Source organism: Ureibacillus terrenus (genome assembly GCF_006569205.1).
Lineage (GTDB): Bacteria > Bacillota > Bacilli > Bacillales_A > Planococcaceae > Ureibacillus > Ureibacillus terrenus.
The window spans coordinates 1-57,671 of record NZ_VIGD01000006.1 but is presented as its reverse complement, the minus strand read 5'-3'; the positions used below and the strand labels follow the sequence as shown (position 1 = coordinate 57,671).

Sequence of the window (57,671 nt, the reverse complement as noted above, 5' to 3'; positions counted from 1 at the left end):
ACGATTGGGTGTTCCTGAAGGGATTGCAAACTTTGCGGGATCCTTTGGGTTATCCATCGGTCAAAATGGTTGTGCGGGGGTCTACCCGGCCATGTTGGCTGTCATGATTGCGCCGACTGTCGGAATCGACCCGTTCACTCCAGGCTTTATTGGCCTTCTAATCCTAATCGTTGCAATCATTTCTTTCGGTGTCGCAGGTGTAGGCGGCGGTGCGACGTTTGCAGCAATCATTGTATTATCGGCCATGAATTTGCCGATCGCTCTTGCTGGTATTTTGATTTCAGTGGAACCGCTGATTGATATGGGGCGTACAGCGTTGAACGTGAGTGGCTCCATGGTATCCGGAATCGTATCAAGCCGTTTAACAAAGGAATTGGATGCACAGACATTTAATGATACATCAGAAAGAACATCTTTAGTTTAATCATAGAATCCTGCTCAAGTTTTTTAATAAGAAACCGGACATTCCTTCCAAGGGAATGCCCGGTTTTCTTTATATAAAAAAGCTGCCAAAAAACGGATTCACCCGATTTTTGGCAGCTTAAGCAATAAAATGTTAATTAAAATACTCTTTCTGCGTATTGAGATAATTTTTCGAGCGAAGATTTTTCAATGTCAGCATGCAAAGAGTTTCCGTGGGAGTCCATTGTGACAACCGCAGTGAAGTCTTCCACTGTCAAGTGCCACATTGCTTCCGGAATACCGAACTCAAGGAAGTCCACACCGTCAACGCTCTTAATGCAATCAGCATAATATTGTGCTGCACCGCCAATTGCGTTCAAGTAAACGCCGCCGTGCTCTTGCAATGCTTTCAATGTTTTCGCGCCCATACCGCCTTTACCGATGACTGCGCGGATACCGAATTTCTTCATGATATCCCCTTGATAAGGTTCTTCACGGATGGATGTTGTAGGACCAGCCGCTTTGACAGTCCAATTTCCATTTTCGTCTTTTGCCATAACAGGACCGCAATGGTAAATGATTTGTCCGTTCAAATCAACCGGTGAATCATGAGTCATTAGGTGATGGTGGATGGCATCGCGGCCTGTGTACATGCGTCCGCTGATTTTTACAACGTCGCCCACTTTTAACTGACGAATTTGTTCTTCAGTAATCGGCGCTCTTAACTCAATAACGCGGCTTTCGGATTTAGTTTCAGTTGGTTGTTGTTCTTCTTCATTGCGGAATGTCACTTTTTCGCCATCTTGATAGTGCCATTTGATGATTTCTCCGGTATTGGCATCAATGTCAACTGCCATGCGGCGGAATGCCCAGCAGTTGTAAGCGACTGATACGAAGAAGGAAGCAGGAATGCGGTGCATTACACCGATTTTGCATCCCAATAATGTCGTTTCGCCGCCGAAGCCCATTGTTCCGACGCCAAGTGTATTGGCTTTTTCAACGATATATTCTTCCAATTTTGCTAGTTCAGGAATCGGATTTGTATCTTCCAAATGGCGGAATAATTGGTCTTTTGCCAGATCGTAGCTTGCGGAGCGGTCTCCACCGATACCAACCCCGATAAATCCGGCAGAGCAGCCTTGTCCTTGCGCTTTCCAAACGGCATGAAGAATGCATTTGCGGATTCCGTCAAGGTCGCGGCCTGCGCGGCCAAGCCCTTCCAATTCGCAAGGCAAGCTGTATTGGGCGTTTTTGTTTTCACAGCCTCCGCCTTTTAAAATGAGTTTTACTTCAATGTAGTCTTTTTCCCATTGTTCAAATTTGATAACCGGAACGCCTTCACCAAGATTGTCCCCGCTGTTTTTACCAGTCAATGAGTCAACAGAGTTTGGGCGGAGTTTCGCATCTTCTGTCGCTTTTTTAACCGCATTGCGGATGGCTTCTTTGATTTCTAATTGGTTTGCGCCAATAGGAGTTTTTACTTTAAATGTTGGAAGTCCTGTGTCTTGGCAAATTGGTGATACATTGTCTTCCGCCATTACGATATTTCTTGTGATGGTTGCCAAACTCATGGCAGCCCGAGTGCCTGCATTTTCAGCTTCTTTTGCTCTTTTGATGGCACGGCGAACATCTTTTGGCAAGTTTGTAGATGTTTCGCAAATCAAATCATAAAGGCTTTTCTCCAACGTTTGCAAATATGTAGTTGCGACTGACATATTATTTTCCCCCCAAAAAAAAATTCAATTCTAGAATATTATACATTTTTAAAATTATTATTAAAAGTCTGTTATATAAAAGTAAATGGCAGATTACAATTATAATAGAAAATTTTTTTGAACTGATAAATTATTTCAATTACGCTAACAAAAAAATATAGTTGACAACTATGAATAATATGTTTTAATTTTCGATAAATGATAAAAAAAGAATGATTAGTAAATTTTCATCTAATATCTTACTAAAATTATTGGATTAGTAAATTTAATTTCCTGTTATTTGTCAATTTTGGGTTTGGCATAGGACATGATTACTTTAATCCGACAGTAAAATAATCCGGAAAGGGGCTGGTGTTTTGAATACGGACCAATTGGAGGCGTTTATTTATGTTGTGGAGTTAAAAAGTATTCATAAAGCATCGAAGGCTCTGTATTTGTCTCAACCAACCGTTACTGCACGGATTAAAGCACTGGAAAGGGAATTGAATACAGAATTATTTATCCGACAGGGAAAACAACTGATTTTAAATCAGCAAGGGAAAGAATTTATTCCTTATGCACAACAAATCCTGAAAACTTTTCGCGAAGGAAAAAGCAATATAAGGAATAAACGGGATCATAATGAAATCGTTTTTGGTGCGAATTTCATCACTTCAAGCTATTTTATTCCCCATGCACTCGTTCTGTGGAAAAAAGAAAATCCAGATTTCAATTTCAAATTTATCACGGGAACAAATGAAGAACTGATTGTGAAATTGCTGAATCATGAGATTGATTTTGCTTTCACAAAGCCATTTTCAAACGACAATATCATTCAGGAAGTGGCGTTGGACAATTCCATTCAACTCGTTGTTTACCCGGAACATCCATATGTACTGGGAGAAGAGGTGACCATCAAGAAACTTGCAAAGGAACCCATCGTATTTTTTGAATGTGGGGCGTTTGATTGGAATCTGATTTATAAAATTTTTGAACTGGAAAATGTAGAACCAAAAGTTGAATTTAAGGTAGATCAACTGGAAGTGGCGAAATCATTGATCAAAAACAAACAAGGAATCGGGTTTTTGCCTTTAATAAGTATAAAAGAGGAAATTGAAAGGAAAGAGTTGATTGTTGTGAAGTCCCTGGATTTGTTTACGATCACGCAACCTGTTTATTTATCCTATGTTCAATCGGATGTTGTAAATATTTTGAAAAGCAGCATCCAACGTTCGATTGACCGGTTTAATAATTTTAAATGTCTAGTGTAATCAAATATGAAAGAGCAAAGAAAAAAAGAGGGGTAAGCGTATGAAAAAAAGCGGATTGACGGAGCATGATTCTCTATTGAAACAACTGATCGAATATCGCCGGGAGTTGCATATGTATCCCGAAACTTCAATGAAAGAATATGAAACGACCAAAAGAATCAAAAGATGGCTGGAAGAGGAAGAAATTAAAATTTTGGATGCAGGTTTGGAAGTCGGGGCAATCGCAGAAATCAAAGGAGAGGAAGAAGGGCCTACCATCGCATTGCGCAGTGATATCGATGCGCTGCCTATCGGGGAAAGAACAAATTTGCCCTATGCTTCAAAAATAAAAAATGTGATGCATGCATGTGGCCACGATTTTCATACAGCTTCAATGATCGGTGCGGCAATTTTACTGCAGCGCAGAAAAAAGGAGCTTAAAGGAACGGTCCGCGTCATATTCCAGCCGGGAGAAGAAATTGCTGAAGGGGCAAAACAGATTATAAAAGCAGGCGGGTTGGATGGGGTATCGGCGATTTTTGGAATGCATAATAAGCCGGACCTTCCCGTTGGAACCGTTGGGGTACGTGAAGGAGCATTAATGGCTGCAGTAGACCGGTTTAAGATTGAAATTTATGGAGTCGGCGGTCATGCCGGAATTCCAAACAATACAATCGATGCGGTCGTTGTGGCGGGGCAATTGATTTCCGCATTGCAAACGATTGTAAGCAGAAATTTAAGCGCTTTTGATAATGCGGTAGTGAGTATAACAAAATTGGAAGCCGGAAATACTTGGAACGTCATTGCCGACCATGCAATTTTGGAAGGAACGGTAAGGGTTTTTCAAAAGGAAGCCCGTGGGAAAATACCGCAATTAATGAAGCAAATCACAGAAGGAATTGTTTCTGCTTTTGGTGCCACATCCAAATTTAACTGGTATCCTTCCGTTACTTGTGTCGATAATTCACCGCTTTTTACGGAAATCGTCAAACGGACCGGGGAAGAGTTGGGGTATGCGGTTGTTGAAGCCGAACAAAGCCCGGCAGGAGAAGACTTTGCATATTATCAAGAATTGATTCCCGGTTATTTTGTATGGATAGGCGTTGATGGGCAACATGATTGGCATCATCCATCATTTACACTGAATGAAGAGGCGCTGCTTGTAGCGGCAAATTATTTTTCGAATTTGTCCGTGAATGTGTTAAATCATTTATCTAAAAGCAATAATCAAAAGTTGACGGTTAATTAATACCATTCGTTACTGGATGGTATTTTTTTTATGCTCAATTTTAGCCGGTTAGAGTTAATAAATTTTTTCAATCAGTACTTACAAGAAATCAATTAGTAAATGTATTGTATTAGGAAAAAATTGTTGTTAATATAACAAAACAAATAAAAATACTAGAAATTAGGGAGGGAGTAATGTTGACAAGAAAAATCCATTTTGGAGCGCTGATTCATGGAGTCGGAGGACATATTTCCCTTTGGCGGCATCCTGAAATCAGAAGCAATCAAAGCGTCAGTCTGGAGTATTATGTGCAACAAGCCAAAACAGCAGAAAAAGGGAAATTTGATTTAGTTTTTATTGCCGATGGTCTTTATATTAACGAGAAATCAATTCCGCATTTTTTAAACCGTTTTGAACCCGTTACAATCCTTTCCGCATTGGCAACTGCAACCAAAAACGTCGGCCTGGTTGCCACTGTATCCACCACTTATAGTCAACCATTTAATGTTGCGCGGCAAATCGCTTCATTGGATAAAATCAGCGACGGACGTGCAGGTTGGAATGTTGTGACAACCCCTTTGGAAGGGGCGGCATTAAATTTTAATAAAACCATTAAAGAGCATCCCGATCATGCGACCCGTTATGAAATTGCCGAAGAGTTTGTGGAAGTGGTAAAAGGGCTTTGGGATTCCTGGGAAGATGATGCATTTATCGCGGACGTGGAAAATGACCGATTCTTTGATCCGGAAAAACTGCACGTATTAAACCATAAAGGCAAATATTTCCAAGTCAGCGGCCCATTGAATATTGCCCGTTCAAGGCAGGGGCAGCCGGTCATCTTTCAGGCGGGATCATCCGATGCCGGAATTCGGCTTGCAGCAAAGGAAGCGGATGCGATTTTCACAAATTATCCTGCATTAGAGGAAGCGAAGGACTTTTATCGCCGAGTGAAAGAAGAGGTTGCAAAAGTTGGACGGAATCCGGATGAGGTGCTGATTTTTCCGGCATTGGCCCCTATCATCGGAGATACCGTGGAAGAAGCGGAACGGAAATATAATGAAGTCAAAAATTTGGTGTCGATTGAAAAAGCGCTGGACTATTTGGGACGTTACTTCGATCATCATGATTTTTCCCAATATGACGTAGATGCGCCGTTCCCGGACATCGGTGATATTGGGGCAAATGCATTCAAAAGCACAACCGACCGCATTAAAAGAGAAGCGAAAGAGCAGGGATTGACATTGAGGGAAGTGGCGCTGCGTGAAGCGACACCGAAACCGGTATTCTTTGGTACACCAAAGGATGTTGCGGATTTAATTGAAAAATGGTTCGTGGAAAAGGCGGCGGATGGATTTATGTTTTCAGTTGCGGTCCCGAATGCGCTGGAAGACTTTGTGGAGAAAGTTGTACCAATTCTGCAGGAACGGGAATTATACCGGAAAGAATATGAGGCGGACACATTACGGGGAAATTTGGGTCTTCCTTTTAAAGAAAACCGTTACACAAAACAAAGACAGCTTGCCAACTTATAAACGGATAGGCACTATTACTTGATTTACAAAGACTGAGGTTTGAAATGGAGGTGGAAAAATGGCGTACAAATTAAGTATTTTAGATCAAAGCCCTGTAATCGAACATTCTGCACCGGAGGAAGCTTTCCAGGAAACGGTGCGGTTGGCACAAACCGCGGAACAATTGGGATATGAAAGATTTTGGGTTTCAGAGCATCATAATAGTCAGGATGTCCATGGTTCATCACCGGAAGTCCTCGTATCTTATTTATTGGCGAAAACGGAAAAAATACGAATCGGTTCTGGCGGAGTCATGTTGACCCATTACAGCCCTTATAAAGTCGCCGAAAATTTTCAGGTGTTGGCAGCTCTTGCGCCTGGCCGTGTAGATTTGGGGGTCGGGAAAGCTCCAGGCGGCCTTCCTTTGGCGACAAAAGCTTTACAATTTGGAACTCAAAACACCGGTGAAGATTTTAATCAGCGGGTAAGGGATTTAAAGGATTTTCTGTATGATACATTGCCGGAAAACCATCCGCTTTATGGGGTAAAAGCAACCCCAACGGCGAAAGTGAAGCCTCCGATTTTTGTATTGGGGGGAAGCCCTGGCAGTGCAACGCTTGCGGCAACTTTGAAACTTCCTTATGTGTTTGCAAGATTCTTTGTGCCGGATGAAGAAGTTTTGAAAAAGTCTGCTGAAGTTTATCGAGAGATTTATCCTGAAGGAAAATTGATCGTGGGCATCGGTGTTTTTGCATCAGAAGATGAAAAAGAAGCTGAGAGCATCGCAAAAGATTCATACATTATCAAATTGCATTTGGAAAGCGGCCGAACTTATACATTTACAAAGAAAGAACAAGCCGAGAAATTTGGAAATCAGTCTGAAGAACCATATCGAATCGAAGTCTTAGATTCGAAATTGGTTTACGGGAAACCGGAACAGGTGAAAAAGGTATTGGATGAATTGCATCAGAAATATCAGGTGGATGAATTTATTCTCCATACACCGGTCTTGAAAAGAGAGGAAAGATTTCGGTCTTTTGAATTGTTGGGTCCAACCAATTTATTCAAAGAAATATCAACTGTTAAATAGGAGGAAAATGAAATGAGCAACGCATTTGATGTGATTGTTTGGTCAAAGCAAGGATGCAGTTATTGCAATGAAGTGAAAAGTTATTTGGATGACAAAGAGATTCCATATAAAACGATTGATGTAACCAATCGGGATGAATTCCGTGAAATTTTGGAAGCAAAATATGGCGTTCGTCATGTACCGGTCGTGGAAATAGGTAAAAACGGGACCTATAAAGGAGTAACCGAAGTGGGATTAGAGCATTTAATCGCTGCCTTGGAGCAAGTTTCAAGAAAAAAAGGTTTAGCGGTTTGACAAGTTTGCAAGAAAGGCAGGGTGGGAATCATTGGGTCAACTTGTGACAGATGTGTTGATTGATCGCCTGAAAGAAGAAGACAAAGAACGATATGTAGAGGTATTGGTCGAAAGTTATGCTCAATATGAAAAGCATTATCCTTCAAAAGAGGCCTGGCAGGATTATATTTCCGATATTCGGAACAGTGTGAACCATCCTCATTCCGCGGAAATTTTTGTTGCGAAAAAAGGTGAAGATATATTAGGCGGTCTGCAGCTTTTTATCGGTTCCGGGAATGCTTATAATCGGCCCGAATTGGAGATAGATTCCACCATTGTGCGGTTATTGGGGATTCATCCTAAGGCAAGGGGGCTTGGAATTGCCAAAAAGTTATTGGATAAAAGTGTGGAATTTGCCAGAGCGCGAGGGGATGAGTATTTATATCTCCACTCAACGGATATGATGGAAGCTGCAATCAAACTATATATAAGATTTGGTTTTGTCCGGGATGAAAGAAAGGATTTTCAGAAAAATAATTTTTTAGTGAAAGCTTTCAGATACAAATTATAAAGGAAACAATCAATTAAAATGATATAAGGTTTTCCCCCTTATCGACTGCAACAAACAGTTTCCCCGTTTGTTGCGGTCTCTATCAATAAATCAAAAAGAGCCTATCCAAAAAAATGGACAGGCTCTTTTCTTCATTTTGATGCAACAAAAGAGGAAGGGACACAGCGTTGATTTATGTGGTGTAAAAAAGGTCAGCACAGCCATGAAGGCGTCTGTTTCGTTATAGTTGAAAGACCTCTTGTTTCACATCAAATAAAACCGCTTTTGACAGTTGTGAAATCACCACGTCATCCAACGGAGGGTTATAGGATCCGCATTGAACATCCCGGAAAAGCCGTTCCAACGGATTCGTTTTCGATAAACTTCTGCCGCCAACGATTTTCATCGCTTTTGAAACAATTTCAATAGCATTATTGCAAATTAAATATTTGGCAATATTCACTTCATTGGCAAGCAAGTCCCGCTTCTCCGGTTCGTATTCGACTTGTGCGGCAAGGCTGTATAAAATTCTTCTTGAAGAATGATATAGCACTTCGATTTCTCCCGCATTTTGTTGGACATGGGCAGCGTGGTTAATGGTGTTTCCCAAACTGTGGGAGTATGTGTTTTTGGCGAATTCATAAGCATAGTCCCTTGCGGCACCGGCTATCCCTAAATAAACGGCAGGGATTTCCAAAGAATAAACGCGGCCATGAGCAAGAAAACGGTTGGTTTCATTCGGTTTTTGACGATAAAGCAGCGCTTCTTCCGGTACGAACACATCATGAAAGATGATGTCATGACTCCCTGTAGCCCGCATTCCTAAATAATCCCAAGTTTCCTTAATTTCCACCCGATCATTGACCGTAATTAAAAATTCAGCGGTAATGCCTTCATCTTCCAAATAAGCGATGGTCATAAACTGTTTTAATATAGGAGCCAGGGAAGCATAAGATTTTTCACCTGAAATGATATATCCTCCAGGCACCTTTTTGGCAATCGTACCTGGAGTAGCGCCTCGGGAAAGATTTCCTTTTCCCCGTTCCGTATTAATGATGTTTAATAATGAACCTTCTTCCACTGTTTTACGGCACAATTCAGCGAAGACGGATTCCGGCCAAGATTTCGTTTCCCGGACGTTCAGGAATGTTAACAAGTTCCAGCCGACCCCCAAAGCGGTGGAGGCATCCCCTTTGGCAAGCTGTTCCTGGACAAGCAACATTTCATAAAGGGAAATTTCATCTCCACCATACTTTTTAGGAATCGTTAATTTAAGATAGCCCGCATCCTGTAAAATTTTAAAATGTTCAAAAGGAAATTCGCCGGTTTTGTCGTAATAAGCGGAGGTTTTACCAATTTCCGAAGCCAATTTTTTTGCATAATCCACTAATTGTTGTTCACGTTCATTGCGAATAAAAATATCTGTCATGATGAAGCCACCTTTGATTTTGCAAATTGATTTTCAGGTATTTGCAAACCTAAATGTTCCCGCAATGTGGAACCGGTGTAGTCTTTTCTGAATAACCCACGCTCTTGTAAAATCGGTACAACTTTTTCGACAAAAGCTTCCAAATCGCGGGGAAGCAATGGGAATTGCAGCATAAATCCGTCGCAGGCTTTTTCATTAAACCAACGTTCCATTTCATCCGCGACTTTTTCAGGTGTCCCAACAAATGCATCCTTCTTCGCCGCATTAAAGAGCCGGGTGTATAATTCTCCCACTTTCAAATTTTCCCGTTTAATAATTTCATAAAGTTCATTGAAATTACTTTGAATGCTGTTTACAGGAGGGAATTCGACTTCAATGGCCGGCGTATCCAGTGAATACTTTGAAAAATCCACATTTCCCATATATCCTGAAACAAATTTCAACGCTTCATAAGGATCGACCAATTCCTGCAATTCATTGTATCGGCGAACGGCTTCTTCTTCCGTGTCGGCAACGATCGGGGAGATTCCATGGAACACAATGAGCTCATCCTCGGAACGGTTATGTTGAGCCAACTGGGCTTTCAATGTTCTATAATGTTCCTTTGCTCTTTCGATATTATCCCAATGGACAAAAACCGCATTTGCCACACGGGCTGCTAATTTCTGGCCGGGTTTTGAAGAACCGGCAACAACAATGACAGGATATCCTTGAGGGGAGCGGGCGATATTTAACGGACCTTTTACTTGGAAATACTGACCTTTGTAATTGATTTCATGCACTTTTGATTGGTCGTAGAAAATGCCGTTTTCTTTATCGTATATAAAGGCATCGTCTTCCCAGGAATCCCATAAACCTAAAATGACGTCGGCAAATTCTTCTGCGATTTCATAGCGTTTGTCATGTTCCACATGTTTTTCACGGCTAAAGTTCAAAGCTGTTTGGCCGGTGGCATCAGAAGTTGTCACTAGATTCCATGCAACCCGGCCACCGCTGATATGATCAACGGAAAGCAATTGTCTTGCCAATCGGTAAGGCTGGCTATAAGTCGTCGAAGCGGTTGCTCCAAGACCGATTTTTTCAGTGGCAGCAGCGAGGGCTGTTATTTGAATAATAGGGTCAAAGCGGTTTAATATATGCGGGTGGGATTCATGGTTTATGGCCAGACTATCCGCAATGAAGACGATATCAAATTTTCCTTTCTCCGCGATTTGAGCTGATTTTTGCAGGGCTTTGATATCAATGCTGGCATTGGCCTGCGCTTCCGGATGGCGCCATGCAGCCACATGCATGCCGGCGCCGATTAAATACAACGAAAGTTTCATTTCACGTTTTTTTACCATTCGACGTTCCTCCTAAAATATTATTTTTTTGAAGAATAAGCTTCTTTCCAGGTTGCCAATTCTTCCAGGGATAATTGAACAGGGATGAAGTTGCCTTTATAGTTTTTCTTAATAAATTGGGATACTTCTTCACTCTGGTAAATTTCAACGATTTTTTTATACAATGGATGATCTTTATCTTCATTTCTCGCAGCGATTACATTGATAAACGGTTTTGCCGTTTCACTTTCATGGATGATTGCATCGCTCAAATATAAACCGGCTTCAAGGGCTATTCCGTTGTTGATGATGGCAAAATCCGTATCTTCCATCACACGCGGGGTTGTTGCACCATCAACAGGGATAATTTCCAAGTTTTTCGGATTCTCTTTAATTTTGTCGACTCCGCCCCTGCCGTCGAAATCATCCGTCAAGGTGATCAGTCCATATTCCTGGAGAAGCATGAGAGCCCGGCCCCAGTTGGACGGATCATTTGGTACGGCGATTTTGGATCCTGCTTTAATATCATCTATGGAATCAAATTTATTGGAATACAATCCGATCGGCGCAATAATCGTTGTTCCGATTGGTTGAATATCTGTATGATTTTGGGTATTAAAAGTATCCAAATATGCAACGTGTTGGAAAGCGTTGATGTCAATATCCCCGTCCGCCAGCGCCTGATTCGGGTCCACTTGTGCGGAAAAAGTGACTAATTCAAGGTCAATGCCTTCCTCTTTCGCTTTTTCTTTTATGAATTCCCAAGTTTTAATCTCTGAACTGCGAATTCCAACTTTTACATGATTGTTTTCAGCATCCGTTTTTTCATTGCATGCCGCCGATACAAATATTAATAATATTAAACCTATTAAAATACTAAGTTTTTTCATTCGAAACACCTCTTCAACAATTAAGAAACTCGTCTAAAATGATGTTCCAATTTATGGCCAATCATTTGGATGATTTGTACAAATACGACAAGGATGATTACCGTAACCAAAGTCGTCATTTCGTCAAAACGCTGATAACCATAGGTGATGGCCACATCGCCCAAGCCGCCTCCGCCAACTGCTCCTGCCATCGCAGTTGCTCCAATTAACCCGATTGTCGCTGTTGTTACACTTAAAACGAGGGAAGGGAAAGCTTCCGGAATTAAAAACTTGCGAATAATTTGAAAGGGAGTTGCTCCCATGGCTTTTGCGGCTTCAATGATTCCATCATCAACTTCCAATAATGAATTTTCAATTAATCTGGAAATATATGGACCTATATGAAAAACAAGAGGAACAATTGCCGCAGTCGTTCCGATGGCTGTGCCAACAATGAGCCGGGTCAACGGGATCAGCAGGACCAGCAAAATAATAAAAGGAATTGAACGGAATATATTGACGATGGGATTAATGATCCCAAATATCCATTTATTTTCTAAAATGTGTCCTTTTCTGGTCACTACGAGGATAATGCCTAAAGCAAATCCTAAAATGGCGCCGAAGAACAAGCTGATGCTAACCATATATAAGGTTTCCAAAATTGCGTTGAGAATAATTTCGTAACTCACTTCCATTTGCAGCCACCTCTTCAATTTGGATATCTTTCAAACGGATATATTGAATTGCTCTTTCGCACTCACGATGATCCCCCTTAATTTCGATAATTAAATTGCCGAAGGGGATCTCTTGCAATTCAATGATATTTCCAAATAATACGTTGACATCCACTTTGAATTTTTTTGCCACTTCAGAGACAATCGATTGACCAACATTTTCTCCGATAAACTTCAGTTTGAAAATGCGTTTTGAAGGATTGTCATCCTGAAGCATTTTTATAATGAATTCCGGAATTTCATCGCGCACGACGGATTGAACAAAGTTTTTCGTTGTTTTCTCCTTTGGATTTGAGAAGATTTCCAGTACATTTCCCGTTTCAATAACGCGTCCATTTTCCATGACCGCTACTTTGTTGCAAATCTCGCGGATGACTTCCATTTCATGAGTGATCAGCAAGATTGTGATATTGTATTCAACATTCACTTTTTTCAATAGATTTAAAATAGATTTTGTTGTTTGGGGATCGAGGGCAGAGGTCGGTTCATCGCATAACAATATTTTTGGATTTGTGACCAGAGCTCTGGCTATCCCAACCCGCTGCTTTTGACCGCCGGAAAGTTGATGGATATAAGCATTGGAACGATCTTCAAGTCCAATGTAGCGTAAAACTTCCATTACCCGTTGCCGGATTTCATTTTTTGGCACCTTGCTAAGCAGAAGGGGCATTGCAACATTTTCAAATACGGTTTTGGAATTCAGGAGATTAAAATGTTGGAAAATCATCCCGATTTCTTTCTTTTTCTCCCTCAATTCCTGGGCGGAATAGGTTGTTAAATCAACACCATCGACCAGAACTTTCCCGCTTGTCGGGGTTTCCAATAAATTCACGGTGCGAAGTAAAGTGCTTTTTCCGGCACCGCTGAATCCGATGACCCCGAAAATATCCCCTTTATTAATTTTTAAATTGATCTGATCCAATGCCTTAATTTCCTTTCCGTCTGAACGGTATACTTTGGAAGTATCGATAAACTCGATCAAATGATTCACCCACTTTCTTTAAAATGCCGGAACAACGGCCCCATCATATTTCGATTCAATATATTTCCGGGCTTTTTCACTTGTTAACCATTTCACAACCGTTTTTATGTTTTCATCATTTTCCCGGCCTTTCGCTGTCACCACAATATTGACATACGGCGAATCCGGCCCTTCAATAATAAGGGCGTCTTCTTTTGGATTTAAGCCGCCTTCCAATGCGTAGTTCGTATTAATTGCGGCAGCATCGACATCTTCCAATGCGCGGTTTAACAATGGACCATCAACACCGATAAATTCTATTTTTTTGTCGTTTTTTATAATGTCTTCAACGGTGTAATTGCCTTCTTTATTTGGATCAAGTTCGATAATTCCGTTAGAAGCGAACAGTTCCAATGCGCGTGAAAAATTTACCACGTCCTGAGGGATGGCCACTTTTGCCCCTTGAGGCAATTCATCAATGCTTTTATATTTTTTGGAATACACTCCGAAAGGTTCAATATGCACACCGCCAACACTAACCAGCTCCAAACCGGATTGTTTAATGGCTTGATTCAAATATGGGGTATGCTGAAAATAGTTGAAATCCAATTGGCCTTCCGCTGTTGCCTGGTTTGTTCGGACACCATCATTGAACACTTCTATTTGGAGTTTAATGCCTTCCTTCTCCAGATCCGGTGCCAAGTGTTCCAATATTTCCGCATGGGGAACTGAAGAAGCGCCAACTTTTAATACTGTCACTTCTTTTTTTGATGGGTCATTCTTCGCGTTTTCATTCCCGTTTGATGCTTCTCCGTTGCTGCATGCTGCCAAAATGATTAAAGTCAGAACCGAAACTAAAATGAAATACCAATTTTTCCTCAAGTTCAAAACTCCTTTACTAAAATTTGTAATTCTAATAAACAATTATTCAAATAAATCGGTGGATAAGTAACGCAAGCCCGTGTCAGGAAGGACTGCAATGATGCGTTTTCCTTTGTTTTCAGGTCGTTTGGCCAATTGCGTGGCAGCCCAAATGGCAGCACCTGAAGAAGTACCGACAAGAATTCCATCAGATTTGGCCACTGCCCGTGCCGCTTCATTTGCTTCGTATGTTTCGACAGAAATGAATTCATCGATGACATTTTTGTTTACGTTGGCAGGAACTCTTTTTTCTTCAACATCCGAGAACCGGTGTACACCTGTGATTTCAGGAATATCCGGATTTTCAGGGGTTGCAATGGAATTCAAACCGGGTTCCACTGCAACAATTTGAATATTCGGATTTTTATTTTTCAAGAATTCCCCAACACCGCTAATGGTTCCCCCCGTACCAACGGCTGCAACAAAAATATCGATTTGCCCATCCGTATCCTCCCATATTTCAGGACCTGTCGTTTCTTTATGGATTCTTGGATTCGCTTCATTTTCCAGCTGATTTAAAAACAGAATGTTTTCTTCTTTTGAAAGGACTTCATTTTTTAATACATTGATTGCTTCTACAAAATCGCCGTCAGTTTCTTCCATTGCTTTTGCAAGGGCAGGGACTTCCGAGAATGGGATGACTTCACCGCCAAAGGCACGTATGACTTTCGTCCGTTCAATGCTGACATTGTCCTGGATGTAGACGCGGAATTTATAACCTTTGGCAGCTGCAATGGCAGCAACGCCGATGCCGGTATTTCCGCTCGTTGTTTCCACAATGGTATCGCCCTTTTTTAACAAACCCTTTGCTTCTGCATCTTCAATCATGGATTTGGCAATGCGATCTTTTACACTGTTGACAGGGTTAAAATATTCTAGTTTTACGATGAGTTCCGCTTCCAATTGGTTTTGTTTTTCATAATTGACAAGTTGCAATAATGGGGTCCGACCGACCAACTCGGTAATGGACTTTTTAATTTTATTTGTAACTGCCTGACTCATCTAATCTCCTCCAATCCAAATCATTTTATAACCTACTATTACAATTGGGATTATTGGAATGTTAACATGCGAAATTGAGCATTGACAATATGTTGCCGGTAAAATCATCAATAGAAATATTTAATTAACGAAAAAAAATAATTTATTAAATAAACGGGGGATATGCAGGGGAAGAGAGGGGAAGGGGGGACATGTAATCTTGAAATAAAAAAAGGAAATTAAATCCGCACATACAAAAAAATCAGTGAAGGAAAACCCTTCACTGATTATGTAAACAACCTTTATTCTTCTTCATACCGATGTTTAAACTGCTCCAATTTCTCTTCAATATCGTCTATCATTTGGATGAGGCGATCAATGTCTTCAAGATCGGCAGTTTCTTCATCAATCGCTTCCAAAACTTCAAGGAAAATCTCCAGGCGTTCTTTCAAATATTGCACCTGCTTATTTTTGTCATAAATCGCTTTCACATTTCCACCTCTTTCATCTAGGTCATCATAACGGAAAATCGCCAAATATGCAATCATGTAAAAAAGTATTTTTCTGTAAAAGTATAGGCATTTCATACCGATTTTATTTTCGATTATTCAGAATATTTACAATAATGAATCTTTGTGATATATTAATCTTAACTTAATCGCAAAGGAGTTGGTCGAAAAGTAAACGCTCACTCTATTGCAAAGGAGGGAGTCTAAACAATCTTTCGGCCCGGCTTGTAGCCGAAACTGTTTATGCAACGATAATGGTGGTTAGTAAGCGGTAAACCCCGGTGAGGTGCATCTTTTTGGATGCACAGGTCACCGGGGTTTTAAAGTTTCATAGATTTTTCTATAAAAAAGCGCCAATCGGAAACCGGTCCGAATTGGCGCTTTGACTGTTTAAGATAAGCGATTGCGATAATCTTCGTATTTAAATTGTCTTACGACTTTAATTCCTTCTTCATCGTTGTATAAACAGATGCTTGGCAAGTTGACACCATTGAACATATGGTTTTTCACCATTGTGTAATGGGCCATGTCTGTAAATACAATTTTGTCCCCAGGTTTTAGCGGTTCATCGAAAGAATAGTCGCCGATCACATCTCCAGCAAGGCATGTCATTCCACCGAGACGGTATGTGTAAGGTTTATCATTAGGGGTACTTGCCCCGATAATTTGCGGACGATAAGGCATCTCAAGTACATCCGGCATATGACATGTGGCGGAAGTGTCGAGAATGGCGATCTCCATCCCGTTTTTGACAATATCCAGCACGGTTGCCACAAGGTAGCCTGTATTGAGAGCAATGGCTTCACCTGGTTCGAGAATGACTTGGACATCATATTTATTTTTAATATAGTTGATGAGATCGACCAGTTTGTCGATGTCATAATCCGGGCGGGTAATATGATGTCCGCCGCCGAAGTTGACCCATTTCATTTGATGCAAGTACTTGCCATACTTTTCTTCAAAATGAGGAAGGATCCGTTCAAGCACGTCGGAATTTTGTTCACACATCGCATGGAAGTGAAGACCCTCAACGCCGTCCAATTCATCCGGACGGAATTGATCGAAAGGAATTCCTAAACGGGAATTCAATGCACAAGGGTCATAAAGTGCCGTTTCCACTTCGGAATAACCAGGGTTCACTCTCAAACCGATGGAAACGTGCTTGTCCAGTTGTTGAATCTTTTGTTTATATTTATTTAATTGATTGAAAGAGTTGAATACGATATGGTCGATATATTTCAAATATTCATCGATTTCATGTTCAGCGTAGGCTGGTGAGTAGGCATGCACTTCTTTTCCAAATTCCTCGTATCCTAAGCGGGCTTCAAAAAGGGAACTTGCCGTAACCCCCTTCAAATATTTGCTCACTAAAGGAAATGTGGAAAACATGGAAAAACCTTTTAGCGCAAGCAATATATCGCAGCCTGTACGCTGTTGGACGGAATCCAATATCTCCAGATTCCGTTTTAATAAACGTTCATCAACAACATAACTTGGAGATGGTACACTTTTCCAGTCGATTGCTTTCATTATTTTACCTCACTATTTTCAAGGTCTAAATCAAGCAATTCTGGATCGAAGCTTTCTTTCCATGGAAGGCCCCATTTGTTCAATTCTTCCATGAATGGATCCGGATCGAATTCTTCTACGTTCCAAACCCCCGGTCTTCTCCAAATTCCTTTGATAATGAGGCTTGCCCCGATCATCGCAGGAACGCCTGTTGTATAAGAAACCGCCTGGCTGCCCACTTCGCGATAGCATTCTTCATGATCGCAAACGTTATATAGATAGTAAGTTTTTTCTTTTCCGTCTTTTATGCCGCGGAAAATGCAACCGATATTTGTCTTGCCTTTTGTTCTTGGTCCAAGTGAACCTGGATCCGGTAAAACCGCTTTTAAGAATTGAAGAGGAACGATTTTCTTCCCTTCGAATTCGATTGGCTCAATGGATGTCATTCCGACATTTTGAAGAACCCGCAAGTGAGTCAGATATTTTTCGGAGAATGTCATCCAGAAGCGGATTTGTTTAAGTCCTTTTACGTTTTTCGCCAAAGATTCCAATTCTTCATGGTAAAGAAGGTAAATATCTTTCGGACCTACTTCAGGGAAGTTATATTCTCTCTTATATTCAAGAGGTTTTGTTTCGATCCATTTCCCTTCTTTCCAATATCGGCCGTTGGATGTAATTTCGCGAATGTTGATTTCCGGGTTAAAGTTAGTCGCAAACGGCAATCCGTGATCGCCGGCATTGCAGTCCAAGATATCAATATAATGAATTTCATCGAAATGATGTTTTAATGCATAAGCCGTGAATACGCCTGTAACTCCAGGGTCGAAACCGCAGCCCAATACGGCCGTGATACCGGCTTTTTCAAATTTTTCTTTATAAGCCCATTGCCATTTATATTCAAATTTAGCTGTTTCAGGTGGTTCATAGTTAGCGGTATCTAAGTAATGAACACCTGTAGCTAAACAAGCTTCCATGATTGTCAAATCTTGATAAGGTAATGCAACGTTGATGACTACATCCGGTTTGAAACTATTGATTAATTCGACGAGTTCGTCCACGTTGTCCGCATCAACTTGCGCAGTGTGGATAATCGTTTTGCCGCCGTCGAGCTTCTCTTTCAAAGCGTCGCATTTCGCCTTTGTACGGCTGGCAATCATGATTTCCTCGAACACGTCTGAATTTTGTACACATTTGTGCGCTACAACGCTACCTACACCGCCAGCACCGATAATCAATGCTTTACCCAATTCATTATGACCCCCTTAATTGAAAATAGTATCAAGCAATGAAATAGATTATACATAATTATTTCTTAATCAGCAATTGTTTTTAAAGCGAAAATATAAAAATTTTCAATTACGTAAACATTGCTTTTTAAATATTCCTTGTTTCATAAAATCGGGCTTTTAACATGAAAATTTCATTTGCCGGATAATCGGTGAAGAAATCCTGCATAAAAAGCAAAAGGCACATTGCTGTCAATATTAGATATTAGCAAATAGATAAATAAAATTCATTATTTAAAGCAATTCTTTTGTGCTTTTGTTCTATAAAATATATAACAAATTTGTTATAATAAATATAGAACAGATTGGGGTGATGGAATGATAATCCGAATTGAGCCGGAATCGGAAGTTCCAATTTATATGCAACTGACAAATCAAATTATTGAAGGCATTGCGAAAGGCGCTATACATCCGGGGGATGCGCTCCCGTCCGTCCGGACATTGGCGGCTGATTTGGGAATCAATATGCACACGGTCAATAAAAGTTATCATGAGCTTGAGAAGAAAGGGATTATCGAAATTGTCCCCAAATCCGGAGCCGTGATCAAAGGGCACTCCCATATAGAGCAAAGTTCGTATAACAGGATTTATAACATGCTGAAGCCGCAAATCGCGGAAGGAATGGTGTTGGGGATGACGAAGGACGAAATATTGAATTTGGTCGAAGAAATTGTCAACGAAATAAAAAAAACCTGAAGGAGGGACTGCAATGGCTTTTATGATTTCGCTGATCATTTTGCTTTTCTTGTCAACCATCCAGTCAGTGATGCCTTATTTTGTGAAAAGAACGGTCGTCTTCGGCGTGTCGGTTCCGGAACAACATATTCAGGATGAACGGATCCGAGCCTACAAGAAACAATATACAATGTTGACGATTGCGGTTTCATTTTTCATGATTTTGATTTACAGTGCGTGGGCCGCCTTCAAACAGCCATCTGATGAAGCCGTCATTTTCATCGGCACAATCATCGAGTTCATCATTATTTTCATTAGTCTTGCTTTATTTTATTATTACCGTGGGAAAATGAAGCAATATAAAAGAGCGGAAAAGTGGGCGCAGCAATTAAAGCAGGTGGCGGCTGCCGATTTGACCGTCCATTCGGAGGATTCTTTGCCCCCATGGTATATCTATCTGTTGCCGATGATTGTCACTGCCGGATTGATGGGCTACACCATTTATCAATATGATTTGTTGCCGCAGCAAATCCCCACTCATTGGGGCCTCAGCGGAGAACCGGATGCGTTTACCGAAAAGACGCCATTTACGGCAATACAAATGCTTCTGTTTTTGCTTCTGCTCCAATTGATGTTCCTGGGAATACAGTTGGGAATGAAATTTTCGGGAATAAAATTAAGCGCGACCAATTTGTCCGCTTCGAAAAATCGCCAACTGGCCTTAAGGAAATCGACAAGCTGGTTTTCATTCTATACGGTGCTGTTAATCACAATGTTGTTTTCTTATTTTCAATTGACGACCATCCATCCGGATTTGTTCAATTATTCTTTGCTGAAAGCGTTGATTCCTTTTGGCGTCATGTTTTTGATTTTGGCGGGAACGGCAATTTTGATGGTAATAGTGGGACGATCTGATAAATATCCGTCTGAATCGATGGAAGAGGGATTGATGGATGCAAGTGATGACAAGTATTGGAAAGCGGGGTTGTTTTATTTTAATAAGAATGATCCGTCGATTTTCGTGGAGAAACGGTTTGGCGTAGGGTGGACGATCAATTTTGCCAATCCGGTCGGATACCTGATCATTTTCGGTCCCCTCATCCTTATTTTGCTGATTGCGTTTCTGTTCCAATGGTGAATAAATTCCGGCCAAACCCGGAACAACCGGGTTTGGCCGTTTTTTGGAAAAAACGCAAATGGCAATCACTAAAATGTTAAATTGACATAAAATACTTTGGAATAAATGAAGGCACGAGGGTGAAAATGTGATTCAAAAATTGAGGACTATAGAATTTCAACACCGGTTGGCCCGGATTTTTCGGGCTTATAAACAAGAAGTCGCAAGAGGCGGGAAGGAAAAGGAGAGGCTTCATATTGTGTATGTCATGACCCATGTCGGCATTTCAGGCGGGGTCAAAATTATATTTGAACACGCCAACAGACTGAAACAGCTGGGTGCAAAGGTGACAATCGTCGCCCATTATATGAAGCCGTCATGGTTTCCGATTGAAGCCGATTATGTTCAAGTTCCCTTCGGTTTGGAGTTGGCAAAAGGAATTCCCGATTGCGACTTGATTGTGGCCACCTATTGGGACCATATTCAGGCCTGCATCGAAACGGGCATCGCGCCGGTCGTTTATTTTGAGCAGGGCGATTTCCACTTATTTGACTACGGCAAGATGAATCAAACACTCAAAAACTATATTCATATTCAATATCAGATACCGCCGTTTATTTACACGGTTTCCCGTCCGGCGGCAGAACTGATTGAAAAATTGTATGGCAGAGAAGCGAAAGTCTATCCGAATGCGATTGACGAAACGGTTTTTAACCCTGAAGGGCCAAAAGTGACGGGAGATCGTCCATATTTATTGATGATTGGAAGGGAAAGCACGGCGTTTAAAGGGCTTTCCTACATCTTGGATGCTTATGACATGCTGAAAAAGGAATTTGAACTTGATTTATATTGGATTACGCCCGAAACCCCGTCGGAGAAAATGAAACAAAGAGCAACCAAATGTTTTATCAGCCCTTCGCAAGAAACAATCGCCTCTCTCTATCGGGGAGCGGCTTTATACGTCAGCGGCTCCACTTACGAAAGTTTCTCCCTGCCTCCCCTTGAAGCGATGGCATGCGGTTGCCCGGTTGTGACAACGGACAATGAAGGCGTTTTGGAATACGCGGTACACCTTGAAAATGCAATGATTTGCCGCATGAGGGACCCGCAGGACATGGCGGAAAAAATATCAGAACTTCTTTCGAATCCGGATTTAAAAGAAAGATTAATCAGGAACGGTCTGGAAACTGCCGGTAGATATAATTGGATTGCCATTATGAAAGAAATTTTGGATTATTATAGCGATATTGCATTGTACCAGGTACAGCCAAGGAACCTATTAACCGACTGGGATATTCGGATACGGCGGGAACATTGTCTGCATCCGGAAGATTATGTGAGATTCGAAAAGTTTCTTCTTGCAACCAAATCCGATTTGGTCAAGGTGCCGGTGATATACGAAATCGATAAAGTCCCTGTGATTGCCAGATGGGAAACGGCTGCCGTGCGGAAAAAGATCGACAATGGCCTTGTTGAAACTTGTTACTGCCCCGTGCATCCTGCAAATGGCCTTGCGCTTTACAACCTTAAAGGCTATCAGTCATTTTTATTGAAGGAGTTTGATAAAGCTTTGGATGAATTTTTAGAGTTGCAGGAAACAAGCGAAGCAAAGGAGCAAGCCGTTTATGGCAAATGGGCCGTCCTGACATTGATGAGGCTGCAGAGAAAAGAGGAGGCCAAGAGAAAATTAAAAGCACTGATGGATGAACATCCGTATTATCCGGATTTATATAAATTGGCTCTTTTGCTGGAAGGAAAAAATCAACATCATATCAATTCAATCAGGGTTTTGGGGGATGGCGCGGCGTATCCTGAATTTTTCTACCAGATCGATTCAATAATCTAAAAAGTCCATCATGAAGAGGTGAATGGATGATCAGCGTGATTTTGCCGGTCTTCAATGCCGGCGATTATTTAAAAGATTCGATTGAAAGCATTTTGAATCAAACAGAGAAGGATATCGAATTGATTGTTGTCAACGACGGCTCGACGGACAATAGCGAAGAAGTAATATTGTCATTTGGCGATGAGCGGATCCGGTATGTAAAGTTTGAGGAAAACAAGGGTGTTGCCGCCGCCTTTAACGAAGGGTTGAAACTGGCAAATGGAGACTTTATTACCTTTCACGGAGCGGACGATTTATCTTTGCCCCATCGTTTTGAAAGGCTGTTGGCGGAATTTTGCTGCGAAAACATCGGGTATGTCCATTCCGATATGCTGCTGATTACGGATCACGATATTCCTTTTAGCTATTGGCAAGCCGGGAATATTTCCCCGGATGATATCTATTCTTTTTTCCTGAATGTAGGCACTCCGTTCAATAACGGAAGCATCCTGTTCAGAAGGGAAGCGGTGGAAGGAATCCACTTTAATGAAACCATCAAAGTCGGTTCCGATACGGATTTTGTTTTGAAAGTGGCAAAAGGAAAATGGCGCTCTTTCCATGTTCCGGAACCATTGTATATTTACAGAAGGCATCAATCGAATCTGACGAAGCAAAGAAGCTATGATGAACTGGCCGGACACATCCGCATCAATATCAAGGAAGAAGACTTGATCAGTCTTCCGGAGGTACAGGGAATAAAAGGAGAAAAGCGGCTATTGAAAGCCAAGTTGATTGCGGGGCTCGCTTTGGCAAGGAGATGGATGCGGAGAGAAGGATTTCTTCTTTTCTATGAAGCCATTCCTCTTGTGAAAACGGAAAGGGATCGCCACTTTTTTGAGGGGATGAAGGGATTGGTGGAAAAGAATTACAAACACGCCGTCCACCATTTTCAGCAAATCACCGATCGGGATCATATCGAGGAAAATTATCTCGGGGAAGCTTTTCTTCATATGAAGAATTACAAAGAGGCCTATCGCCGCTTTTGGAAAGCATTGCAACTGTCGCCGAATTACCATTCGCCCGTGAAAAATTTAAAAATAATCGGCATATTAAGGGGCTTTAATCTCATTGATAAACATGCCGATCATTTCAAATAGCAAAATGAAAACCCGAAAATGCCGGTCCGGTCATTTTCGGGTTTTCATATGTCCTGCAGATCCCTTTGTTTGAAGTTATTGCACACCGATTCCCCTATATTTCATTCCGAGATCCTCAATCTTTTTCTTATCCAATTGATTTCTTCCGTCCAGTACCATTCGGCAATTAGGAAAGTGGTCAAAAGGGAAATTCTTATATTGATCGTGGAAGGCTTGCAGAATGATTGCGTCAATTTTTTCCCGGATCGCCTCCGAATAAGGCAGAACCTGAAAGGCGGCAATTTCTTCGGAGGAGTACAACGGATCATCGACGTATACGATGGCTCCTCTTTGTTTTAATTTGTCCGCAAGAAGCAGTGCGGATGATTTTGTGGTTTCTTTTACATTTTCCCGGAAGGACAGCCCTAAAATGAGAATGTTCTGATCTTGAAGGGAGCCGAGAATGCGTTCGACCTGATCGACAGCATATTTCGCCATATGGTCATTGACTTCTCTTGAGAGATGGACCAATCCTTTTTTTAATCCTTTGTTGATAAAAAAGTATGGATAAACCGGAATGCAATGGCCTCCCACCCCTACTCCGGGATAATGGAGATGGGAGAAGGGCTGGCTGTTTGCGGCATGAATGACTTCCTTCATGTTCACCCCCAATGAATCTGCGAATACCGCCAGTTCGTTTGCCAATGCAATATTGACATCCCGGTAGACCGATTCGGCCACTTTTGTAAATTCTGCCGTTTCCAGATTGCTGACAGGCAGGATGTCGCAATTTAACGCCCTTTTATAAAAGGATTTGACGAGTTCAAGGCTTTTTTCATTATCGCCGCTGACGATTTTCGGATAATTCGAGAGGTCCTGAATGATGCGGTTGGAGTAGACCCTTTCCGGACTATACCCAAGATGGAAATCCGTCCCTAATTGCAGCCCAGAAATTTCCTCAATTCTTTTTCCGAAACGGTTTCTCGTGTCCCCCGCAGGCAGAGTTGTTTCAAAAATGACAAGCGTTCCTTTGCGTATGCCTTTTCCTATGTCCTCAACCGCCGCATCGATAAATTCGTAGTTGATTTTTCCGTCTTCCTTCACCAAGACCGGTACAATGACGACGACCACATCCGATTGGCTGACCGCTTTCGCCGTATCCGTCGTAGCCCGGAATGTCCCCGTTTTCCACGCATTGTACAACAATTCTTCCAATCCCGGTTCATTTTGAATATGGGAGATTCCTTTGTTTGCTGTTTCGACAACCTTTTCATTGCGATCGGCTCCAATGACATTGAAATATCCCGAGTTGGCAATCACTGCGGCAAGGGGCAAACCGATCTTTCCTAATCCGACGACAGTGACAGTTTCCATTCATTCATCTCCTTTTCAAAACCTGAACAATAGGGGCGGTTTTCAATCTTTTTACAAAACCCCCACATAAATATATGTTTGAAAGTCCATTCTCGTGTAACCTTGCCGGAGTATTTCTCATTTTATAGATTTTTCGAATTAGTAGTGAGAACGTATAAACATATGATATCTCCCGAACATATATTGAAGTTGCGCAGGTTAGGAGGAGATGAAGATGCAGAAGAAGCTGAAAATCTTGATTCTGATTCGGCCATTTACCAAAAAATATCCGAAGCATCTGCCGAAGTACCAAATGATCAAAGCGATTGAAAAATACGCGGAAGTCCGGTATTGGCACAAGGATGGAAATATCCACGATATTCTTAAACAACTCAAGTTCAAACCGGACTTTATTTTCCATTATGACATCGGGTATGGTTATGTTTTGGCACCAAAAATTACCGGGCTTCATCAAATCAATATCCCGAAAGGATGTTATGTCATTGATGCCCATTATTCTCCAAAGGAAAGAATCAATTATTTTGAGCGCAATAAAATCGATTTGATTTTTTCCGCAACGAAATCCGCGTTTTTGAAAACTTATCCGAAATATAAGAATAAATTCAGATGGCTGCCTTTTTCCGTTGATTCCGCAGTTTTTAAAGACTACAAGCTGAAAAAGGACATTGATTTTTTGTTGATAGGACAGTTGTACGACAGGTCGAAAAAAACGGGGTATAAAACTTACACCCAAAAGGGGAGATACCCGTTTAGGGAAGCGGTATTGGAGAAGATGAGAAAAATGAAAGGATTTGTTTTTCATCCTCATCCGGGACACACCGCTCCTGCCAATACCCTATTGAATGAAAAATATGCGAAAGAGTTGAATCGGGCAAAAATCTTTTTTACTTGCGGTTCCAGATTAAAATATCCCGTCCTGAAATTTTTCGAAGCGCCTGCATGCAAAACTTTGCTGCTGGCAGAACCTGTACCCGACATTTTGGAGCTGGGATTTAAAGATGGCGAAAATTTTGTGGCTTGCGACCAATCGGATTTTTATAATAAGGCTTTGTACTATTTGAGAAATGAAAAGGAACGGATGAGGATTACCGAAAACGGCTACCAATTGATCCATTCCAAACATACGAATGACGTGAGGGCAAAAGAATTTGTTCAGGAGGTACAAAAGTTTCTCAAGAAAAAGTAAGAGCCCAAACTAATTTAATAGATTTGCATAAACTGATAACCAGCATGTTTTGGATTTCTGCCTAATCTAAGATGCGGAGGGTTGGAATGAATATTCCCTTGATCGATTTAAAAAAGGAATATGAGCTTTATGGGAAAAATATTGAAAAAGCAGTTGCCGAAGTGCTGCAAAGCGGTTCTTACATTTTAGGGGATAAAGTGGCACAATTTGAAAGCGAAATCGCTAACTATTTGGGCGTGAAATATGCGGCAGGGGTGGCGAATGGAACGGACGCTTTGCTTTTGGCCCTTGAAGCTTTGGGAATAGGGGAAGGAGATGAAGTCATCACTTCGCCCTTCACTTTTTTCGCCACTGCGGAAGTGATTGCCAAAGTCGGAGCAAAGCCTGTGTTTGTGGATATTGAACCGGAAACCTATAACATTGATGTGAATAAGATTGAAGAAGCAATTACAAACAAAACGAAAGCGATTATTGTCGTCCACCTGTTCGGCATGGCAGCAGAGATGGATGCGATAATGGAAATCGCTTCAAAGCACCGTCTGAAAGTGATTGAAGATGCGTGCCAGGCGATTGGCACCGAATATAAGGGGAAGAGGGTTGGAGGTATAGGGGATATTGGCTGCTTCTCTTTTTTCCCTACAAAAAATTTGGGCGCATTCGGTGATGGGGGGCTGATTGTCACAAATCATCTTGAAATTTATGAAAAGATTTACAGATTGCGCAATCACGGCAGCAAAGAAAAATATATCCATACATCGATCGGGATGAACAGCAGGCTGGATGAAATCCAGGCGGCGATTTTGCTGGAAAAACTGAAATTATTGGATATGTTCATTTTTAAGAGAATTGTTGTGGCCAACAAATATTCACAAGAACTTCATCATGTGAAAAGGAAACCGCCGCAATTTACGGAAAGACAACATACGTATCACCAATATTGCATTGAAGTGGATGACAGGGACCGGCTTGCCGGATTTTTGAAACAAAAAGGCATTGCCACGGGCATCTATTATCCGGTTCCGCTGCATCTTCAAAAAGCGTTTCAATATCTCCAATATAAAGAAGGTGACTTTCCGGTTTCGGAAAATGCATCAAAACGGATTTTGGCCCTTCCGATTAATCCGACCATCACGGTGGCAGAGCAGGAATATATTATAAAAAGCATGAAAGAATTCGCGGGTGTTTTGCCATGAGCCTCATAAGGATTGGTGTTGCAGGCACAGGGAAAATGGGGTTTTTTCATTGCACCAAATTAAAACAAATTAAAAATGTGAACTTTGTGGGGATTTATGATGCGAATTTGAAAAGAGCCGAGGAAATCAGCAAAGCCTTTCAAATCAGGGCCTATAAAACTTATTCCGAATTGCTGAAGGATGTCGACGCGGTTATTATTGCAGCACCGACCTCCTTTCACTATGCTTTGGCCGAAGAAGCAATCAGATGCAATAAACATGTTTTTGTTGAAAAACCGATGACGACGACGGTTGAGGAAGCGGAAAAAATCCGGGCGCTTCTAAAAAACAAAGACGTCAAATTTCAAGTGGGCCATATTGAAAGATTTAATCCGGCCATAAAGCAGATCCATCAATATATTCAGCATGAAAAAATCATGAATATCGAAGCAAAAAGGCTTGCTTATACGGAACGGATCAAAGATGCGGATGTTGTATTGGATGTCATGATTCATGATATTGATATCATTTTGAGCCTTATCAAGAGTCCGATTAAACGGGCTTCGGCGGAAGGAATCCGTTTTCGCGATCCTTTGAAATATGATGCTGTTTCAGCAATGCTGCTTTTTGAAAACGGGATTGTGGCAAATTTGATGGCCAGCAATATTTCCCATGAAAAGGTAAGGAAGCTCACCATTTATGAAAAAGAAAAAGTGATTAAAACGGATTATTTATTAAGACGGCAACAGCTCATCATGAATGAATCGGCGAATCAACGTTCCGCTTTTCCTGCCGGAACGGAAACTGTCATCGCGAACATCCTGCTTCCTTATTCCGATCCTTTGACGGAGGAACTCCTTCATTTTATCGATTGCATCTATTCGGATAAAAAGCCGATTGTCGGTGCGGATGAAGGAAAATCTGCCGTAGAGGTCGCCTTGAAAATTAAACAATGTTTGATTGCATAAAAAATGTATAACTCTTTTGGAATAGCAAAAGAGTTATACATTTTTTGTTTTTTCATTATATAATTTTATTCTTCACGGTTATTGAAATTTGATTTTGAAATGATTTTGGCGGGGACGCCGACGACTGTAACATTTGGCGGTACATCTTTTGTTACGACGGAACCGGCGCCGACAATGGCGTTTTCGCCAATCGTGATATTCGGTAGCAGTGTCGCGTTATTGCCGATTTTCGCCCCTTTTTTGATGTGGGCTCCCTTAAGTTCATACGGTTTTTTCCCCATATACTTATCATTCGACATAGATACGCATGGACCGATAAATACATCATCTTCCAATACCGTATCACCGGTGATGTAGGCCAGGGTTTGAACTGTACATCTTTTTCCGATGCTTGTGTTCAGCTCGACAATTGCCCCCCTGCCAATGACCGTCCGGCTGCCGATGGCCGAATTTTCGCGGATGCTGGCCTGATCGGCTATAAAAACATGGTCGGCAATTTCTGAACCGGCGTAAATGGTAACATTGTTACCGATTTTGGTATTCTCCCCGATAATCAAATAGGGCTGCTTGACATTGGAAGCCCTTATTTGTTGACTCCCGCTTTTTTTGATTCCCAGGACACAATGGGCACCGATCGTCACGTTGTCACCGATAATAGTGTCTTTCAGGATGACCGTATGATGTCCGATTGTAACGTTTTCACCTATTTTGGCTCCTTCTTCAATGACCACGTGTTCCCCGAGTTTTGTGTTTTCAGGTAATTGGGATAGCCCCAGCTTGCTCATCCTTTCAGTTTTGGTAATCAAAAAAACCGGACTTCCGCCTCTTATGGAAATGGATTATTTGGAGGAGTCGAGTGAAGTTATTTGCCTTTATTTTTGTTTTTTAAATAGTTTTGGAAAAATTTCTCATTATAAATGACTTTAGGGTCGTTTGGAATATATTGTTTCGTTATTTCATGATGTTTGATGGATTCTTCGACATTTCCCAATTGCCAGTAGGATACGCAGAGGGCGAGATGAGGGTACCAGGTCGTATAAGAGGCATGATTAAAGCCGCCAGTTTTTTTATTCTTCATTTTCACGGCCAACTCGTACCAAAATGCGGCGATTTTGAAATTTTTTCTTCCCTGGAAAATATCGCCGATGCGGCAGCAGGCCTCCGCTCTCGGTTCATCATAAGCGAATGTTTTAAATAGGGACAACAGTTCGTTATCCTTGTCGCCCAGATACGAATAACAGTCGGCCATATAAATACAGGCGCGAATATTATCTTCCACCCACCCTTTTTTGCCATCTAAAAATTCCTGATAGTAAATAATCGCCTTCTTATATTGCTTGTGGTCTTTGAGCTCATTGGCATAATAAAATAAATCCCTTGGAGAGAACTCTTCGCCATTTTTGATGCGATTTTCATAGATTCTCAAGTTTCTTCCAATGGAATCGGGGTCCGGTTTTTTATTTTTCTTGAGATGATGAATGGAAATGTCCGCTTCCAATATATTGCCGCTCACTGCCAGATATTCATGTACGGCACCAATCCATTTGAATCCTTTGCTCCGTTTGACGAGGCGGTTTCTCCGGTAATAGAAGGTCGGATTTCCGTTTGCATCCGTAGCGGTGACATAGATCATGGAGACCGCATCAACTTTTGGATTGAGAGTTTTTTTAAGTTTTTTGAACTTCTTCCGTTCCTCCGGGAGGATGACATCATCCGCATCCAACCAGAGAATATATTCTTTTGTTGCAAGACTGAAGGAATAGTTTCTTGCCGCTGAGAAGTCGTCAATCCATGTAAAATCATAGATTTTATCTGTGAATTTTCTCGCCACTTCTTTTGTATTGTCGGTGGAACCGGTGTCGACTATGATGATCTCATCGCAAATGTCTTTTACGCTTTCCAAACAATTCGCCAACACTTCTTCCTCATTTTTGACAATCATGCAAAGGCTGATGGACGGCATTTTACACCCCTTACTGATCAATGCTTGCTCTCTTATATATATGTAGCATGGTCGAAAATCGAAACTTCAAGATAATGTTTCTGATAAATAAAATAAAGGGATATGCCTTGGACGGTGCATCGGCATATCCCTTTATACAAATACGTTCGTGATGCAGTTTCCGGACTGCCAAGGGAGATAAGGAAAAACTTCAAAATTCGTTCACAGAAAAGGTTGGCCGTGAACGGTATAATGAAAATGGTCGTTTCTTTTTGCTTTTTGTGTGCGGGCAATTCCCCGGAATTGCCTTAAACGGCTTTTCGGGGTATTGCCATGTTTATTTTTTGAGAGAAGAAAGTTTTCGTTGCAGCGGCATGGAAACGGATAATGTTTCCTTCCGCTTTTTTATTTTATTAAGATCGTAACGGAGCCACAGAGCAATCATCAGAGAGAACCCGATTAGTATCGAAAATAGGTAGAATACAGGTATATAACTGTGAGTAGCGTTGCGCACAAATGTAACGATCATTGGCCCAAAAATGCCGCCTAATGACCAAGTCGTCAACAGATAACCGTGAATGACCCCTAGTTGTTTTGTACCAAATAAATCACTTGCAAATGCAGGCAAGTTAGAGAACCCGCCGCCATAACAGCTTACAACAAGGAATATGAATAATTGGAATAATAGGATGTTTGTTGTAAATGGCAGCGTCGTAAAGGCAATAATCTGAATGACAAAGAAAATGATGAATATATTTTGGCGACCGATATAGTCCGATGCCGCTGCCCATAACAGACGGCCTCCCCCGTTGAACAATCCCATTAAACCAACCATCGTTGCTGCGGCTGCAGCAGATAAACCAACAATTTCTTGCGCCATTGGTGATGCGATGGAAATCATCATAATTCCCGCAGTTACGTTAATTAAATGCATCGTCCAGAGCATCCAAAAATGTTTTGTTTTCACAGCTTCTCTGGCAGACATTTGAGCGAGGGCCTTTATTTTCACTGAAGTGTTGCCATATTGAAGGGATTGGCTCTCTTTTGGAGGGGCGATGTAAAGGGCGCCAAGAAACATTAAAGTAAAGTAGCTAAGACCCAAAATAAAATACGTATTTGAAATGCCTACAGCCCCCATTAAGAAAGTGGCAACAGGTGCTGTAATCAATGCGCCTGAACCAAAGCCAAGCACTGCCATCCCAGTCGCCAAACCTCTGCGATCAGGGAACCACTTCACCAATGTGGATACGGGTGCAATATAACCGATCCCCATTCCCAAACCGCTCAAAAATCCGTAAGTTAACCAATAAAGCACGACTGAATCAGCTAAAATCGCAATTCCGGCACCAGCTTGTCCGGCTCCGAACAATACAGCTGCCACAATAGCGGACTTTCTCGGCCCCATTTTTTCAACCAGACTTCCAAATAATGCGGCCGCAAATCCAGCAAGCCCCATCATGATGGTAAAAGCAATCGTAACATTTGTTGTGCTCCATCCCATTTGTTCTGTGATTGGATTTTTATACACACTGTATGCATATGCTCCACCAATGGACAGGTGGATGGCAATAGCAGAGAGTGCAATAAGCCATCTGTTTTTCTCCATATTTCTGTCCCATTCCCCTTTTTTTCTTTAATTTGAATCTTTCGCGCGAATGATTCATAGAAAATATAACATCTATTACAATAATTTTTCAATAGCGTTTAACGAAAAAATATTTTCTTGAAATAGAATAAAAAATATTAAAAACAGAAAATTTATTGATAATTGTTTTATAACAGGTGTGATACAAATGTAGAACAAAGAATTTTCAAGGGAAATTCTGTGATAATAATAAATGGTACAGTTTCTATGCGGATATCAGAATAATGTTGATTAAAATATAAAATAATAACTCTAATAGAGAATATTTATATTAATATAAAGTAATTTATAGATTTTTTAACTTTCAACTGATAGAAAAACAAAAAATTCATTTATTCAAAGTTTGTGAATAAATATTCAAGTTGAAGGGGCGGGAAAGTGGGGGGAAGCTTCCGGAAAGGCTTAAGGCCGCAGCCGAAACATGCCGGATTTGAGACAGGAATCTGAAAGGGAGTCTATTTTGTTTTGTAATAGATAATGATTTTTGTGCAAAAAAGGCCTGGGAATGATTGGTGCCCATTCCCAGGCCTGAATCGGAAAGTTATTTTGCTAATGTCAACTTTGCGACCAATTCCACCCTTGCGGTCTGCGGGAACATGTCGACGGGTTGGATATAGTCGACTTTGTAAACGCGCAACAACTCTTTTATATCCCTTGCGAAAGTGGAAGGATTGCATGATGTGTAGACAAAACGTTTCGGCCTGATTTTTAAAACGGTTTTGATAAAACTTTGCGCAAGGCCGGTGCGTGGCGGGTCGACCGCGACAACGTCAGGAATGAATCCATCCTTTGCCCATTTGCCAAGCCATTGTTCGGCAGTGCCCGTATAAAATTTCGCGTGGGAAAATCCGTGTTTTTTTGCATTCTTCCTGGCATCTTCAATGGATTCCGGAACCACATCCATCCCCCTCACTTCCCGCGCATCTTTCGCAAGCCACAATCCAATCGTGCCGACGCCGCAGTATGCATCGACAACGGTCTCATGTCCGGTGAGTCCGGCCGCTTTTTTGACCTCATCATACAGCACTACGGTTTGCTTCGGATTAAGCTGGAAAAATGCTCGGGAAGATAAGTCAAAAGAAAGTTCCCCCAAAGTTTCATGAATGGTTTCTTTCCCATCAAGCACAATCGTTTCATCTCCGAAAATCAGGGAAGTCCTGGCCGGATTGATATTTTGGGTAATTGAAACGATGCTAGGGTCGATCCGTTTGATCCCCTCAATCAATTCCTGTTTACGGGGAATTTCCCTTTTTGTTGTGACAAGGCAAACCTGGGATTCTCCGGTTTGAATCCCGGTACGGACAACGATGGTGCGGATGATGCCTTTGGATTTGCCGTCATAGATCGGAATTTCGAGATCCTGCAGAAGGTTTCGGACGCCAAGGGTGATTTTGGTCGTGGCAGGATGCTGGACAAGGCACTCCTCAACATTCAGCAGTTTGTTCGTCCCTTCGGCAAACAGACCGGCGATGACTTTGCCTCCCATTTTCCGGACTTGGAAGGCGCTTTTATTCCGGTAATGCCACGGATTCTCCATGCCTATTGTGGGGCGAACCTCCACTTTGCCGGCGATTTGAGGCGCGAATTTTTCAAGGGCTTGAATCACAATATCCCGCTTTTCCCTCAGCTGCCCTTCATAAGACAAGTGCTGCAATTGGCATCCGCCGCATTGTTCATAAATACCGCAAGGAGGTTTGATCCGGTCTTTTGAAGCTTCCCGGATGCGGACGATTTCCGCCTCGGCAAAATTTTCGTGCACTTTTGAAACTTTTGCGGTCACGATTTCGCCCGGAAGCGCGCCTTTTACAAATACTACGTTCCGTTTAAAAAAACCGACGCCTTCACCGTTGATTCCAAGACGTTTAATGGTTAATGGGAATTTTTGTCCGATTTCAATTTTCACTTTCTCCTGCATCTTTTCACGTCCTTTGTTTTATCTTCGTACATTATATCAATTGAATAAAGAAGGAGAAAATTTTATATGAATAATATAGTGAAATATGTGGATTTTCTTTTCAATAAGTGATATTGTTGAATAAAATAAAAATTAAATAAAACAATATATCCTTCGGGGTCGGGTGAAATTCCCAACCGGCGGTGATGAAGCTGCTGCTTCTAAGCCCGCGAGCTCTTTGCGAGCAGGATTTGGTGAGAATCCAAAGCCGACAGTGAAAGTCTGGATGGGAGAAGGATGGTATATTGCGAATTCCATTAATCGTGGCATTAATGGGTTGCTTTCGTATACTCTTTTTTCGGATCTTTCTCCCGCAATTTTGCGGGAGTTTTAATTTAGGTTGATGTTTCAAAAATACGCCTTATTAAAGGCTTTTTTGTCATGCCTAAAATATACATCGTTCTCCCGGCCCCGTTAAATAAATTTAACGGGGTTTTTTGTTTATTAATTTTGGAAAAGGGGGATTTGCATGTTTACCGGTATTATTGAAGACAAAGGAATTGTGACTGGAATCGAAAAAGACGAGAAAAGCATGAAGATTACGGTCCGTTCTCCAAAAATTGTGTCAGATGCAAGTTTAGGAGACAGTATTGCGGTAAATGGCGTTTGCTTGACGGTGACTCATTTAACAAAAGAAGAAATGACGGTCGATGTCATGCCGGAAACGGTGAAGGCCACAACCATCCACCAGTTGAAAAAAGGGGACTATGTCAATTTGGAAAGGGCAATGGCAGCCGGCGGACGATTCGGAGGTCATATTGTTTCCGGACATGTGGACGGTGTAGGAACAATCCGCAGCAAAAAACCGGTATCGAACGCGGTGTATTACGAAATTGAATTGCCGAAAGAGCTGCTCGAACAATGCATTCCGAAAGGTTCAATAACGATTGATGGGACAAGTCTGACAATTTTCGGAGTCAGCGATACAAGTATTACGATTTCCCTCATTCCTCACACTTATTCTGAAACAATTTTGGGAATGAAGGGGATTGGCGATCAAGTAAATGTTGAAACGGATATGCTCGGAAAATACGTAATGCATCATTTGAAAAAATTGAATGCCAAAGAAGAGTCGAAAATTACATTGGAATTTCTTACGCAAAACGGATTTTAAGGATGGTGGTTGTCATGTTAAACACAATTGAAGAAGCGGTTGAAGATTTGAAAAAAGGAAAAACCATCATCGTTGTGGATGATGAGAATCGGGAAAACGAAGGGGATTTGGTTGCGCTGGCGGAACATGCCACACCGGAAGTCATCAATTTTATGGCTACTTACGGGCGCGGCTTGATTTGTACCCCTATTACGCAAGAACTTGCCGAAAAATTGGATTTACATGCCATGGTCGCCAATAATACGGACAATCATCAGACCGCTTTTACGGTCAGTATCGACCATGTCAGCACAACGACAGGAATCAGCGCTTATGAACGTTCTACAACGATTTTGAAATTGATTGAAGAGGGAGCGAAAAAATCGGACTTCCGCAGACCTGGCCATGTTTTTCCGCTTATTGCCAAAAAAAATGGCGTGCTGGAAAGACGAGGGCACACGGAAGCCGCGGTGGATTTGGCCCGAATTGCCGGCTCTTTTCCTGCGGGAGTCATTTGCGAAATCATGGGTGATGACGGGAAAATGTCCCGCCTGGACGATTTATTGAAGTTTGCGAAAGAGCATGACTTAAAAATCATTTCCATTGAAGATTTGGTGCGCTACCGGTTCCGGAACGAAATGGTTGTCAGACGCGTGGCATCCGTCAAAATGCCTACAACATTCGGAAATTTCCAAATGATCGGCTATGAGAATGATATTGATGGTTTGGAACATGTAGCGTTGGTAAAAGGAAACATCTATGAAGATGAGGCACCTCTTGTTCGCATCCATTCCGCCTGCCTGACAGGGGACGTTTTCCATTCAAAACGGTGCGATTGCGGTCCGCAATTGGAAAAATCATTGGAAATGATCGAAAAAGAAGGAAAAGGCGTTGTTCTGTATATGCAACAGGAAGGCCGCGGCATCGGATTAATTAACAAATTGAAGGCTTATGCCTTGCAAGAACAAGGATTTGATACGGTGGAGGCCAACTTGAAGCTCGGTTTTCCGGCAGAATTGAGAGATTATGCATTGAGCGCGCAAATGCTGAAGGATTTGGGCATCACCAAAATTCGTTTGATGACAAACAATCCGGAGAAAATCGAAGGCATTGAAAAGTACGGCATCAAAGTGGTGGAACGGGTGCCGATCATCATTAAGCCAAATAAATCAAACGCGTTTTATTTGCAAACAAAAAAAGAGAAAATGCATCATTTCATTTAATTTGTTAGAAAATTATTCCATTTTTAGTGTTGTATATTGATGCATTTAATAGGATAATGGGAATTGGTTAACTGGTTGCAGCAATTTAAGAATAAGGGAGCAGTGGAAATGGGAAAAGTGTTTGAAGCAAATTTGGTAGGAACAGGTTTGAAAATCGGCATTGTTGTCGGACGGTTCAATGAATTTATTACAAACAAACTCCTGGACGGGGCATTGGATGGTTTGAAACGCCACGGCGTGGATGAGGAAAATATCGATGTGGCATGGGTGCCGGGAGCTTTTGAAATTCCTTTTATCGCAAAACAAATGGCGGAAACAGGGGAATACGACGCGGTAATCGGTTTAGGAACGGTCATACGGGGAGCCACTACCCATTACGATTATGTTTGCAATGAAGCGGCAAAAGGCATTGCGCAAGTTTCTTTGCAGACAAATGTACCGGTGATTTTTGGCGTTTTGACAACGGAAAATATTGAACAGGCAATCGAACGGGCCGGAACAAAAGCGGGAAACAAAGGATATGATGCCGCGGTTTCGGCAATCGAAATGGCGAATTTAAAAAAGATGTTTAAATAATATGTAAAGATTCCTCTTTGGGGAATCTTTTTTTGTATTAAACAAAAAGGAATCCATTTAACAATGGATTCCATATGGACAAAAACCGTCCCGCCAATTATTGGGCTTCTTCCCATAACGGATCGTTGACCAAGTAATCAAATACCAAATCGTCCAATGTTCCAAAAGTGTAGCCTTGTCTTTTGGCTTCCTTGATGAAATCCGGCAATGCCTCGGCATTATGTTCCGCCACTGTGTGCATCAAAATGATGGCGCCGGGATGAAGCTGGCTTATCAATTCGTTGTAGGCATACTGTTTCCCTTTCTTCTGTCCGGTATCCCAATCCCGGAACGCGATGGACCAGAAAATATGGGTATAACCGTTTTCATTGCCCACTTCCAATAATTCTTTGCTGAATACGCCTTCCGGTGGCCGGACGTAATAAGTCCGTTCAATTCCGGTTACCTCTTTTAATTTTTTGTCAAAATTTTGCCATTCTTTCAGCATGCCTTCCCGGGACAGTCTGGCCATATTCGGATGCTTGTCGGAATGGTTTCCGATTGTATGCCCTTCCTCGACAATCCGTTTCACTAAATCCGATGCACTTGTCAAATAATGTCCCGTTAAGAAAAAGGTCGCCTTTACATTTTCTTTCTTTAAGGTATCGAGAATTCTTTCCGTGTAACCCGCTTCAAATCCGTTATCGAAAGTCAAATAAATCACTTTTTTCTGCGGGTTTCCCATGTAAAAGGCTCCATAGTTTTTCAAAATTAGTTCAAATTCGGCTCCAATATCCGGGGGATTTCCATTGTTCGCCTTTTTGAATCCCCAATGGTATTCCTCGGCGGATGCGGGAATTACGGGCATCAGCATTGCCAATAGCAGAATCATCGAAAAAACAATGCGAATCCGTTTCAACTTGCTGCCTCCTTTCCTTTTGCCTTAGATTGTGCAAAAAGGAGCCGATTATGCCGGCAGCCAAATCACATCATCGGATATATGAACGGAACGACATTTTGTGTATACTAAAAACCGGGGAGTGTTTCCATGCAGGTCATTACAAAAATCACCCGCCAAAAAAACCGGGATCGGTACAATATTTATGTTAATGAAAAATTTGCTTTTTCAGTGGATGAATCTATACTTATAAAGTTTGGCTTAACAAAAGGAAAAATACTCGATTCCTTTGAGATAGACGAAATTGCCTACGAAGACGAAATTTCCAAAGCCTTTAACAAGGCTCTCAACTATTTGAGTTATCAAATGCGCAGCGAATATGAAATCAAAAAGAAATTGCTCGATGCCGGTTTCGGTGAATCCGTGGCGCTCGAAGCCATACAGAAATTGAAAAGACTGGGCTTTCTCAATGACGAAACCTATTCCAAAGCATTGCTTGAAACGAAGAAAAGAACGGCCAAAAAAGGTCCAATGGCCATCAAGCAGGATTTATTGAAAAAAGGAATCGACCAAAACATTTTGGAAAAAACTTTGGAAACCTACACATTTGAAGAACAGCTCCGGCTTGCCCGGCAGCTGGCGGAAAAGACGGTGAAAATGAATCCCAAAAAAACGCCTGCCCAGATTAAACAAAAAATCCGGGATTTATTGCTTCGTAAAGGGTATTCTTTTGAAATCACCAATGAAATACTTGACCAAATCGACCTAGAGCGGGATGATGATGAATGGCACGATTTGATTTCCGTTCAGGGCGAAAAAGTTTGGAATAAGTATGCGGGTAAATATAAGGACAAGCAGCTGGAACTCAAAGTGAAGCAGGCGCTGTATCAAAAAGGGTTTCCTTTGGAAATTATCGAGCGATTTATCGATGAAAAGAGGGAGAATGAATGAAAAAAACATATGCTCAAATGACCCCTGAAGAATTAAGACAGGAAATTGCCAAACTGAAAGAAAAAGCAAGAAAAGCGGAACAATTGGGCATTGTCAATGAATTCGCCGTTTACGAAAGAAAAGCGATCATGGCTCAGGCCTATTTAATGGATCCATCTTCCATCAAACCCGGTGAAATTTATCGAATTGAAGGGGCACCGGGGGAGTTCTTTAAAGTAGAGTATTTAAAGGGCCGTTTTGCATGGGGATTCCGTTTGAACGGCGAAAAGTATGAAGAGGCATTGCCGATTTCCATGCTTTCTCCATTGAAGGAGGAAGAATAAGATGGACGCAAGCGCAATAATGATTGAAAGACTGACGGAGGAATTGCTGGAAACCAATCCATTTTTGTCGGAAAATAAAGCGCGCACCTGGATTGAATTATTATGGTCCGACTTTGAAGCCACTTATGCAAAAGCCGGCCATAGCTATAAAGGACCTGAATTTACGGAAAGAATCATACGTCAATGGATTGAAAGCTACGGCGGCAAAATTCATGAGTTTGCTGTCCGGAATCCAAAATATGCCCACTTATTGGATGAAGAATAAAGCTAAAGTAAAGGAGCACACTCAAAAAGAGTCTGCTCCTTTAATCGCTTGCGCCGATTTGCAATTTGCGTTGAAGTTTGTCTTCGCTGAAAATCCAGCCTGTATAGGATGTGACAATATTCAAATCTTCATCCAAATGGGCAACGGCAACGAAAGGATAGCGTTCATTGCTTCGATACCGCAAATCAACCAACCGGACTTCCGTTAGCCCGTTATCCAATTCGGAAATATCCCAATGATAAATAGGCGAGAAGGATAGAAAAGCCGATAAATTTGGATCGCTCAGCGCCTTTTCGACGAGAGGCGTTTTGGGCAAAGGACGGATTTTTAATTTATCGTAAATATTGATTGTCCGTCCGAAAGCCCGTCCGACATAATAGTGGGTTTTGGATTTTGCCGCGACCCTCCAGGTGAAAAACCTCATCGTCGGGGCGACGATGATCGTTTCCGCATCCGGAATAGTTTTAAGGACGGCATTTTTTACCGATTGTTGGACCAAATATCGTAAAATATAATAGGCAATGACGATTAAATACATGGTTGTGAAAATTGGCACAGGGTTAAATCCTAAAGCCCATAAAATGATGCCGGCGCAATGAATCCCAAAAATGTACGGATCGAAAGTATTGATCACTCCAAGAGCCACCCATTTCCTGGAAAAGGGCCTTAGCGCCTGTGTGCCATATGCGTTGAATATATCGACAAACACATGCAGAAAGACGGCAAGAAATGTCCACAGCCATAAATGCAATACATTGGCGTCCTGGAAAATGAGTGAAAGAACGGCGGTGATTCCTATTGGCCAGAGAATGACTGCGGGAGTGGAGTGGGTAATGCCTCGATGGTGCCTTATGTAAACCGCATTATTGCGGAGTTTTAAGACCGTGTCGACATCAGGGGCTTGGGAGCCGACAATAGTCCCTGTCAAAACGGCTGCGAAAGTAACGCTATGATTGGCAACAACCGGGTCAATGAGTGATAAGCCTCCGAGGGCAATGCCCATGACTAGGTGTGTTCCTGTATCCATCCAAATCATCTCCTTAATTGACGGAGGGCTACATAATTCGACAAAAATAAACGATACGCAATTTCTTTATAACTATATTATACCCTTTTAACTAAAAATAAAATTGAAAACTGCAGGAGGAACTAGTGAAATATCCATATACGCAACAATTTCGTCAAAATCTTGTTGAATGGTTTCATCGCGAACAACGGAATCTGCCTTGGAGACATACGAAAGACCCATATAAAATTTGGGTTTCGGAAGTCATGCTTCAGCAAACCCGTGTCGATACCGTTATTCCTTATTATCAACGTTTTATCGATAAATATCCAACCCTTGAATCACTGGCCGGCGCCGATGAAGAAGAATTATTGAAAATGTGGGAAGGTTTGGGATATTATTCAAGAGCCCGCAATTTGCAGGCAGGTGTGAGGGAAGTGGTCGAAAAGTATGGCGGCACGGTGCCAAACAACCGCCACGATTTGCAAAAACTAAAAGGTGTCGGACCATACACTGCCGGGGCGATATTAAGTATTGCCTATAATCTGCCGGAGCATGCCGTTGATGGAAATGTGATGCGCGTTTTAAGCCGCGTGCTGCACATCACGGAAGACATCTCTCTCCCAAGAACCCGAAAAATTTTTGAAAAAGCGGTGGATGAGCTCATCCATCCGGATTATCCGGGGGATTTCAACCAGGCATTGATGGATTTGGGCGCCATGATTTGTACGCCTGTTTCCCCAAAATGCCTGCTTTGTCCCGTGCGGGAGTATTGTTTAGGTTTCATGGAAGGCGATGCAGATCAGCTGCCGATAAAAACAAAGAAAACAAAAAGCAAGAATGAATATTACGATGTCTATATTGCGGTCAATGACGGAAAGATTTTATTCGAGAGACGTCCAAGCGAAGGCTTGCTTGCAAACATGTGGCAATTTCCGATGATGCCAAAGAAGCAGCCGTCGGAAAATACATGGGAACCGTTTGAATTGAAATATAATGTGACAATCACAAAAGTTTTGGAAGAAAATTTTGTTGAACAAAAACATGTGTTTTCCCATTTAACTTGGAATATGAGCTGCCATTTAATTGAAATCAGTGAAAACGGTCCTTTTCCGGATTCCGTTCAGTTCGTCACATTGAAAGAAATGGAGGCGTTGCCGCTTCCCGTTCCAATGGCGAAAATTATGAATATTCTGAATCGATATATTTTTCATTCTCCGGAATAATAAGCGGTTCACCTGTCCACAATATCTAGCGTGGAGGTGAACAATCATGGCAAAAAATCGAAACAAAAATAACAATCAAGAGGAATTTGCTCGGGAACAAGATATTGAACAAGCTCGTCCAAATCAACAAAACCAACAAAATCAACAAAACAACCGCAACAACAATAAATAAGGCACCATTATTCAACAGTGAATAGAATTCACTTCTAGGTATAGACAAGTTTGTCTATACCTTTATTTTTTCATTTTTTCGGGGATTTTAATCGTAAAACGGCATCTTCCTAAATATAATAATTAATAATGTGTCTTATTCTACAAGTTTTTATAAACATTGATATAATAGACGTGAATATATCGGAAAGTGAAAAGGTGGGGCTAAAATGGCAGTACCTAAAGAAGGAGAAACCATACAAATACATAGTTACAAACATAATGGAAGCATCCACCGGGTTTGGCATGAAACGATGGTATTAAAAGGAACGAAAAATATCATTATCGGGGCGAATGACAGGACCCTTGTCACGGAAGCGGATGGTCGAACTTGGCTGACAAGAGAACCTTCCATATGTTATTTTCACGCACAGCATTGGTTCAACATAATTTGCATGTTGCGTGAAGATGGCGTTTATTATTACTGCAATATGAGTTCTCCTTTCGTATTTGACAATAACGCGATTAAATATATCGATTACGATCTGGATCTGAAAGTGTTTCCGGACAGAACTTATACATTATTGGATGAAGATGAATATGAACAGCACAAATTGGAAATGGGATATCCGGATGTAATCGATAAAATATTAAAGCGGAATGTAACAAAATTGTTGAGCTGGGTCAAACAGAAAAAAGGGCCCTTTGCCCAGGACTTCATAGAAGTGTGGACAAATCGTTATTTATTTTATAAAGATATGCAATCGAATAAGAAAAAACATTAAAGGCGTCTCGCTTGAAGAGACGTTTTTTTATTGTGGTAAAATAGAAATCGCTGTATTAGTTCTTCTGATCATCATAAAGAAGGGCACACAGTGATTCGGTTTAAGGATGTGATCGTTATTGGACAGTATTCGCAGATATATGCGTTTTGTAAAACCGTATTATTGGGAAATCGTATTGACGCTCATTATCGGGGTCATTAAATTTGCCATTCCGCTTTTTATTCCGTTTTTGACGAAAATTGTAATCGATGATATTCTTCTAAATTCCGAGTTAACGGATGCGGAACGAATCGAACAATTAATTTATTGGCTTGGCGGCGCCATCATTCTTTTCTTTATCATCCGGCCTCCCGTTGAATATTATCGGCAATACTTTGCGCAGCACGTTAGCAATAAAGTATTGTATGACATCAGGAAAGAATTGTATGTTCACCTGCAAAAATTAAGTTTGAAATTTTATACGAATCATCGCGCGGGGGATATCATTTCCCGTTTTATCAACGACGTGGAAGCGACGAAAAACTTCGTGATGATTGGCCTGATGAACCTTTGGCTCGATATGACGACCATCTTGATCGTCATCGGAATTATGATATCCATGAATTGGAAGTTGACAATCGTTGCCGTGATTTCTCTGCCTTTGTTCGGAATCAGCGTGAAATATTTTTTTGGAAGGTTAAGGGCTCTCACAAGAATCCGTTCCCAGGCGCTCGCGAATTTGCAAAGTTATTTGCATGAAAGGGTGAATGGAATCAGCATTGTCAAAAGCTTTGCTTTGGAAGAACATGAACAAAAGATATTTGACCAAGAGAACGGCGAGTTTTTGGACAAATCATTGGATCATACGAGATGGAATGCGAAATCCTTTGCGGTCGTCAACACCATTACGGATGTGGCGCCATTATTGGTGATCGGTTTCGCTTCCTATCTGATCATCAACGAACAGCTTTCTGTCGGGGAAATGGCGGCGTTCATGGGGTATATTGAGAGGCTTTATGCGCCAATTAGGAGATTGATGAACTCATCGACAACCCTTACCCAATCAATCGCTTCCATGGACCGGATGTTCGGATTGATGGATGAGGAATATGATGTGCAAAATAAGCCCAACGCGATTCCGTTGCCGCCTGTTTCGGGTAAAGTGGAGTTTGAAAATGTTAATTTTAAATATGAAGAAAACGGAAATTATGTATTGAAGAATATCAATTTTACGATCCAACCGGGGGAAACGGCGGCCTTTGTCGGTATGAGCGGAGGCGGAAAATCGACGATTGTCAGCCTGATTCCGAGATTTTATGATGTAACGGGCGGCTCGGTGAAAATTGACGGCTTTGACGTGCGGGATGTCGATATTAAATCCCTCCGTTCCCAAATCGGGATTGTATTGCAGGACAATATTTTATTCAGTGATTCGGTCAAGCAAAATATTTTGATGGGAAAACCGGATGCGACGGATGAAGAAGTGATTGCCGCGGCGAAAGCGGCGAACGCCCATGACTTTATTATGCAGCTTCCGGACGGCTACGATACAAAGGTCGGAGAGCGGGGAGTCAAGCTTTCTGGAGGGCAAAAACAGCGCATTGCCATCGCAAGGGTGTTTCTGAAAAACCCTCCAATTTTGGTATTGGATGAAGCGACGTCCGCCCTTGATTTGGAAAGTGAAGCGCTGATCCAGGAATCTTTGGAACGTTTGGCAAGCGACAGAACGACCATTATCATTGCCCACCGCTTGTCCACCATCACCCATGCCGATAAAATTTTCGTCATTGATCATGGCGAAGTCGTTGAAGAGGGCAACCATGAATCGTTAATGGCGAAGAAAGGCGTATATCACGATTTGTTTCAAATTCAGCATTTGGAATAAAAAAGCGCCGTGCCTTCGAAAGTGCACGGCGCTTTTTTATTCAAATAAATCCGATGATAGATAACGTTCTCCCGTATCAGGAGCGAGGCATAAAACGTTTGCCGATTTTGGAAGTTCTTTGGCGATTTGGATGGCATAATAAGCAGAGGCGGCTCCGGATGCACCGACAAGAATCCCTTCTTCGCGGGCAAGGCGTCTTGCAGTCATTTGGGCATCTTCGTCTTTGATATGAAGGATTTGATTGTAAATCACGGTATTTAAAATTTTGGGAATAAACCCCGGGCCTGTCCCCGGAATTTTGTGTGGTCCCGGCTGTCCGCCAGCAAGTACGGGGGATCCGGCAGGTTCGACAACATAAATTTTCAAATCGGGCAAAGCCTTTTTCAATTCTTCCCCGGTGCCTGTAATCGTACCTCCCGTTCCTGCGGTTAACACAAAAGCATCCAAATTCTTTCCGAAAGCATTCAGAATTTCAACGGCCGTCGTATTCCGGTGGGCATCGGGGTTTGCTTCGTTTTCGAATTGAAGCGGAATAAAATGGTCCGGTATCTTTTCCGCCAAGCGGTAAGCTTCGTCGATGGCACCTTGCATCCGCAGATGGCTTGGTGTCAAATATACTTCAGCGCCATAAGCCCGCATCAATTGAATGCGTTCTTTTGTGGCATTGTCAGGCATCGTAATGATGCAGCGATAACCCCTTTGGGCGCACACCATGGCCAGACCGATGCCGGTATTTCCGGAAGTCGGTTCTATTACAGTACTTTTCCCGGGAATTAATTTTCCCTCCTGTTCGGCCCGAAGAATCATATTGTAGGCGGCACGGTCTTTCACGCTTCCGCCTGGATTAAAGGATTCCAGTTTCATGTAGACATTTGCGCCTTCCGGGGAAGGCAGTTTGTTTAATTTCACAATCGGCGTATTGCCTATCAGTTCTGTGATGGAGTGATAGAGTTTCATAATGAACGTCCCTTCAGAAAAAAGTCAATATTTTTAATGAAGAAAGGCAGCTTTTCCAATCGCTCATTTTTTAGTATTGAGCCTTGGAAAAGTGCCCGCCGTTTTATTGCTCATTCAATACTTCTTCCAAATAAGAAAGGTTGACAAGCCCTTCAACTTTATCGGAGTTAATATATCCGGCCTCTTTTGAAATCTTCGCCATTTCTTTGATTACCTCTTCATTTACATCCGTTGTCGCTTTCAAGCGTCCGAACGCTTTCGTCACTTCTTCTTTGGAAAGCTCTTTTCCCGTGATTTTTTTAATATGATCCAGGAACAGCTGGATTGCTTCTTCCGGGTTTTCGTTGATAAAGTTAATTGCCTGGATATGGGCTTTTAGATATTTTTTCGTCAACTCGGGATTCGCGGAAGTGAATTTAGTTTGGGCAACCACTACTGTATTAGTGGATTCGCTGCCCCAGGCAAATTCGTTCTCATCCAACAATAATTTTGCGCCTGCGGCAGTCTCAATGTTTACGCCCCATGGCTCCTGGGTCGCCGCTCCGTCGATTTCTCCTTTTAGGATTAATGCGGCTGTATCAGCGGGAGCCTGTTTTACTTTCGTAACTTTCTTCACATCGACGCCCGCATCTTTTAAAGACTTGATTAATCCCACATCTTGCGTGCTGCCGAATGTAGGGATGGCAATCTTTTTGCCCTCCAAATCTTTTACGGAATTGATATCGGCATCTTTTGCGACAACCAGAACGGCTCCACCGTTCACCGCACCGGAAATGATTTCGTGTTTCGGATTTTTAATATATGTGTTTAAAGCGGGAGTAGGCCCGACTGTACCGATGTCGATGGCATCTGTTGACATGGCTTCCATAAATGAGGAACCGTCGTTGAATGTATGTGTCTTAATGTTCACATCGCCGAATTGTTCTTTAAAATACCCTTTTTCCAATGCCACGATTGTGGCAATATGTGTCATGTTCGGGAAATAGCCGATGCGGATTTCCTTGGCTTCTTCTCCGGAAGCCCCTTCTTCTTTTTTGCCGGCGTCCTGATTGCCGCATGCAGAAAGTACAAGCGCAAATAAAGTCAAGATTGCAAATAATAGTCGTTTTTTCATTTTATTCATCTCCTCTATGTTGTTGATATGCCCCATTTTCGGAATACAAATTTTTCAAGGCGGACAAATACAAAATTATCGATTAAAGAACCGATAATTCCAATAATGATCATGATACTGAAAATCAAATCCATGGCCTGGATGGAACGGCCCAGGTCAAGCAATGTTCCGAGGCCGTCGCCGCCTCCTCCAAGCAATTCCCCTGCCAGGACGGCGCGCCATGTAAGGGCCCAGGCAATCCGGAGCCCCGCAATTAATTGAGGCACAGAAGCTTTGAAAATAACCGTCCGGAACAGGTGCCATCCTGAAGATCCCATCGTTTTGGCAACTCGAATCAACAGAGGATTTACCCCTTTAAAGGCGGCGCTGGACGTGATGGTGACAGAGATGGCCGCTCCCAAAATCACAATGAACAGAACAGAGCCGACCCCTAAGCCGAACCACAAAATGGCCAACGGCAGCCAAACGATATTCGGGATGGCCTGCAAACTTGCCACAAAAAATCCCAGTGTATCATCGACAATCTTAAATTTATAAATTAAAAATCCCAATAATAGCCCGATTGCCACAGCAATCACAAAACCGATAACAAGCCTTAGCAAAGAGGCGCCCGTTGCTTCTAGCAACTGCCCCGAAACAATTCCGTCAATGAAAGTTTTTAAGATTGTGACACCGCCCTGTTCATTCGGGATAAACAGAGGCGGCCACATGAAAGCGGGAAATAGCTGTAATTTAGATATCACTTCCCAGATTATTATGAGGATCAATATAAACGCGATCCTTCTTAAGTGCGTAATCACTGCCCAATTCCTCCTTCAGCACCTTTTCCATTTCTTGCTCCAACTCTGATAAAATACGGTTTTCCAAATAGTTTAAAATGCTGTCGGATGAATTGCGCGGTCTTGCGGCCTGTACAGGAAATATGTTTTTTATGCCGCCCGGCCGTGTTTTCATTAATACAACCCGGTCTGACAGAACGAGAGCTTCTCTGATGTTGTGGGTAACAAAAATAATGGTTTTTCCCGTTTCTCTCCATAATGTTTCCAGTTCTTGATGCAGGACCATGCGCGTCTGTTCATCCAATGCAGCAAAAGGCTCGTCCATTAATAATATTTCCGGGTCCATTACCAGTGCCCGGGCAATGGCAACCCGCTGCTTCATGCCTCCGGATAATTCGTGGGGGCTTCTGTCGGCAAATTTTCCGAGGTGCACTTTTTGCAACCAAACCATGGCCCGTTCTTTTGCTTCCTCTTTCGGGACTTTTTTTATAAGCAACCCATACATGACGTTTTCAAGCACCGTCATCCATGGGAAAAGCCCCGATTCCTGGAATACGACGATCCGGTCGTTTCCAGGTCCGGTGATCGGGTTGCCATTTACGAGGACCTTCCCTGATGTTTCTTTTTCCAGTCCCGCAATAATGTTCAATAATGTGGATTTCCCGCATCCGGAAGGGCCGAGCAAGGAAATGAATTCCCCCCGTTTTATAGATAATGAAACATCTTCCAATGTAACTGTCTCGGAACGGTTATTCTTTGGGAAAGATTTGTTTACGTTCTCTAAAAGAATGTGTTCGTCCATTTTCATTCACCTTATTTCTTATAAAACAAACTAATTTAATAGGTATTTAACAGATAAAAGAATTGTAAAAATAATTGAAAATAATTTCTGTCACTTTTGTTACAAATAATAAAAATTTTTTATATAATCGGAATAAATGGGGGGGAGAATCATGGATGACAAAATGAAAAAAATCGCAGAAATTGGAGAAATTATTGTTGCCAAAAGAGGGGAAACCGTTTTTCAGATCGGGCAGAAGATTGATTCATTTTTTTATATACAAAAAGGTATCGTGAAAATCGCTGCAGATTCTTCTGATGGAAGGACGGCCACCGTTTCGTTGAATGAAGCCGGTGAATTTTTTGGATATTTGGATTATTTAAAGGGCCAGAGGGAATTTACAAATTATGCCGTTGCTCTATCGGAATGCGTGCTATATTCGATTCCTATAGATTGGATACATAATTCCCTGGTAAGGGAAAACTTTATCTTTTTTTCGATGGTGCAACAATTGGATAAAGCGGGGCAATTAAAGTTTGTGCTCTCCACGATGAGCGTTCCCGAACGTCTGCGATGGCTGCTGATCAGAATGGCCAAAAAAACGAAAGGGGAAGTTTTGCTGATTGAGACCCCTTTGACCCATGAGGAAATGGCGAACTACCTCGGCTGCAGCAGGCAAAAAGTCAGTCTTTTTTTAAGCAAGTGGAAAAAGGACGGGGCCCTTTCATACGAAAACGGAGCAATCAAAATTTTGGATGAAGAAAAGATGATATAAGGAAGGGTTATTTTTCATTATTAATGACGGGCTGCACAACATATGAAATTGCAGCCCGTTATTGTTATTGTCCAAGCTCATTTTAAGCTGTTATACACTTCTGCCAAGCGTTCCTCCATCTTTTCCCAGCAATAAATATCCCTCATCGCTTGTCTTGCGTTTTCACTCATTTGTCTGAGCAATTTGCGGTTTGCATGCAGCCGGTAAAACTCTTTAAAATAATCTGCCGGAGACGGATTAGTTTTGTTAATGACAATGCCGCATTGATGTTTTTCTATGAATCTTTTCATGTCAATCGACTGATTGACGACTACGGGAATTCCGTTATTCAGATAGCTGAAAAATTTGTTGGGCATGGCATATTTCCGATTGGCCGCACTTATATCGAAATAAATATATCCGGCATGAACTTTGCTTAATTCCTTTGGCAGGTCATGATAGTCAATCCATTTGCAATTGATGTAGGGATGCTTTTCGATGGCATTTTTTTCTTTTAATCCCGGGTAAACATATCCAAAAATTTCAAAGCGGAAATTTTTAATCGCCTTTTTGCAAAGGTTTGCAATATTGATGATTTTTCTCGGATCCCCCTTTTGGTACGTAACGACCCCTTCGTAGGCAACGACAAAGGAGTTGCTGAAGTAATGATCTTTTGAAGTCAAGTCTTCTTGAAAGTTGGGGGAGTTATAGATGACCGTTGCAGGGACATTCGGGTACCTTTTTTGATAGATCTCTTTAATAGAATCCGATACGGTAATGAGATGGTCGACCTCTTTCATCAGTAATGACATTAATTTGCTGTTGGCTTCAAGTTCATGGGCATCAAAGATGACCTTTACCTTTTTCCCTTTCTTCCTGAGCGTTCTTTTGATCTGCACCGCATCATACAAAGCATGCAGTTCGTGAGCATGATAAATGTCGGCGTTTGTGGATAGCGCCTTTTGATACAATTTATCGACGAAATAATTTTGAGTGTTTTTTTCCAAAGCTTTGATCATCTGATTGACGGAGAACTGATTGACAGTCCCTATATCATAAGTCAGAAAGTTGATATTTTGGTATACGAACTTCGCATTTTTAAAAGCGGAATCCGAAACAGGTTTTCTGTCCGGTCCAAAAACTTTGCCGTTTTTTTTCCCGGCCACAATGGTTACATCATAACCCAATTTTTTCAAACTGATCGCTTCTTTCTCAAAGACTCTGACATCTTTGAAAGAATGTCTTCTGATTAACTTGCACACCTTCATTTTCGATTCCTCCAAAAATTAATTCAGTTCCGCTATTTTATGCTATGTCTTCGCTTCAGAATGAACCGATTCATTTCCCCATTCTTCCGATAATTAAATAGATTGTAACGGTTTTGGCCGCTAGACATAAAATAGTTTACGACCTTCTTTTTGAAAGGCGGATGTGAGTTGAAGCTGATTACCATCGTAGGTGCACGGCCGCAGTTCATTAAAGCTGCCCCTTTTTCGGATGTATTCCGCAGGCGGCATGTTGAAATCATGATTCATACCGGGCAGCATTACGATCAAAATATGTCGGATATTTTTTTTCGGGAGCTTTCAATCCCGAAACCCGATTATTGTTTGGGGGTAGGTTCCGGCAGCCATGGTGCCCAGACGGGAAGGATGCTGGAAAAGATTGAACAGGTCCTTTTGAACGAAAAGCCGGATGGTGTGCTTGTATATGGCGATACCAATTCCACATTGGCGGGGGCGTTGGCTGCCGGAAAATTGCATATTCCAATTTTTCACGTCGAAGCGGGATTAAGAAGCTACAATAAGAGAATGCCGGAAGAACAGAACCGGATACTCACGGATCATTTGTCGGACCTGTTATTCTGTCCGACGAAAACCGCCGTGGAGAATTTGAAAAAGGAGGGGATTACAGAAGGTGTCCTTTTGACAGGGGATATTATGGTGGATGCCGTCAACCGTTTTAGCAGCATTTCGAATCGATTTTATTCAAATGGTGTTTGGCTGGATGTGTTGAAAGCCGAAAATCCATCCATTCCATCTCTAAAAGAAAAAGAGTATTATTTGGCGACGGTCCATCGCGCTGAAAACACGGATGATCTTAAGAAATTGGAAACCATTTTTGCCGCTTTTGAGAAACTGGATAAACCTGTACTGGTTCCGCTGCATCCAAGAACAAAAAAATCCGTTGACAAACTGGACATCTCTTTTAAAAACACCATCGTCATAAAACCGGTGGGATATTTATTAATGCTGTACTTGACCAAAAATGCCCATATGGTAGTTACCGATTCCGGAGGCCTTCAAAAGGAAGCTTTTTTATTACAGACGCCTTGCACGACTTTGAGGGACCAAACGGAATGGGTGGAGACTTTGGAAAATGGATGGAATTGTTTATGTCCCATCCATATTCAAGCAATCATTGAAACAACATCAAGAAAACTGGATTGCCTTAATTGTCCCCGGCCGCAAGTATTTGGCGACGGGAATGCGGCCCATCGTATATGTGAAGCGATAATCAAAAATTCTTCCTGATCCCTAGGCTTTGCGGTTTCAGTTCAGGCAAGTCGTGCCACCCGCCCTTCATGTTCAAACGGCAAAAAAAAAAAAAGCGAAGAAAAGACTCCTTCGCTCTTTTGTTAAAGTTCCCCATTAATATACCGTTTCTTCCAAATCAACATTTCGGTCTTTGCTGTGGTAGTTGCGGAAAGAAACAATCAATGTATCAAGGTGCTCCAAGTTTTCCTCGTAATCCAGGATTCGGGAGAAAATATAGAACAAATGGTAGCTGGAAAATTCCTCTTCTCCTTCCCGCCGCTTTTCGATGGCGATTTGTTCGATCAATTTTTCCATGACTTCTGAACGGTTTAAATGGTTTTTATCCACGGACCATTTTGAATGTTCCGGGCGGAGTTTTCCTGTATATTTCAACAATAGCTGCTCGTGGTATGTCAACAAGAAGTCCAGCCGCTTTTGCAGCATCGTTTGGAATGTTTCGGGCAAGCGGGCGATTTCGTTTTCATGCTTATGAAGCCTTGAAAGCAGTTCGAAGCTTTTTTTCGTTGTGGTAATCATTTGGCGGTATACAACGAGCTTGCGCATTTGGCTGTGCCTCTTCTTTTTGGTGTATTGCCGCTCCTCTTTGTATAAATCATACATCTTTTCAATTTCATACAGTCTTTTTTCGAATTTATTTAAAGCGTTTTTCATTGATACATGTTCGGAAGCTCCGCGAATTGCCAGCCTCGACCAGCGGATGATATCGTCCTGCAGCGAAAGGATCGAATTGAATAATTTTACTTCATATCTCGGCGGCAGGAAGACCATATTTACGATAAACGCCGCAAACACGCCGACCATCACCGTTGCAAAACGGATGATGCTGAATACCAAAAAATCGCCGCTTTCATAGACCATGATGGCTACAAGGGTCACCAGCGCCAATGAAAGCGAAGAATTTAACTTTAGTTTCAACATGATGCCGATGACGAGAATGGCTGCGATTCCGATGGCCACAATATGATGGCCGAAAAACAGCCCGAACAAAATGGCAACGACCGCACCAATCAGGTTTCCTTGGACTTGTTCCACAATCGTCAAATAGGAGCGGTATATGGAGGGCTGAATGGCGAAAATTGCAGCGATTCCGGCAAATACGGGAGACGGGAGTTTTAATAATTCAGCCAAAAACAACGCAAAGACGATTGCAACTCCAGTTTTTAATACCCGGGCGCCTAATTGCATGGTGAAGCCCCCACTTTACGCTTTATTGGACATACAATAATCAAACCGTTCAAACTGTTTCCCAACTTAAACCTCATTTAATCAAAAGTCCCCCACAATAGTCATTTTCTGTTTAGCTCAACATTAAATTTTCCCATAAAGGAAAGGTGGAATTCCTGCTTCCGGTGAGGAATCCCACACCTTCCATAATTATTTTAATTTTGAAAAGGCATAATCCACCGCATCAATTGTTTCGAGAATATCTTCTTCTTTATGTTCGGTTGTCAAGAACCAGGCTTCATATTTGGAAGGAGCGAGGTTGATGCCTTTAGAGAGCATCAATTTAAAGAAACGCGCAAACATTTCGCCGTCGGATTGCTCCGCTTGTCTATAATTTTCCACTTTTTGGTCTGTAAAGTAAACCGTCAACGCACCTTTTATACGGTTGACAGTGACCGTAATGCCATGTCTTTCCGCGGCTTCGAGAATCCCTTTTTCAAGCATTGCCCCCAGACGGTCCATTTCTTCATAAACGCCTGGTGTTTGCAGCACTTCCAAGCAGGCAATGCCTGCAAGCATGGACGCCGGGTTGCCCGCCATTGTTCCCGCTTGGTAAGCAGGACCCAATGGAGCGACGAAATCCATAATTTCTTTTCGGCCTCCGTATGCGCCGATTGGCAGGCCGCCGCCGATAATTTTGCCCATTGCCGTTAAATCCGGGGTAAGCCCGAGCATATCCTGGGCGCCGCCATAATGGAAGCGGAAAGCGGTGATCACTTCATCATATATAACAAGGGCTCCGTATTCTTTGGCAACTTTATGGATATATTCCAAAAATCCTGGTTTTGGCATGACCATGCCAAAGTTTCCGACGATTGGCTCAACGAGAATGGCGGCAACTTCTTCTCCCCATTTTTCCATTGCAAGTTGCAAGTGTTCTGTGTCGTTATACGGAACGGTAATGACCTCGGTTGCCACCGTTTGCGGAACACCGGCTGAATCCGGTGAACCAAGGGTTGCCGGGCCGGATCCTGCAGCCACTAATACTTGGTCGAAATGTCCATGGTAGCACCCTTCAAATTTAACGATTTTTGTCCGTCCGGTAAAGGCGCGGGCTACACGGACCGTCGTCATGACCGCTTCCGTCCCTGAGTTTGTGAATCTTACTTTGTCCAACGATGGAATCGCAGCTTTTAACATCTTCGCAAACTTTACCTCGTGCTCGGTTGGTGTACCGAAAAGCACTCCAGTGTCGGCAGCCAGTTTAATGGCTTTTGCGATGTGCGGATGTCCAAAACCTGTAATAATTGGGCCGTATCCGGCAAGATAGTCGATGTAGCGGTTCCCGTCCACATCCCAAAAATATGGGCCTTTTCCTTTCGCCATGACGACAGGCGCTCCGCCGCCAACCGCTTTATAGGAGCGGGAAGGGCTGTTGACCCCCCCGACGATATGTTTTAGCGCTTCCTGGTAAATTTCTTCGGATCTTGTGTGATTCATCGTATTGCCTCCATTTTATAATTTCAGTTTTATTTTATCCTTCTTTGGTATATTACGCCAAAGAATTTGAAACAATTTCCCTTGTCCTGTAGGATAGACAAAAGGGAGGAATTTTTTATGAGTGAAACATTAGTGAACAAACAAGCGCCAGATTTTACATTGCAAAATGAAAACGGGGAGCAGGTCAGCTTAAGTGATTTTCGTGGAAAGAAAGTCATCCTGTATTTTTACCCTAAAGATATGACGCCGGGCTGTACGACGGAGGCCTGTGATTTCCGCGACAGCTATGAGTCCTTTGCGGATTTGAATGCCGTGATATTGGGCGTGAGCGGGGATTCGGCGGAACGGCATAAAAAGTTTATTGAAAAATACGATTTGCCATTCTCGTTATTGGTGGACGAAGATCACGAAGTATGCCAAAAATACGGGGTATGGGTGTTAAAGAAGAATTACGGCAAAGAATATATGGGCATTGAACGTTCCACCTTTTTAATTGATGAAAACGGGATTGTTTTGAAGGAATGGAGAAAGGTCCGCGTCAAAAATCATATCCAGGAAGTGTTAAATTATTTGCGTGAATTGGAAGGGGAATAAGAGATATGCGGGTTTATTTCACATTTGATCCAAGACCGGATTTAAAAGAATCTTTGCTGAGGGATTTCCCGGAAGTGGATTTTGTGTTCCATAAAAAAATAGACGCAGAAGAATTGGCCAAAGCGGAAGTGATCGTAACGTACGGAGAAGATTTGGACGAAGAGAAAATCAAAATTGCCGAAAAAGTCGAATGGATTTTTGTGGCTTCGGCAGGAATTGAAAAAATGCCGGCACAGGCGATCGCCGAGAGGGGGATCATCGTCTCCAATGTGCGCGGCATACATAAAAAGCCGATGGCAGAATCGATTTTGGCCCATCTCCTGTCCATTAAAAGGGCTTTGCCGTTCATCTATAAAAATCAGCAAGAAAAAACTTGGAATCAGAAGACGAAATTATATGAATTAAATGGTTCCACCGCTTTGATTTTAGGTCCGGGAGCGATTGGCAGCGAGGTCGGCAGAATGCTCCAGGCCTTCGAAGTCTACACAATCGGGCTCAACCGGAGCGGAGAAAGCGCGCCTTACATGAATGAAACCCATACCATGGACAAGCTTGAAGAGTTGCTGCCGAAAGCGGATGTTGTCATTTCCATTTTGCCTAGCACAAAAGAAACGAGATATTTGCTGACTTACGAACATTTCGCATTGATGAAGGAAAGCTGCATTTTTATGAATTTTGGACGAGGCGACTTGGTTAAAACGGAAGATTTGATCAGGGCCCTGGAAGAAAGAAAAATTTTCCATGCGGTGCTGGATGTTTATGAAACAGAGCCGCTGCCTGCCGACTCAAAACTGTGGGATTTGGATAATGTCACGATTTCTCCGCATATTTCAAGCCGTTCTTCAAGATATTTGGAACGCAGCTTCGAAATTTTCAAACCGAGCTTAAGAAAATGGATGAAAGGCGAAAGGGATCTCGAAAATAAAATGGACATTTTAAGAGGATATTAATTTGAAGAATGGGTTTGTTTCCATGTAAAAAAATCTTCACAATTAATATATTGAATGCAGGAAATGTTTTTTGAGAGAATTATATTATTGCATATTGCTTTAAATATGTCTGAAAGTTGACGATTATTAAATAATTGGGTACACTATTTATAACAATTATAAAATGATAATGATTGGAAAGAGGTGCATGACGATGTCAGAAGTGCATCTAAAAAATGCTCTAGACACGTTAAAGGCAACAGGCGTAAGAATTACCCCACAACGTCATGCTATTTTGGAATATTTAATTAATTCAATGTCACATCCAACAGCTGATGAAATATATAAATCTTTGGAAGGCAAATTTCCAAACATGAGTGTTGCGACTGTATATAACAACTTGCGCGTATTTCGCGAAGCTGGTTTAGTGAAGGAGTTAACCTACGGCGATGCGGCAAGCCGTTTTGATTTCGTAACGAACGATCATTACCATATGATTTGCGAAAAGTGCGGCAAAATTACAGATTTCCACTATCCAGCTTTAAAAGAGGTCGAGCAATTTGCATCTCATGTTACCGGATATAAAGTTAATTCTCACCGCCTTGAAGTTTACGGAACTTGCCCTGACTGTCTAGAACAAGAACAAAAAAATAAACAAGTGCTATAATAAAAACCCAAGTAACGTATGTTGCTGGGTTTTTTTGCATGTATAAAGGCTTATGTCGAAAGCAGTATGGATTTCAGTTGCCGTCTTTGATAACCTTAAGTGCAGGTATCGGGGTTCAGGGATATAATTCCGGGAACCTATAAATAATATGAGTAGGAAAAATCGTTTTCCTACTCATATTTTTTGATTATTATTCTTCAATTTCCTGTTGTATTCTTCACTGAATTCTTTTCCTTCCAAATTCGGATCTAAAGTCAATGGCTCATTGCAATGCATGCACATATCTACCCGGCCCAACATTTTTGTCTGTTTTCCGCAATTTGGGCAAATCACTTTTACTGCCCGGGTGGACAACATGCCGATCCAAAGATAAACAATGGTGCTGGCAATGATGCATAATAATCCTAATCCCATAAAAATCAGCACAAGGACAACATTATTTTTGAAAAAAACGGCACCATACATGACAATAAATCCGACAAAAATTAATGCAAGTGCGAAGGAACGAATTTTATTAATTTTGCTGGTATATTTCTTTTTCATGAAAGCGCCCTCCTAATCTTGATATTAATATAACATAGACATGGGCAATGAGAAATAAAAAGAAAAAAAGAAGGATTCTTTTTTCCGGTGTCGAAAGAGAATATCGGAATTGGTGAATAGGAGGACTATACATGGACTATATTTTGCGTTCCATATATCAAGAACGTGCAAGCCAACCGGAGACTTTGGGGGTTATACTTGTCAATAAAAGGGAAGATCAAATCAATTTAACAGACACATTCGATACTATTTTGCTAATCATAGTCAAAGAGGCCGAATTGCCGATTTTTACAAAGCATTATTGCTATGAGGATCAAAAAGTGGCCATGCATATTATTACCGAACAATTATTGAATAAGTGGATTTATATAGGAAAAAACCGCAGGATTGTGGACTGGGTTTTTCATGGAAAAGTTTTGTTTGAGCGAAATGAATATCTGACAAACTTGAAGAAGACATTGGAAGATTTCTCGTTTTATGGAAGAAAGATTAAAGCGGGCGTGCAATTTGCGAAATTATTAAGAAGCTATACCGAAGGAAAAGAGTTTTTTCAGCGGGGCGATCATTTAGATGCATATCTTCATGTAGTAAAATCCCTTCAATACTTGGCCAGATTGTCAATCATCGAAAGCGGTTTATACCCTGAAGTAACGGTCTGGTCACAAGTGAAGAAAATAGAACCATCCATTTACAAATTATACGAAGAGCTGGTAACAAGCAGGGAAACCCTTGAGAAAAGATTGGAACTGCTGTTTCTTGCGATTGAATTTTCCATGAATTCCAAAATCCAATCATGTTCTCAGCATATAATGGAAGTCTTGCAATCAAAAGAGCTTTGGACGATTCAGGATTTACATAACCATCATGAACTTAAATATTATTCAGTAGAATTGGAGCTTTTCATTGAATTTTTAATTGAAAAAGGATATATTATAATTGAACGGATGAAGTCCAAAAACGAATCTATTGATCATAGACTTTATCGAGCAAATGTGAATGTTCATAACCATGATTTAATCAAATAATGCGAATTCAGAAGTGTTGGATTCATTGAAACGTTTTCGAGGTTAAATACATATTTTTCCTCGAAATTTTTTCGCTAAAAAAGTGTTGACATTCCATAATCAGCTGATGTATTATAATTAACGTCGCTAAACGATGAAACAAACAATAAATTATAGTTAAATAATATTTAATAAAAATGTTGTTGACACAAACGACCTGATGTGTTATATTGAAAAGGTCGCTAAAAAAGAAGGTTATAAATGAACCTTGAAAACTGAACAACAGACGCGCTGATTACGGTCTACCAACCCTCGTTGGCGGACCGGATTCGGACAAACAATTTGAGCGAAATCAAATTCTTTTTGGAGAGTTTGATCCTGGCTCAGGACGAACGCTGGCGGCGTGCCTAATACATGCAAGTCGAGCGGACCTCATAGGAAGCTTGCTTTTTATGAGGTTAGCGGCGGACGGGTG

At 41.7% G+C, this 57,671-nt stretch carries 55 protein-coding genes, 1 rRNA gene, 1 pseudogene and 1 riboswitch (1 of these 58 running past the window's edge); of the genes and pseudogenes, 31 read left to right on the top strand and 26 right to left on the bottom strand.

Translation table 11 applies throughout. From position 1 onward, the window contains the following. Window positions 1-424 (top strand): annotated as a pseudogene (locus FKZ59_RS05965) (L-cystine transporter) (it extends 951 nt beyond the left edge of the window). A gap of 136 nt (window positions 425-560) precedes the next feature. On the opposite strand, the gene FKZ59_RS05960 reads toward FKZ59_RS05965, so the two are convergent. Further along, entirely contained in the window at window positions 561-2,117 is a 1,557-nt protein-coding gene (locus FKZ59_RS05960; protein WP_141601842.1) for a fumarate hydratase, read from the bottom strand. A 356-nt stretch (window positions 2,118-2,473) separates the two neighbouring features. Here FKZ59_RS05960 and FKZ59_RS05955 point away from each other — a divergent pair, with 356 nt between their 5' ends. From FKZ59_RS05955 to FKZ59_RS05930, 6 genes are all read left to right on the top strand, one after another. Further along, window positions 2,474-3,367, top strand: a complete 894-nt coding sequence (locus tag FKZ59_RS05955; RefSeq protein WP_141601841.1) for a LysR family transcriptional regulator — start codon at window positions 2,474-2,476, stop codon at window positions 3,365-3,367. 40 nt (window positions 3,368-3,407) lie between these two features. Next, a complete protein-coding gene (locus FKZ59_RS05950) occupies window positions 3,408-4,595 on the top strand; it encodes an amidohydrolase (protein ID WP_141601840.1) in 1,188 nt (395 codons plus the stop codon). Between the two features lie 173 nt (window positions 4,596-4,768). Beyond that, window positions 4,769-6,106 (top strand): LLM class flavin-dependent oxidoreductase, encoded by a 1,338-nt coding sequence (locus tag FKZ59_RS05945; RefSeq protein ID WP_141601839.1) that lies wholly within the window; start codon window positions 4,769-4,771, stop codon window positions 6,104-6,106. 58 nt (window positions 6,107-6,164) lie between these two features. After that, window positions 6,165-7,175 carry an LLM class flavin-dependent oxidoreductase gene (locus tag FKZ59_RS05940; protein ID WP_141601838.1) on the top strand — a complete coding sequence of 337 codons (1,011 nt, stop codon included), beginning with the start codon at window positions 6,165-6,167 and terminating at the stop codon, window positions 7,173-7,175. 12 nt (window positions 7,176-7,187) lie between these two features. Further along, window positions 7,188-7,469 carry a glutaredoxin family protein gene (locus tag FKZ59_RS05935; protein ID WP_141601837.1) on the top strand — a complete coding sequence of 94 codons (282 nt, stop codon included), beginning with the start codon at window positions 7,188-7,190 and terminating at the stop codon, window positions 7,467-7,469. Between the two features lie 31 nt (window positions 7,470-7,500). Then, window positions 7,501-8,019 (top strand): GNAT family N-acetyltransferase, encoded by a 519-nt coding sequence (locus tag FKZ59_RS05930; protein ID WP_246045831.1) that lies wholly within the window; start codon window positions 7,501-7,503, stop codon window positions 8,017-8,019. A 220-nt stretch (window positions 8,020-8,239) separates the two neighbouring features. On the opposite strand, the gene FKZ59_RS05925 is transcribed toward FKZ59_RS05930, so the two are convergent. From FKZ59_RS05925 to FKZ59_RS05880, 10 genes are all read right to left on the bottom strand, one after another. After that, window positions 8,240-9,427: an acyl-CoA dehydrogenase family protein gene (locus FKZ59_RS05925; protein ID WP_141601836.1), complete on the bottom strand. Its 1,188-nt coding sequence runs from the start codon at window positions 9,425-9,427 to the stop codon at window positions 8,240-8,242. Beyond that, entirely contained in the window at window positions 9,424-10,770 is a 1,347-nt protein-coding gene (locus FKZ59_RS05920) for an LLM class flavin-dependent oxidoreductase (RefSeq protein WP_141601835.1), read from the bottom strand. The genes FKZ59_RS05925 and FKZ59_RS05920 overlap by 4 nt, the downstream gene beginning before the upstream one ends. Window positions 10,771-10,790: 20 nt before the next feature. Continuing rightward, the gene (locus FKZ59_RS05915) at window positions 10,791-11,639 is read right to left on the bottom strand and encodes a MetQ/NlpA family ABC transporter substrate-binding protein (RefSeq protein ID WP_141601834.1); all 849 of its coding nucleotides are present in this window, start codon (window positions 11,637-11,639) and stop codon (window positions 10,791-10,793) included. Between the two features lie 20 nt (window positions 11,640-11,659). Then, window positions 11,660-12,313, bottom strand: coding sequence for a methionine ABC transporter permease (locus FKZ59_RS05910; RefSeq protein WP_141601833.1), 654 nt, complete (start codon window positions 12,311-12,313; stop codon window positions 11,660-11,662). Then, window positions 12,255-13,334, bottom strand: a complete 1,080-nt coding sequence (locus FKZ59_RS05905; RefSeq protein WP_141601832.1) for a methionine ABC transporter ATP-binding protein — start codon at window positions 13,332-13,334, stop codon at window positions 12,255-12,257. The genes FKZ59_RS05910 and FKZ59_RS05905 overlap by 59 nt, the downstream gene beginning before the upstream one ends. A gap of 18 nt (window positions 13,335-13,352) precedes the next feature. Further along, on the bottom strand, window positions 13,353-14,195 hold the full coding sequence (locus FKZ59_RS05900) for a MetQ/NlpA family ABC transporter substrate-binding protein (RefSeq protein WP_141601831.1): 843 nt from the start codon (window positions 14,193-14,195) through the stop codon (window positions 13,353-13,355). Between the two features lie 42 nt (window positions 14,196-14,237). Next, a complete protein-coding gene (locus tag FKZ59_RS05895) occupies window positions 14,238-15,236 on the bottom strand; it encodes a PLP-dependent cysteine synthase family protein (RefSeq protein WP_141601830.1) in 999 nt (332 codons plus the stop codon). Between the two features lie 281 nt (window positions 15,237-15,517). Continuing rightward, the gene (locus FKZ59_RS05890) at window positions 15,518-15,706 is read right to left on the bottom strand and encodes an SE1561 family protein (protein WP_141601829.1); all 189 of its coding nucleotides are present in this window, start codon (window positions 15,704-15,706) and stop codon (window positions 15,518-15,520) included. Window positions 15,707-16,114: 408 nt separating this feature from the next. Next, window positions 16,115-17,254 (bottom strand): carboxynorspermidine decarboxylase, encoded by a 1,140-nt coding sequence (gene nspC, locus FKZ59_RS05885; RefSeq protein ID WP_141601828.1) that lies wholly within the window; start codon window positions 17,252-17,254, stop codon window positions 16,115-16,117. Next, complete coding sequence (locus tag FKZ59_RS05880; RefSeq protein WP_141601827.1) at window positions 17,254-18,480, bottom strand: saccharopine dehydrogenase family protein; 1,227 nt, start codon at window positions 18,478-18,480, stop codon at window positions 17,254-17,256. The genes nspC and FKZ59_RS05880 overlap by 1 nt, the downstream gene beginning before the upstream one ends. A gap of 357 nt (window positions 18,481-18,837) precedes the next feature. Here FKZ59_RS05880 and FKZ59_RS05875 point away from each other — a divergent pair, with 357 nt between their 5' ends. The 4 genes from FKZ59_RS05875 (at window position 18,838) to FKZ59_RS05860 (ending at window position 23,293) form a co-directional block, all read left to right on the top strand. Next, window positions 18,838-19,215, top strand: coding sequence for a GntR family transcriptional regulator (locus tag FKZ59_RS05875; protein WP_141601826.1), 378 nt, complete (start codon window positions 18,838-18,840; stop codon window positions 19,213-19,215). Between the two features lie 13 nt (window positions 19,216-19,228). Continuing rightward, the gene (locus FKZ59_RS05870) at window positions 19,229-20,332 is read left to right on the top strand and encodes a DUF1648 domain-containing protein (protein ID WP_141601825.1); all 1,104 of its coding nucleotides are present in this window, start codon (window positions 19,229-19,231) and stop codon (window positions 20,330-20,332) included. A 127-nt stretch (window positions 20,333-20,459) separates the two neighbouring features. Further along, window positions 20,460-22,157, top strand: coding sequence for a glycosyltransferase family 4 protein (locus tag FKZ59_RS05865; protein ID WP_141601824.1), 1,698 nt, complete (start codon window positions 20,460-20,462; stop codon window positions 22,155-22,157). 26 nt (window positions 22,158-22,183) lie between these two features. Beyond that, window positions 22,184-23,293 (top strand): glycosyltransferase, encoded by a 1,110-nt coding sequence (locus FKZ59_RS05860; protein ID WP_141601823.1) that lies wholly within the window; start codon window positions 22,184-22,186, stop codon window positions 23,291-23,293. A 75-nt stretch (window positions 23,294-23,368) separates the two neighbouring features. Here the strand turns inward: FKZ59_RS05860 and FKZ59_RS05855 are convergent, their stop codons facing one another. Then, complete coding sequence (locus FKZ59_RS05855) at window positions 23,369-24,646, bottom strand: nucleotide sugar dehydrogenase (protein WP_141601822.1); 1,278 nt, start codon at window positions 24,644-24,646, stop codon at window positions 23,369-23,371. A gap of 214 nt (window positions 24,647-24,860) precedes the next feature. Here FKZ59_RS05855 and FKZ59_RS05850 point away from each other — a divergent pair, with 214 nt between their 5' ends. The 3 genes from FKZ59_RS05850 (at window position 24,861) to FKZ59_RS05840 (ending at window position 27,972) form a co-directional block, all read left to right on the top strand. Beyond that, window positions 24,861-25,832, top strand: coding sequence for a glycosyltransferase family protein (locus FKZ59_RS05850; protein ID WP_141601821.1), 972 nt, complete (start codon window positions 24,861-24,863; stop codon window positions 25,830-25,832). An 86-nt stretch (window positions 25,833-25,918) separates the two neighbouring features. Further along, window positions 25,919-27,025, top strand: coding sequence for a DegT/DnrJ/EryC1/StrS family aminotransferase (locus tag FKZ59_RS05845; RefSeq protein ID WP_141601820.1), 1,107 nt, complete (start codon window positions 25,919-25,921; stop codon window positions 27,023-27,025). Then, window positions 27,022-27,972 (top strand): Gfo/Idh/MocA family protein, encoded by a 951-nt coding sequence (locus FKZ59_RS05840; RefSeq protein WP_141601819.1) that lies wholly within the window; start codon window positions 27,022-27,024, stop codon window positions 27,970-27,972. The genes FKZ59_RS05845 and FKZ59_RS05840 overlap by 4 nt, the downstream gene beginning before the upstream one ends. Window positions 27,973-28,037: 65 nt before the next feature. Here the strand turns inward: FKZ59_RS05840 and FKZ59_RS05835 are convergent, their stop codons facing one another. The 4 genes from FKZ59_RS05835 to rlmD all read right to left on the bottom strand — a co-directional run bounded on the left by FKZ59_RS05835 (window position 28,038) and on the right by rlmD (window position 33,474). Then, on the bottom strand, window positions 28,038-28,757 hold the full coding sequence (locus tag FKZ59_RS05835; protein WP_141601940.1) for an acyltransferase: 720 nt from the start codon (window positions 28,755-28,757) through the stop codon (window positions 28,038-28,040). A 77-nt stretch (window positions 28,758-28,834) separates the two neighbouring features. After that, entirely contained in the window at window positions 28,835-29,935 is a 1,101-nt protein-coding gene (locus FKZ59_RS05830) for a glycosyltransferase family 2 protein (protein WP_141601818.1), read from the bottom strand. Window positions 29,936-30,251: 316 nt separating this feature from the next. Next, on the bottom strand, window positions 30,252-31,520 hold the full coding sequence (locus FKZ59_RS05825) for an L-lactate MFS transporter (RefSeq protein ID WP_141601817.1): 1,269 nt from the start codon (window positions 31,518-31,520) through the stop codon (window positions 30,252-30,254). A 580-nt stretch (window positions 31,521-32,100) separates the two neighbouring features. Then, window positions 32,101-33,474, bottom strand: a complete 1,374-nt coding sequence (rlmD, locus tag FKZ59_RS05820; RefSeq protein WP_141601816.1) for a 23S rRNA (uracil(1939)-C(5))-methyltransferase RlmD — start codon at window positions 33,472-33,474, stop codon at window positions 32,101-32,103. A gap of 145 nt (window positions 33,475-33,619) precedes the next feature. Continuing rightward, window positions 33,620-33,755, top strand: a riboswitch (FMN riboswitch). A 227-nt stretch (window positions 33,756-33,982) separates the two neighbouring features. Here rlmD and ribE point away from each other — a divergent pair. The 3 genes from ribE to ribH all read left to right on the top strand — a co-directional run bounded on the left by ribE (window position 33,983) and on the right by ribH (window position 36,405). Beyond that, on the top strand, window positions 33,983-34,627 hold the full coding sequence (ribE, locus tag FKZ59_RS05815) for a riboflavin synthase (RefSeq protein ID WP_141601815.1): 645 nt from the start codon (window positions 33,983-33,985) through the stop codon (window positions 34,625-34,627). Window positions 34,628-34,641: 14 nt separating this feature from the next. Continuing rightward, the gene (locus FKZ59_RS05810; RefSeq protein ID WP_141601814.1) at window positions 34,642-35,829 is read left to right on the top strand and encodes a bifunctional 3,4-dihydroxy-2-butanone-4-phosphate synthase/GTP cyclohydrolase II; all 1,188 of its coding nucleotides are present in this window, start codon (window positions 34,642-34,644) and stop codon (window positions 35,827-35,829) included. Between the two features lie 108 nt (window positions 35,830-35,937). Then, the gene (gene ribH / locus FKZ59_RS05805; RefSeq protein WP_141601939.1) at window positions 35,938-36,405 is read left to right on the top strand and encodes a 6,7-dimethyl-8-ribityllumazine synthase; all 468 of its coding nucleotides are present in this window, start codon (window positions 35,938-35,940) and stop codon (window positions 36,403-36,405) included. 97 nt (window positions 36,406-36,502) lie between these two features. Here the strand turns inward: ribH and FKZ59_RS05800 are convergent, their stop codons facing one another. Next, the gene (locus tag FKZ59_RS05800) at window positions 36,503-37,276 is read right to left on the bottom strand and encodes a polysaccharide deacetylase family protein (protein ID WP_141601938.1); all 774 of its coding nucleotides are present in this window, start codon (window positions 37,274-37,276) and stop codon (window positions 36,503-36,505) included. 156 nt (window positions 37,277-37,432) lie between these two features. Here FKZ59_RS05800 and recX point away from each other — a divergent pair, with 156 nt between their 5' ends. From recX to FKZ59_RS05785, 3 genes are read left to right on the top strand one after another with little or no spacing between them, the layout of a single operon-like run. Next, complete coding sequence (recX, locus tag FKZ59_RS05795) at window positions 37,433-38,233, top strand: recombination regulator RecX (protein WP_141601813.1); 801 nt, start codon at window positions 37,433-37,435, stop codon at window positions 38,231-38,233. Continuing rightward, window positions 38,230-38,556 carry a YfhH family protein gene (locus FKZ59_RS05790; protein WP_141601812.1) on the top strand — a complete coding sequence of 109 codons (327 nt, stop codon included), beginning with the start codon at window positions 38,230-38,232 and terminating at the stop codon, window positions 38,554-38,556. Before recX ends, FKZ59_RS05790 begins: the two co-directional genes overlap by 4 nt. 1 nt (window position 38,557) lies before the next feature. Further along, a complete protein-coding gene (locus FKZ59_RS05785; RefSeq protein ID WP_181733201.1) occupies window positions 38,558-38,821 on the top strand; it encodes a YfhJ family protein in 264 nt (87 codons plus the stop codon). 40 nt (window positions 38,822-38,861) lie between these two features. Here FKZ59_RS05785 and FKZ59_RS05780 read toward each other — a convergent pair whose 3' ends face one another. After that, window positions 38,862-39,848, bottom strand: coding sequence for a metal-dependent hydrolase (locus tag FKZ59_RS05780; RefSeq protein ID WP_141601811.1), 987 nt, complete (start codon window positions 39,846-39,848; stop codon window positions 38,862-38,864). 125 nt (window positions 39,849-39,973) lie between these two features. Here FKZ59_RS05780 and mutY point away from each other — a divergent pair, with 125 nt between their 5' ends. From mutY to FKZ59_RS05765, 4 genes are all read left to right on the top strand, one after another. Further along, window positions 39,974-41,053 (top strand): A/G-specific adenine glycosylase, encoded by a 1,080-nt coding sequence (mutY, locus tag FKZ59_RS05775; RefSeq protein ID WP_141601810.1) that lies wholly within the window; start codon window positions 39,974-39,976, stop codon window positions 41,051-41,053. A 46-nt stretch (window positions 41,054-41,099) separates the two neighbouring features. After that, window positions 41,100-41,225, top strand: a complete 126-nt coding sequence (locus tag FKZ59_RS15085; protein ID WP_281279192.1) for a hypothetical protein — start codon at window positions 41,100-41,102, stop codon at window positions 41,223-41,225. Between the two features lie 208 nt (window positions 41,226-41,433). Continuing rightward, window positions 41,434-41,988, top strand: coding sequence for a nucleoside tri-diphosphate phosphatase (gene ntdP / locus FKZ59_RS05770; protein WP_141601809.1), 555 nt, complete (start codon window positions 41,434-41,436; stop codon window positions 41,986-41,988). Between the two features lie 118 nt (window positions 41,989-42,106). Next, window positions 42,107-43,852 (top strand): ABC transporter ATP-binding protein, encoded by a 1,746-nt coding sequence (locus FKZ59_RS05765; RefSeq protein WP_141601808.1) that lies wholly within the window; start codon window positions 42,107-42,109, stop codon window positions 43,850-43,852. 36 nt (window positions 43,853-43,888) lie between these two features. Here FKZ59_RS05765 and cysK read toward each other — a convergent pair whose 3' ends face one another. From cysK to FKZ59_RS05745, 4 genes are all read right to left on the bottom strand, one after another. Continuing rightward, window positions 43,889-44,809: a cysteine synthase A gene (gene cysK, locus FKZ59_RS05760; protein WP_141601807.1), complete on the bottom strand. Its 921-nt coding sequence runs from the start codon at window positions 44,807-44,809 to the stop codon at window positions 43,889-43,891. Between the two features lie 103 nt (window positions 44,810-44,912). Next, window positions 44,913-45,923 carry an aliphatic sulfonate ABC transporter substrate-binding protein gene (locus FKZ59_RS05755; protein WP_141601806.1) on the bottom strand — a complete coding sequence of 337 codons (1,011 nt, stop codon included), beginning with the start codon at window positions 45,921-45,923 and terminating at the stop codon, window positions 44,913-44,915. 14 nt (window positions 45,924-45,937) lie between these two features. After that, on the bottom strand, window positions 45,938-46,690 hold the full coding sequence (locus FKZ59_RS05750; RefSeq protein WP_181733200.1) for an ABC transporter permease: 753 nt from the start codon (window positions 46,688-46,690) through the stop codon (window positions 45,938-45,940). Then, entirely contained in the window at window positions 46,656-47,504 is an 849-nt protein-coding gene (locus tag FKZ59_RS05745) for an ABC transporter ATP-binding protein (protein WP_141601804.1), read from the bottom strand. Before FKZ59_RS05745 ends, FKZ59_RS05750 begins: the two co-directional genes overlap by 35 nt. Before the next feature lie 151 nt (window positions 47,505-47,655). Between FKZ59_RS05745 and FKZ59_RS05740 the strand changes: the two genes are divergently transcribed. Next, entirely contained in the window at window positions 47,656-48,258 is a 603-nt protein-coding gene (locus FKZ59_RS05740; RefSeq protein ID WP_181733199.1) for a Crp/Fnr family transcriptional regulator, read from the top strand. A 77-nt stretch (window positions 48,259-48,335) separates the two neighbouring features. On the opposite strand, the gene FKZ59_RS05735 is transcribed toward FKZ59_RS05740, so the two are convergent. After that, entirely contained in the window at window positions 48,336-49,505 is a 1,170-nt protein-coding gene (locus FKZ59_RS05735; RefSeq protein WP_141601802.1) for a glycosyltransferase, read from the bottom strand. A 168-nt stretch (window positions 49,506-49,673) separates the two neighbouring features. Between FKZ59_RS05735 and wecB the strand changes: the two genes are divergently transcribed. Beyond that, a complete protein-coding gene (gene wecB / locus FKZ59_RS05730; protein ID WP_141601801.1) occupies window positions 49,674-50,771 on the top strand; it encodes a non-hydrolyzing UDP-N-acetylglucosamine 2-epimerase in 1,098 nt (365 codons plus the stop codon). 117 nt (window positions 50,772-50,888) lie between these two features. Here the strand turns inward: wecB and FKZ59_RS05725 are convergent, their stop codons facing one another. Together FKZ59_RS05725 and FKZ59_RS05720 are read right to left on the bottom strand one after the other, a co-directional pair. After that, entirely contained in the window at window positions 50,889-51,980 is a 1,092-nt protein-coding gene (locus FKZ59_RS05725) for an FUSC family protein (RefSeq protein WP_141601800.1), read from the bottom strand. A gap of 189 nt (window positions 51,981-52,169) precedes the next feature. Then, a complete protein-coding gene (locus FKZ59_RS05720; RefSeq protein WP_141601799.1) occupies window positions 52,170-53,459 on the bottom strand; it encodes a glutamate-1-semialdehyde 2,1-aminomutase in 1,290 nt (429 codons plus the stop codon). Between the two features lie 117 nt (window positions 53,460-53,576). Between FKZ59_RS05720 and bcp the strand changes: the two genes are divergently transcribed. The 3 genes from bcp to perR all read left to right on the top strand — a co-directional run bounded on the left by bcp (window position 53,577) and on the right by perR (window position 55,649). Next, window positions 53,577-54,053 carry a thioredoxin-dependent thiol peroxidase gene (bcp, locus tag FKZ59_RS05715; protein ID WP_141601798.1) on the top strand — a complete coding sequence of 159 codons (477 nt, stop codon included), beginning with the start codon at window positions 53,577-53,579 and terminating at the stop codon, window positions 54,051-54,053. Window positions 54,054-54,058: 5 nt separating this feature from the next. Further along, window positions 54,059-55,003, top strand: coding sequence for a D-2-hydroxyacid dehydrogenase (locus tag FKZ59_RS05710; protein WP_141601797.1), 945 nt, complete (start codon window positions 54,059-54,061; stop codon window positions 55,001-55,003). A gap of 193 nt (window positions 55,004-55,196) precedes the next feature. Beyond that, complete coding sequence (gene perR / locus FKZ59_RS05705; protein ID WP_181733198.1) at window positions 55,197-55,649, top strand: peroxide-responsive transcriptional repressor PerR; 453 nt, start codon at window positions 55,197-55,199, stop codon at window positions 55,647-55,649. Window positions 55,650-55,823: 174 nt separating this feature from the next. On the opposite strand, the gene FKZ59_RS05700 is transcribed toward perR, so the two are convergent. Next, window positions 55,824-56,192, bottom strand: coding sequence for a YgzB family protein (locus FKZ59_RS05700; protein ID WP_141601795.1), 369 nt, complete (start codon window positions 56,190-56,192; stop codon window positions 55,824-55,826). Between the two features lie 131 nt (window positions 56,193-56,323). Between FKZ59_RS05700 and FKZ59_RS05695 the strand changes: the two genes are divergently transcribed. Together FKZ59_RS05695 and FKZ59_RS05690 are read left to right on the top strand one after the other, a co-directional pair. Continuing rightward, window positions 56,324-57,217, top strand: coding sequence for a nucleotidyltransferase-like protein (locus FKZ59_RS05695; protein ID WP_141601794.1), 894 nt, complete (start codon window positions 56,324-56,326; stop codon window positions 57,215-57,217). A 339-nt stretch (window positions 57,218-57,556) separates the two neighbouring features. Next, window positions 57,557-57,671, top strand: a 16S ribosomal RNA gene (locus tag FKZ59_RS05690); the annotation flags it as partial.

Bases quoted from the DNA above. Each gene is read 5' to 3' on its own strand.
- FKZ59_RS05960 (WP_141601842.1), bottom strand. From the start codon at position 2,117: ATGTCAGTCGCAACTACATATTTGCAAACGTTGGAGAAAAGCCTTTAT.
- FKZ59_RS05950 (WP_141601840.1), top strand. From the start codon at position 3,408: ATGAAAAAAAGCGGATTGACGGAGCATGATTCTCTATTGAAACAACTG.
- FKZ59_RS05945 (WP_141601839.1), top strand. From the start codon at position 4,769: ATGTTGACAAGAAAAATCCATTTTGGAGCGCTGATTCATGGAGTCGGA.
- FKZ59_RS05940 (WP_141601838.1), top strand. From the start codon at position 6,165: ATGGCGTACAAATTAAGTATTTTAGATCAAAGCCCTGTAATCGAACAT.
- FKZ59_RS05935 (WP_141601837.1), top strand. From the start codon at position 7,188: ATGAGCAACGCATTTGATGTGATTGTTTGGTCAAAGCAAGGATGCAGT.
- FKZ59_RS05925 (WP_141601836.1), bottom strand. From the start codon at position 9,427: ATGACAGATATTTTTATTCGCAATGAACGTGAACAACAATTAGTGGAT.
- FKZ59_RS05920 (WP_141601835.1), bottom strand. From the start codon at position 10,770: ATGGTAAAAAAACGTGAAATGAAACTTTCGTTGTATTTAATCGGCGCC.
- FKZ59_RS05915 (WP_141601834.1), bottom strand. From the start codon at position 11,639: ATGAAAAAACTTAGTATTTTAATAGGTTTAATATTATTAATATTTGTA.
- FKZ59_RS05910 (WP_141601833.1), bottom strand. From the start codon at position 12,313: ATGGAAGTGAGTTACGAAATTATTCTCAACGCAATTTTGGAAACCTTA.
- FKZ59_RS05895 (WP_141601830.1), bottom strand. From the start codon at position 15,236: ATGAGTCAGGCAGTTACAAATAAAATTAAAAAGTCCATTACCGAGTTG.
- nspC (WP_141601828.1), bottom strand. From the start codon at position 17,254: ATGAAAGCAATCGACTGGAAAAGTGTACCATCTCCAAGTTATGTTGTT.
- FKZ59_RS05875 (WP_141601826.1), top strand. From the start codon at position 18,838: ATGATAATCCGAATTGAGCCGGAATCGGAAGTTCCAATTTATATGCAA.
- FKZ59_RS05870 (WP_141601825.1), top strand. From the start codon at position 19,229: ATGGCTTTTATGATTTCGCTGATCATTTTGCTTTTCTTGTCAACCATC.
- FKZ59_RS05860 (WP_141601823.1), top strand. From the start codon at position 22,184: ATGATCAGCGTGATTTTGCCGGTCTTCAATGCCGGCGATTATTTAAAA.
- FKZ59_RS05855 (WP_141601822.1), bottom strand. From the start codon at position 24,646: ATGGAAACTGTCACTGTCGTCGGATTAGGAAAGATCGGTTTGCCCCTT.
- FKZ59_RS05850 (WP_141601821.1), top strand. From the start codon at position 24,861: ATGCAGAAGAAGCTGAAAATCTTGATTCTGATTCGGCCATTTACCAAA.
- FKZ59_RS05845 (WP_141601820.1), top strand. From the start codon at position 25,919: ATGAATATTCCCTTGATCGATTTAAAAAAGGAATATGAGCTTTATGGG.
- FKZ59_RS05840 (WP_141601819.1), top strand. From the start codon at position 27,022: ATGAGCCTCATAAGGATTGGTGTTGCAGGCACAGGGAAAATGGGGTTT.
- FKZ59_RS05835 (WP_141601940.1), bottom strand. From the start codon at position 28,757: ATGAGCAAGCTGGGGCTATCCCAATTACCTGAAAACACAAAACTCGGG.
- FKZ59_RS05830 (WP_141601818.1), bottom strand. From the start codon at position 29,935: ATGCCGTCCATCAGCCTTTGCATGATTGTCAAAAATGAGGAAGAAGTG.
- FKZ59_RS05825 (WP_141601817.1), bottom strand. From the start codon at position 31,520: ATGGAGAAAAACAGATGGCTTATTGCACTCTCTGCTATTGCCATCCAC.
- rlmD (WP_141601816.1), bottom strand. From the start codon at position 33,474: ATGCAGGAGAAAGTGAAAATTGAAATCGGACAAAAATTCCCATTAACC.
- ribE (WP_141601815.1), top strand. From the start codon at position 33,983: ATGTTTACCGGTATTATTGAAGACAAAGGAATTGTGACTGGAATCGAA.
- FKZ59_RS05810 (WP_141601814.1), top strand. From the start codon at position 34,642: ATGTTAAACACAATTGAAGAAGCGGTTGAAGATTTGAAAAAAGGAAAA.
- ribH (WP_141601939.1), top strand. From the start codon at position 35,938: ATGGGAAAAGTGTTTGAAGCAAATTTGGTAGGAACAGGTTTGAAAATC.
- FKZ59_RS05800 (WP_141601938.1), bottom strand. From the start codon at position 37,276: ATGATTCTGCTATTGGCAATGCTGATGCCCGTAATTCCCGCATCCGCC.
- recX (WP_141601813.1), top strand. From the start codon at position 37,433: ATGCAGGTCATTACAAAAATCACCCGCCAAAAAAACCGGGATCGGTAC.
- FKZ59_RS05790 (WP_141601812.1), top strand. From the start codon at position 38,230: ATGAAAAAAACATATGCTCAAATGACCCCTGAAGAATTAAGACAGGAA.
- FKZ59_RS05785 (WP_181733201.1), top strand. From the start codon at position 38,558: ATGGACGCAAGCGCAATAATGATTGAAAGACTGACGGAGGAATTGCTG.
- FKZ59_RS05780 (WP_141601811.1), bottom strand. From the start codon at position 39,848: ATGGATACAGGAACACACCTAGTCATGGGCATTGCCCTCGGAGGCTTA.
- FKZ59_RS15085 (WP_281279192.1), top strand. From the start codon at position 41,100: ATGGCAAAAAATCGAAACAAAAATAACAATCAAGAGGAATTTGCTCGG.
- ntdP (WP_141601809.1), top strand. From the start codon at position 41,434: ATGGCAGTACCTAAAGAAGGAGAAACCATACAAATACATAGTTACAAA.
- cysK (WP_141601807.1), bottom strand. From the start codon at position 44,809: ATGAAACTCTATCACTCCATCACAGAACTGATAGGCAATACGCCGATT.
- FKZ59_RS05755 (WP_141601806.1), bottom strand. From the start codon at position 45,923: ATGAAAAAACGACTATTATTTGCAATCTTGACTTTATTTGCGCTTGTA.
- FKZ59_RS05745 (WP_141601804.1), bottom strand. From the start codon at position 47,504: ATGGACGAACACATTCTTTTAGAGAACGTAAACAAATCTTTCCCAAAG.
- FKZ59_RS05740 (WP_181733199.1), top strand. From the start codon at position 47,656: ATGGATGACAAAATGAAAAAAATCGCAGAAATTGGAGAAATTATTGTT.
- FKZ59_RS05735 (WP_141601802.1), bottom strand. From the start codon at position 49,505: ATGAAGGTGTGCAAGTTAATCAGAAGACATTCTTTCAAAGATGTCAGA.
- FKZ59_RS05725 (WP_141601800.1), bottom strand. From the start codon at position 51,980: ATGCAATTAGGCGCCCGGGTATTAAAAACTGGAGTTGCAATCGTCTTT.
- FKZ59_RS05720 (WP_141601799.1), bottom strand. From the start codon at position 53,459: ATGAATCACACAAGATCCGAAGAAATTTACCAGGAAGCGCTAAAACAT.
- bcp (WP_141601798.1), top strand. From the start codon at position 53,577: ATGAGTGAAACATTAGTGAACAAACAAGCGCCAGATTTTACATTGCAA.
- FKZ59_RS05710 (WP_141601797.1), top strand. From the start codon at position 54,059: ATGCGGGTTTATTTCACATTTGATCCAAGACCGGATTTAAAAGAATCT.
- perR (WP_181733198.1), top strand. From the start codon at position 55,197: ATGTCAGAAGTGCATCTAAAAAATGCTCTAGACACGTTAAAGGCAACA.
- FKZ59_RS05700 (WP_141601795.1), bottom strand. From the start codon at position 56,192: ATGAAAAAGAAATATACCAGCAAAATTAATAAAATTCGTTCCTTCGCA.
- FKZ59_RS05695 (WP_141601794.1), top strand. From the start codon at position 56,324: ATGGACTATATTTTGCGTTCCATATATCAAGAACGTGCAAGCCAACCG.